This window comes from Ochrobactrum sp. Marseille-Q0166 (genome assembly GCF_014397025.1).
Lineage (GTDB): Bacteria > Pseudomonadota > Alphaproteobacteria > Rhizobiales > Rhizobiaceae > Brucella.
Window position 1 is genome coordinate 462,501 of the sequence record NZ_JACJUO010000003.1, and the last position, 55,535, is coordinate 518,035.

Sequence of the window (55,535 nt, forward strand, 5' to 3'; positions counted from 1 at the left end):
CCGGGTCCAGGACCGTGTATGGTGGGTAGTTTGACTGGGGCGGTCGCCTCCTAAAGAGTAACGGAGGCGCGCGATGGTAGGCTCAGAACGGTCGGAAATCGTTCGTCGAGTGCAATGGCATAAGCCTGCCTGACTGCAAGACTGACAAGTCGAGCAGAGACGAAAGTCGGTCATAGTGATCCGGTGGTCCCGCGTGGAAGGGCCATCGCTCAACGGATAAAAGGTACGCCGGGGATAACAGGCTGATGACCCCCAAGAGTCCATATCGACGGGGTTGTTTGGCACCTCGATGTCGACTCATCGCATCCTGGGGCTGGAGCAGGTCCCAAGGGTATGGCTGTTCGCCATTTAAAGCGGTACGTGAGTTGGGTTCAGAACGTCGTGAGACAGTTCGGTCCCTATCTGCCGTGGGTGTAGGAATATTGATAGGATCTGTCCCTAGTACGAGAGGACCGGGATGGACGTATCTCTGGTGGACCTGTTGTCGTGCCAACGGCATAGCAGGGTAGCTATATACGGACGGGATAACCGCTGAAGGCATCTAAGCGGGAAACCCACCTAAAAACGAGTATTCCCTATCAGAGCCGTGGAAGACTACCACGTTGATAGGCCGGGTGTGGAAGTGCGGCAACGCATGTAGCTTACCGGTACTAATAGCTCGATCGACTTGATCACTCCCATTTACAATATCCATCGAACGAAGTTCGATGTCTCTTTTGTCCTTGCGAAGTAAACTTCGAAGATGACAATAAGCATACGACTGTATGCCGCCGAATGTTCGGCGCGCCCGCGCAGCCATTCACAAAGTGAATGTGGCGTGAGCGAAAATAACAGCACGAAAGACAACAGCTTCTCATATTTGTGTTCTTCGCCGACCTGGTGGTTATGGCGGAGCGGCTGCACCCGATCCCATTCCGAACTCGGCCGTGAAACGCTCCAGCGCCAATGGTACTTTGTCTTAAGACACGGGAGAGTAGGTCGCTGCCAGGTCTGCTAAGCACACAAATCAATCCATCTTCTCATAATTACAAAACAGTCACAAAACGCGTAGTTCGCCAAAAATAACAAACCGGTTCATAATAAAAACCCTGGCGCGGGGTGGAGCAGCCCGGTAGCTCGTCAGGCTCATAACCTGAAGGCCGCAGGTTCAAATCCTGCCCCCGCAACCAACGATCCCTGCACTTGCGCTAAGCCCTTCTTTCCGAAGGGCTTTTTTGCGTTTTGGCCATCTTTTGCGCGGCCCAGAAGTTCGTCCAGAAGCGCCTTCTCCTCGAGGAAGGCCGGGTTCTTCTTGCCAGACGCAAACGTCAGGATCGCGGCAAGGTCGCCACGCAGCACAATCACCAGTTCCTCGCCGTCCGGAACAAGCTCGATACGGCTGACAAGTGAGCGCAGCCGTTCGGCAGCCTTTGCCCGCGTCGCTTCATTGTGAAGCTGATCGTGCAGCGCTGCGATCTGCTCATGATAGATTTTTGCCATGTTGGGATGGAGAAGGGCAGGGGGCTGTTCCGTCGTCTCCAGCATGGCCGCGATATCTTTCTTGCGCTGTTCCAGCGCCACCATCTTGGCGTTGATGCGGTCGGCCGCTCCGCCCTTGAGGATGAGATCGAGAAGCGTGTCGAGTTCGCGATCGATCTTCTTGATCTCGGCCTCAGCCGCCTCGATTGAGACGCGCGCCGCCATCCGGGCCTTGTTCACTTCCCGCGTAAACTCCTCGCAGAAATCCTTGAACAGTTCCGGTTCCATCAGATGCCTGTCGAGGCCGTTGAGCACGGAGGCTTCCAGCGTGTCGCGGCGGATATTGATCCAGTTGTTGCATGTGCCCTTGTTGCGGGCGTTGGTGCAGCCAAGGAGGTGTTTGGAAATCATCGAATAGCCGCCACCGCAGCAGCCGCATTTGATCAGACCGGTGAACAGATGCTTTGGTCGGCGTCTGTCGCACAGGAAATTATCGGAGGTCTCGGACCAAGGGTTGTGCGCGAGTTTCTGCTGCCGTTCTCTCGTGGCGTCCCAGATGTACTGATCGACAGTGCGCAGTTCAGGAACGTCCTGAATGATCCATTCGCTTTCCGGATTCGGCCGTGAGACGCGCTTTCCCGTATCGGGATCTTTAATGTAGCGCAGCCGGTTCCAGACCAGCTTGCCGATATAAAGCTCGTTGTTAAGGATGCCGGTCCCGCGCTTCGGATTGCCATGAATGGTGGACGGTCCCCATTCGCTGCCTTGTGGTCCTGGTACGCCCTCGCTGTTCAGCGCCATCGCGATTGCCCGCGACGACTTCCCTTCCAGATAGTCCGAGAAGATGCGGCGCACGACGTTTGCCTCGGCCTCGTTGATGGTGCGCTCGCCTCGGCTTGCTTGTCCCGCCTGATCGAACTGGCGCACGACGTCATAGCCGTAGCATAGCCCACCGCCAGACTTGCCGTCCTCGATCCGACCGCGCAGGCCCCGCCGTGTCTTATCGGCAAGGTCTTTGATGTAGAGCGCTCCCATCGTGCCCTTCAGGCCGATATGGAGTTCACTCACTTCACCTTCGGAAAGCGTGACGATGCTGACGCCGGCGAAGCGCATCCGCTTGTAGAGACCGGCAATGTCTTCCTGATCGCGGGAAAGCCGGTCGAGCGATTCCGTCAGGATCACGTCGAAGCGACGCTTGAGACCATCGGCAATCAGTTCCTGCACACCAGGCCGCAGCAGCGACGAACCAGAGATCGCCCGGTCGGTATAGCTGTCAACGACGGTCCAGCCTTCCTTCTCGGCGCGGGCGCGGCAAAGCCGAAGCTGATCCTCAATGGATGCGTCGCGCTGATTGTCGGAAGAGTAACGGGCATAAAGCGCAGCTCTCATGAGACGGTCCCCCTATTTGCGGAGGCGTTCGCGGGCGGCGCGCTCCTGTTCGGCTTCAACGAATTTGCGGGCAGCCTGCCGGGCGAGCATTCGGACGAAATCGCAAAGGCGCGGATCAGGCTTCGACGGATCGTAGGTCGGCATGGTGTCGGACGGCACGAGGACCACCCGCACGCTTTTCGCCGTTGTCCCTTTCCGTTTTGCCACGACACGATCCTTGTTCCTGGGCGGACTATTCCGCTCCGGACAAAGACTGGGCTGGAAACCGGCAGATGTGAATGCGAAATCGCGGGCATTCTAGCGACCTCCTTCATAAAGCGTCTATGCTTAACGTACTAGGTCGTAGCTTGCCGGCTACGAGTCCGGTGTGAAAGTTAGGTATCCGGGGGGATGGTATCAGAAATTTTAGTCGAGCGAATCCCCCATTCTGCCGCTGTATAACTTTCGCGGGATAAATCGGCCCGAGATTCTTGTCATTGGTCTTAGGAATTCTGCACCAGCATATGGGATATCAGCCGAACATTTTCGGCTACTGCACTGCTGTGGCGTTCTGACAATCTATTGGCTAACGACGCTCCAAAATCTCTCCACTGCATCTGGATTTTCTGGGGTTCAATGCCGGAGATCAACCAGTCTGCGCCGACTCTGCAGTCTGAGGGAGTGGAACCTTCCTGCAACATGATCCAGTCCATAAGCGCGATTAATTCGGAATTCTGCCAAGCCGGAACTGCGAGCGCGAAATAAAGAAGTCCGAGGCCGAGAAACGCAAGTTCGGCACCATCGAAGTCCTCTCGCGCTCGGAGTAGCCAAATCAGAAGATCTGCGGCTTCCTCATCTGCTGGGAGGCCGCTTTTCTCCAGACTCTCGATCAGATGAATGACTGTACTTTCGTTGCTGCCCTCGTCGTTCTCGGAATCACCAGCCACAACAAGTAAAACGGTGCAGCAGAACGCCTGTTGCCAGCATACCTGGATGATTGTCTCGCCTGATGCTTCCGGCTTTGGGCGATGCCACCGTCCGAGACGCAGAACTTCCATCGGGTGCCAGGGCAAGGGTGACGGCACAACGGATTGGTCCACTATTTGCCTGAGCCCCGTTAAATGCTTTCCGGCGTCGCGCCCGTAATCAAGTCTTGCGATGTTGTGAAGATCATCCTCGTTGAGCTCCGCACTCAGCAGCTTAAGCAGACCGAAAGGGGCGCCGCTGCGAGAAATGGGCAACCCGGCATTGTTTTTGCGAGGCGTTGGCATTTCGAATAGTGATATCCAAATCAAGTATAGTGTTTCGACGTTTGGGCGCTAACAACCGTTCAGCGATATCGCGAGGATAAGAAACCATGATCGTCAGAGGAAATAAAGTGAGGACGTCCATCGTCGCGGCCGGGGCGGGTACACTGTGATGACCGGTGACAGCAATCGGCTGCGTATCGTTATCGGCTTTCTTCTTGCCCCGCTTGCATCCGGTTTGCTGCAGCTCCTCATCCTGGGGGCAGCGGGATTTCCTGTTGTAATTTTCAGCTATCCCGTTGCACTCATTCTGGGGATACCCGTCTATATCGCCGCGAGAAAACTGGGGTGGCTCAGCCTGAAAGCGACACTTCTCGGGGGTGCAGCCCTCGGCGGCCTGACGGGTCTGGTGATCATCACGGTCGGAGGAGGGATGCACAGCAGCGCTGTTTCATTTCTATTCGGCTTCGCTCTTCTTGCTGCTCATGGCGGGATCGTCGCAGCGGCCTTCTGGTTCATAGCGTTGTGGCGCAACGGTTTATCTTGTGAGCAAGAAGCCGATTTCAGGAATCAGTAGATGAATTCGAATATCCCGTAGTCGTGTTTGGCTCGGGTGAGCGGTAACCATCACATCGCGCCCTCACGGGTTTGCCGGTTCCAGAAAACAATATTTTCTCGCCCTGAACTGCATCGCTACATACGGACAATTATCCCAGTGCTCTGTCAGGCAAGCATGTTCCGGTTCGGCCATTTCGGGGAGCGTACACCGTTCCTCCTTGCACTCCTTGGCATAAATCGTTCCGGTCGGATAATGGCCGACGGCGATGAGTGTTCTGTCTTCCGGAAGAGGAAGCGCTTCAAAGGCATCGAGCAACTTTTGTTGCTGCGAGAGCGTGCCCGAAGGGGGGATTCTGCCAATTGTCATTTCCCCGGCCATCGCCATGTTTTTCACATATTCCTGGTATTGCGCATTCGAGCAGGAAAGCTCCCCAGTCGCTGAAACAAGTGTCGTTTCCTGTTTCCCTGCGCGAGAGACAGAAAAAAGTCCTGACCCGAGAGCCAGCAAAAGAAGTATTCCCGGCAGAATGTAGCGTCTATCTATCTTCATATTTCCTGACCACCTGACAGGATTTTGTTTTGCAGTAGTGCGATATTTAGGTGGCCCTTCTATTCATTGCCTTTGGAACCGACATCCGGCAGACACAGGAAATCGTGCCAAGCGATGCAGGATACTCCGGTCTATAGCGGGGGAGCACAGCTTATCCGTAAGCGAGGCTCTTCGCCTTTTATCAAGCCTGGTTCTGTAGAGAGCACAAATATCTTTCGGCCTCCAGACTTCAGGTCGATCAGCCCTTCCTGGAGTAACTGCGAGGCTCCGTTGATATAAACGGTGCTTTGGTAACTGGCCAGAGACGAAAAGCAGCCGCACGCGCCAATCGGTTCGCGCAGCGTGATGTCAGCTTCTGCTGTCAACAGGCCGGAACTGCTGGATATGTCAGCACGACTTGCAGATAAGCATTTGGAAAGATGGTTTTGAATCACAACATGAGGCTGTTCCGCAGCGCTAACCGGTTGAGCTGCCCCAAAGAGGCATGTAACTGTTAAAATCAAATATCTCACGGGGATACTCCGATTATTCGTGTCCACTGATGCCCGGTTGTCGCGAGGGCGAGAAAACTGCAAAATAATCAGAACTGCAATGATGGAAGTTCAAATGTCCCTTTATATCAAAGCCTGGCTTTTTACGATCTGGGCGTGTCTGTTTGCCATAGTCGTTATTTCGTTGTTTCCTTCGCACGCAAAATGGGCGATCGGTTTTCTCATCATTTGGCTTGCTCACGGCATTTTTGCGCTTTTCTTCATAACTTGTCCCGAATGCGGCCTGTCCCTCTTCCGTGGAGGTTCCGGCTTGATCGCGACAAATCAGCCCTGGCCGCGCAGGTATTGTGGAAATTGCGGCAGAGACCACAACCGCATAACCTGACCGCCGCGTATCATCAGGACAGTAGCATTCCGCAGCGCTGGCCGGGAGTATTTTATGCAGTTCATCGCGCATCTGGTGTATCAGCTCAATCAGTGGAAAATTGTCGTCCTTCTGGTTCTGAGTTTCGGATCGGTTTTGCTTCCGGTTGCGTTGATTTCGTTAAACCGCGATCCGACCAGGGAAGCGCGGCTCATCGCATGGGGACTTGGCTGCACTTTCGGTATCGGATTTCCGCTCATTTTTGGGTTCGCCTTTCTGGGCAGCACCATTGCAACCAATCTCGTCTACCAGTATGGCGTAGATGGAGAAGGCGTCATTACAGGCCGCTTTGAAACCGCCGCCATGTATAATGAAGAACCGGTTCAGGGCTACCGGGTCCTTCTCCGGACCGCCATGGAGCGGACCATCGAGACGAGTTTCCAGTCCGACAGCTTCAATGTCTATCCACCCAAGAACGAGGTTGTTTATCCGTCACGCGGTATGCGTTTTACCGCGCGTTATTTGCCTGACTACCCAGAAGATTTCATCATCATCGCCAATGACGATTCCCCTTGGGCGTACAGCCTGCGCTGCTCGAAAATTGAAGATCGGGTGCGGGAGTTGACAGCGATGCTTCAATTTTCCGGCACAGAGCCGGCCTATCGCCATGAACATGATGAAGCTGTCGCTACCGCCCGTGCCGCCCGCTGCAGTGCGACGTCAACAAAATGAAGGCATACTCCAGATACAGTTGAGTTGGTTGTGCTAGCGGTTTTCTTGGCGAAGAGGATTCCGCAATTCAACCCAACGCTGACATTCATAGCTGCGGCATTCATTGGACCGGGGCACTGGCTGGAAGGTACAACCTAATCCACCACGGCTATTCCCCTTTTCGAAACGCAGGGCGAAGTCGTACTGGGCTGGAATGACTATTTTTCCGCATTCGTCAAAATAGCCGTATTTGCGATCTTTGATGTAGCGTGCGAGGCCATTCGCTGAATGGATCGGGACCATTATCGAAGATCGTCGGCTGCAATAGCATCCCACCCCTGCGGCTTATGATACGTGTGCATTTTTTCGTCAGGACAGCGGCTATTCCGCAGGTATTGAAGTGCTCCGCGGCCATCAGCGTTGCCTCGACCCCGATGGTTCCATCGCAATTTCGATAGCCGTAAGCCTGTTTTTGTTCGTCGAAGAAGGGGCACAAAGCAATAACGAGGATGCGGTGACGGCGGCTAGAAAAGACAAATTACCCTAATTGATGCCGGTATCCGTCAACAGACCATAAGCGTAGCAAGATTCTTCGTTGTCAGCCTTTTGTTCACTCTCGCGGCGGTTCCTTGAGCCAGAACACAGCCACGATGGTGCCAATGGGGGGCATCACCCACAAGACAAGCTGAAGCCAGCCGCTCCTGTTCGTATCGTGCAGCCGACGTGCCGCCACGGACAAAAATGGTATCAAGGTGCCGAGAAGGAATATCGTAATCAGCATGTCGGGAACCTGCAGGAAACCTAATAACAGACCGGTTGCGACATAGAAAAGCATCGCGTACCAGAATTCTGTTTGGCTGGCTCTGCCTTTGAAATCGAAACAATTCGAAAAAAATCGCCGCACGGCAGAGGGAAAGTCCACAGGCGAAGCTCCAGGCCCAAAACGGTTCGGACCCTGTGATGGTTTATTCAGAAAGAAAAGCGCGGACACCGCCAAGAGTAAGGCCACTATCGAGATTACCAATATCGATAGCATCGATTCAGATATCCTTTCCGGCAGATCACTCTGTAAGGTTGATACCATTTTTCCGCCTGCACGAAAAGTCGCAATGATCGGAGGAGTTGGAGGCCGAACTTTGGATGGCGTTTCCTCAACGTCCCAAGAGAAGCATACGCAACAATTTTTCGGCGTCATGGTCTTTCGCTGCTATTCTTGCGCAAATCAAATATTAGCTTATGGTCCCTTGATGAATCACGATACTTCAGTAGGATTACTCTCGTTTCCGAAACCATTCCATTCGGAAGCCGGCAGGCTCTGGCATTACCAGCCGGTAAATATTCCCGGTGTTATTGAGACCGGATGTTGGTATGGCGCCGGCTCCCATGGTCTGAAACCTCATTTCCATGACGAGGCGCAACTCACACTGGTGACGTCCGGCTTCCGCGAATTTCGGATCGATGACACGACCGTCTGTGTCACAGCGGGGCAGGGAATACTGATCCCGGCGGGAATGGTGCATACGCCGCTGGCAACGACGGATACGGAGACGAGTTGCACCAATCTCTATGTCTCGACCGACCGCGTTGCCGCGTCGTTCAAGGTCTTCGATATATCGCGCGATCCAGTCAGCGCACACGGTGCCTTTTCCGATAATATTTTATGCTTCTTGAGCAACGTTCTGTCCGAGGCGTCTGTCCGACCGCCGTGGAACGCCATCAGCATCGCCCTTAGGACTGCCTTGACCAGCAGCGACAAGCGGATCGGAGAGATCGCCGCGGGCTTCGATCGCAGTCGAGCAGGTTTCAGTCGCCAAGTGACGCGCGAGCTAGGCCTTGCCCCTCATGCTTTCCGGCTGCTTTCACGACTAAACCATGCACGACAGTTACTCCGGGAAGGCCAGTCGATCGCAGCAGTGGCAACTGAGGCGGGATTTTCAGATCAAAGCCACATGACACGTTTGTTTCGCGGAACCTTCGGCACCACGCCCGGGCTCTACCGGCGCACCTGAGTGCGGTCACAAACGTTCCAGACAAGCCTGGGCGCCCGTACTATCCTTCACCTTCTGAGGGGTGAAGCATGGATTTCAATATTGTAATTTTGTTGTTTGCGGCCGGCATCGCGGGCGGCCTTATCAACGCCCTAGCCGGTGGCGCCACACTCATCACATTTCCGGCGATGTTGGCGGCGGGTCTGTCACCAATTGCCGCCAATGCCTCGAACGCGGTTGCCATTTCCCCGGGGCACCTTATCGCCGCTCTTGCGGATCGTGAAAAGTTGCCCGTCCTCAACAGACGGACGACATTATTCATCGCCGTTGCTGTCTTTGGAGGCGCGATCGGGGCTGTGCTGCTATTGGTCATCCCTGAGCGTCTTTTTATCCTTCCCGTACCGGGGCTGATTGCATTCGCAACCCTGCTGTTTGCTTTGGCACCACGTATTCAGAAGTGGGCTTCCAGTTCTTATGGAGATTTGCTTTCTACAGGATTGAACTCCACAGTCCTCGGGATGGCATGCATCTACGGCGGGTTCTTCGGCGCGGGCCTGGGCGTCATATTGTCGGCAGTCCTGTCAATTACGGAGCCGAACGACATTCGCGCGATGAAAGCCCTGAAGAATCTGCTTGCGACCTGCGTCGCGCTTGTAGCAACCGCTATTTTCATTTTTCAGGGCGCTGTACGCTGGCCGGAAACAATCATCATGCTCTTGGGCGCGATTCTCGGCGGATACGGCGGCGGTTATCTGATCCGTATTCTACCGGCGCGTTACGTCAGACTGTTCGTTATTGTAGTGGGCATCGCAATGACCATAATCTATGCCAACAAATATTGGCTTTGAGACGCAGGATTGGAGACCTGGTCCGCCGATCATCCGTTGCCTTCCTGCCGTTTTCAGTCTCTGATCAACCGTGCTACCGCCTCGCCTGCGCTCGTCATATAGCTTGCGTCCCGGTGGAGAAGCACGACGGCGAACGCCCCGTCAAGCAGCAGAATGATTTGGCGTGCGAGGCGACGTGCGGCTTCAGGTGATCGCACCTGTTCCAGTTCGAAGCACAGCCAGTCCTCTACACGCTTCTTGTGTGCACGTCCGGCGAGAATTGCCGGATGCCCGGGCAGATGAATGAGTTCTACAGATGTGCGAAGGAAGCCGCAGCCCTTCCATCTCGGATGGCTCGCAGACATGGCAAGTTTGTAGAAAATACCTTGCATCTTGTCTGCGATGTCACCCGGTGTTTCTGCAAACCACCGCTGGAAAAGCGTAAGGTTTGGCTGATCGCGTGTTTCCAGATAGGCCGCAATCAGATCGTCCTTGCTCCGGAAATGATAGTAGAGCGTCCTCTTGGTCAGTCCCGCCTTTGCTGCAACGGCGTCGACACTGACAGCGCGGATACCATCGGCGTGGAACAGCTTCCCCGCTGCATCGATAATTCGCTCCCGCGTCGGAATATCGTTTCTGCTCATGAGCAAAATGTATACTAACCAGTGAATATACACAATTGCCTTTTGGGAATAGCTTTCCGGTATGCGTGATACTCAAACTCACAAGAAGATCTCCGTGCGCCCGGTCGAGATTTCCGCTGGGGATGGCATACTGCTCGGCGGTCATCTGTGGCGCGATTGCGAGCGCGAAACGGTGGGAATTGTCATCATCAATTCCGCCACCGGGGTGCAGGCGCGCTACTACCATCGTTATGCCCGCTTCCTCGCAGGTTATGGCTTCACCGTGCTGACTTATGATTACCGCGGCATAGGTCTCTCGCGTCCAGAGCAGATGAGAGGATGCGCGTATCGTTGGCGGGATTGGGGTGAACTGGATTTCGAGGCCGCGATACAGTTTGTAAGGCGCGAGATCGGGGCGGACAGATTGTTTGTGGTCGGTCATAGCATCGGCGGTTTCCTGCCCGGTCTCGCCCCGAGTGGTCACCATATCAGCCGCATGCTGACGGTGGGAGCCCAATATGCCTGGTGGGGTGACTATGCGGCGGGTCAACGTCTGCGGCTGTTCTTCAAATGGCATGTGGTAATGCCAGTGCTGACATTAGCGTGCGGCTATTTTCCCGGTCGACGAATGGGTTGGTTAGAAGATCTTCCGGCGGGTGTTGCACATGAATGGAGCTTTCGAAGGTCCAGCTTCGAACGCAATCACCCGGTGGCTGAACGCGAGAGGGCGCTGGAGCGCATGGCGGCCATGACGGCGTCCATACTTGCCGTTACGATCTCCGATGACGAGTTGGGGACGCCCGCTGCCATCCGCCGCACACTTGATTATTACACCCATGCCGAGCGAACAGCGGTTTTGCTTCGGCCATCGGATTACGGCCGCGATGCGATCGGTCATTTCGGCCTGTTTCACGATAGCCATGCCGCCGGCTTCTGGCTCGATACGCTCATTTGGTTGCGCGACGGCCGTAATCCCTGGCCGGCCTTTATTATTGATTTATGATCGGAGGTCCTTCATGCATCGTCTCTATTATTCACCAGGAGCCTGCTCGCTTGCCGTTCACATCATCCTGCAGGAAATAGGCGAACCCTATGAGGCCGAAGTCCGTTCGGCGAGGAATGGGGAGGGGACAACCACGGCGGACTATCTGGCCCTCAATCCCAAGGGACGCGTTCCGGCCCTCACCGGTGTTGCGGGTGGTTCAGGCGGCGCACCCAACCTTCTGACGGAAGCAATCGCTATCCTTCTCTTTCTCGCTCGCAGCCATCCCGAGGCGAAACTGCTACCTGCCGATCCGGATGGCGAGGCGCGGTGTGTGGAATGGCTAAGCTGGATTTCTGTTGATCTCCATGGGATCGGCTATGGACAATTCTGGCGGCCGCACCGGTTCGTGCGAGATCCGGCGCTTCATGAGGCGGTCAGGGATAAGGGGCTGCAGAATATCCGCTCTGCCTATGATCATATCGATCTCATCTTGTCCGATAGACGCGACTGGGCCGTGCCTGGACAATACACGATAGTCGACGCGTATCTTCTTGTATTCTGGCTATGGGGCTATCGGATCGGCCTGGCCATGGACGCCGACTGGCCGGAATGGGCGCGTCTAATGTCAAAGGTTCTGGAACGCCCAGCGGTGAAACAGGCGCTCACTCAGGAGGGGCTTTCTTAAGAAGATCCGTCCTCATGCCTGACGATGGTGCGCGGGTTGATCCCGTGAGTATCGGGGAAATCATACTTTACGGCGGTAACGCGCCCTCGTTCGTGAGCTTGGCCAAGACGGATACGAGAAATCTGGTGCTAATCTGGTCGCGTTGCAGCACGTCCAACTACGAAAGCCCACGGCCACCCAATGAGGGTGGCCTCGCCTTACTTCTGCCCGCCACGATCTGAAACGCGGAGCGCTTCGCGCGCTTTGTCGTGATCGGCTGCGGCTGAAGCCTTGCCGATCCTTTAGGGGAAGCCAAGGAGCGTTGCCCCTTTCTCCCCTCAAACGCCGCCTGCACATGGCAGGGCCGCCCGCTTCTCAGGACGGCCCACATCTCTCACCGCCATCATATTCCGATTCCGTCCCGCTCGCCGCGCAGCCCGGCCATGCTCGCCGGCATTTGTCCCCTCCCATCCCCAGGGCTCGCGCCCCCCCGGGAGGCATGTCGGGGACATGCCTCCGGCATTTACGAGAGATAAGGATTGGAACAATGGCAAGGACTGCGAAGAAGACGAAGGCCGTCACTGTTGCGACGGCGGAAAATGCAGCGAAGGATGCGGAAATCCGCAGCGTCAGGGATGTGGCGGCGGAGGTGGTGGCGGCATTGCCCGCGCCGGAACCGGAACCCGCTATGACCGAACAAGCCGAAACCGTGGCGGCGGAACCCGCGAACGCCCCGGAACCGGAAACCATCGCGGAAGCCGCGACCGGCACGGAAATCTTCATTCCCCTCAACAAACTCAAGAAGTCGCCGCGCAATGCGCGGAAGACCCCGCACAGCCAAGAGCATATTGAAGCCCTTGCGGCCAGTATTGCCGCCAAAGGGCTTTTCCAGAACCTTGTGGTGGAACCGGAAGTCAATGAGGCTGGCGAAGCAACCGGCTTCTATTTCGTGACCATAGGAGAAGGCCGCAGGCTGGCGCAGCTTTTGCGCGTCAAGAGCAAGGAAATCAGAAAGACGGAACCTATCCGTTGCGTTCTGGACACCGCTAACGACCCGCAGGAAATCAGCCTTGACGAGAACGTGACGCGGGCGAACATGCACCCCGCCGACGAGTTCGAAGCCTTCCGCGAGCTTGCGGACAATCGTGGATGGGGAGCGGAGGAAATTGCCGCCCGTTTCGGCATTTCCGCCCATGTTGTGAAGCGGCGGCTTCGCCTTGGCGCTGTCAGCCCCAAGTTGATGCAGGTTTACCGCGAAGGCGATTTGACGCTAGATCAGCTTATGGCCTTCGCTATCACCGATGACCATGCACGGCAGGAGCAGGTATTCGAGAACCTGCATTATAACAAAGACCCGTCGATTATCCGCCGCGACCTGATCCGGACCCATGTGCAGGCAAACGACCGCAAGGCCGTCTTTGTCGGACTCGAAGCCTATACGGAAGCGGGTGGCACGATCATTCGCGACCTGTTTAGCGAAGATCGCGGCGGCTATTATGACGATCCCGCGCTTCTGGACCAGCTTGTTCTTGCCAAGCTGGAAGGCATCGCCACCGACATTCAGGCGGAAGGCTGGAAATGGGCGGAAGCCTCTATTGATTTCCCCCATGCGCACGGCATGAGCCGTTTCTATCCGCATGCGCTCGAATTGTCGGAAGAAGACGAAGCCGCCTATGCCACCTTGCAGGAGGAATACGACGAGCTTGCATCGGAGCATGACGGCGCGGACGAGCTTCCCCCTGATGTGGCCGAGCGGTTTCAAGCGCTGGCGGATTCCATCGCCAGCATTGATGCACGGCGTCACGGCTATGACCACGATGAAGTGAAGCGCGGCGGCATGTTCGTCACGCTGAACCATGACGGAACCGCCCGCATCGAACGCGGTTTCATCCGGCCCGAGGATGAAGCACCGGAGCCGGAACCGGAGGAAGACGAGAACGCGAGCGGCGAAACCGTCATCGACGGCGTTCGCGTCAATGCGGACGGCGAAGTTCTCGAGGATGGTTCCAGCCCGGACCCCGATAGCGACGGCGACGAGGAACCGGAAGGAGACGCGGGCCAGCCGGTTTCCGATATTCTCACCCGCGACCTGACAGCCCACCGGACGCTTGGCCTTCGCCTTGCGCTTGGAGAGCAGCCGGAGATAGCCTTGATCGCCGTCACCCATGCGCTTGCCGCGCAGACGTTCTATCTTGGAGCGAACGCTCATACTCTCGAAATCCGCCCGACCAAAGCTCACCTTGGCGACCACGCGGCGGGCATCGAGGATACGGCGGCGGCGAAGATGCTGGCGGATCGCCATGCGGGGTGGGCTTGCGACATGCCGCAGAACGTGGCGGACCTTTGGGACTTCATCGCCGGTCTGGACCATGCAAGCGTCATGGCACTGTTTGCGCATTGCGCATCGTTGACCGTCAATGCCCTGAAACTGCCTTGGGAGCATAAGCGCCGCGCTTATGAAACCGCCGACAAGCTGACAACCGCGCTTGCGCTGGACATGAGCCAGTATTGGACGCCGACCGTCAGTTCCTATCTTGGCCGCGTCACCAAGGCCCATATCCTTGAGGCTGTCGTGGACGGGGTAGGCTACGGAGCCGCCGAGCGCATCAAGGACAAGAAGAAGCAGGAAATGGCGGAAAACGCCGAGCAGCTTCTGGCCGGAAGTGGATGGCTCCCGCCGCTTCTGCGCACCGAGCGGCCCTCATGGCAGGACGAACCGCAGCAGGCAGAGGCGGAGGCGGAAGCCGAAACCGTTGCGGACGCACCCGAAACCATAGAGTCGGAAGACCCGGAAGACATTGCGGCGGATGCGGCGGAACCTGCCATGCCGGAACCGGAAGCATCGGAGCCTGCCGGACCCGATGCGGAGGAAGTCACGGAAACCGACGCGGCAGGGTACGCCGAGCCGGAGGAAGCGCCCACCTTGGATGACGTGCCGGACCCTGATGTGCCGGAACCGGAGGAAACTGCCCCGGATATGGAAGACGTCGAAGACGGCGCGGCCTTCTATGAAGCCGCCGAGTGAACCGCATGGCCGGAGCCGTACACGCGGTTCCGGCCTCTTCCCCCATTGCTCCGAGGGTAGTTCCGGCCGCGCCGCAATCGGCGCGGCCGGGAACCTCGACGGATCGCAGGAACCACGACAATGAATATCTATGCCGAGCAGCGGGCAATGCTGGCCCGCATGGTCAGAACGCGGGAGGAAACCCACCGCCATATCGAAATCATCAGGCGGCAGATCGAGAAGCGCGCCGAGCGCATGACCATCACTGCCCGCCTCAAGACCCGCCAGTATGGCCGCATGAAATCCACATGGACCCGCGCCGACGAACGTGACTATCGGGAGAATGCCGCGCAACTCCGTTTCCAGCGGCGCGGCGAAATCGACGCGCTCACCCGCAAGCTGGAACGGCAGGACGCGGCTATCGCCGTCTTCCGTGACCGTTACCGGCTTAACGAGAATGCAGCGCGATGGGCAGTACCGGAGGAAATGGCGTCATGACACGGCGATTTCCCCGAACTGAAACCCTGCTCCCTGACGATCTGCGCACCGCGCTGATCGCCAATGGTCTCGCCAGCGAGAAACGGGAGGATTTCGACCCGCGCCCTGTCGTGAAGCTGTTCACCCCGGACGGTTCCGCGACATGGCTGATAAGCGAGGCATACGAGGAAACGGACGGCGATTTGCGGCTATTCGGCTTGTGTGACCTTGGCTTTGGCAGTCCCGAACTTGGCTATGTCATGCTGTCTGACACATCGAAGACGTGCGCGGCGGGCTTGGCCTGCCGGTCGAGCGCGACCTGTATTTCAGGGCCGAATATCGCCTCAGCCGATACGCCGAAATCGCAAACCACGCGGGAAGGATTGTCGCCTGAAACACGTTCCGGCGCGTCAGACACTGATGCGCCGGTACGGCCAATCGAATGAACCGCATGGGAGACTGGAATTGATCGTGCTGATTACATTATCCGTCGTGCTGATTTGCGCCATGTGTTCGCTCGCCTATATGCTGGCAACCTATGCCGTGCCGTTCCTGTTCGCCGTCATAGCAACCCGCTTCGCCTTCGCCACCGGAGCCGGTTATATCGGCGCTGGCATCGTTGGTCTGTTCGCGGGCGTAGGCGCTTACGGCTTTCTTGTCTATCTTTATGCCACGCTGCGCTCACCGGGACTGCGTCTCGCCATTGCACTGTTATTCGCGTTTCCTGCTGCCATTGCAGGTTTCGCCCTGGTGCATGGCATCGCCCGCGAGGCGATTCCGTCCGAAGTCTGGCGGAAAATCTTTTCTCTCATCGGTGGCGGGTTCGTTGGCCTGTCGGCGCTGGCTCGGCTCGCCGGTACTACCATGTTTCTGGATAAGGAATAGCTGGAAACGGGCGGCGACATGCCAACCGCATCTCCCCGTGTTCTGACGGGTTGGAACTGTAAACTACAGCATCCCAACTGGTCATCTCAGGACGTTAAGCGCTGGCGCAATCAAGGCTTTCAGTTCATCCCGCGTTGCACCATCCCTTGCCTGAAATGAAATCATCTGCATAACGCCGTGGATGAAGGCAGCGCGTTGCGGAATGTCGCAATCAAGGGGCAGTTCTCCAGCAACATGCGCATGTTCGAGGCGGGTGTGTATGAGTTCGCGCGTCTTGGTGCGCGCGGCTTTGAGATGTGTCCGTGCAGGTTCGTTCTCCGGCAGACAGTTCACGACGCCAAGAACTAGCAGACAGCCACCGGGGCATGTGGATAGGGCAACATCAATACTGGCGTGAAGCATACGCTCCACCCCTTCGTGCAGGGTCGCGGCATCGTCCAACTCCTGCATTGGTCTTGCGCCGACCGTTGCAATGTAGTGGTCCACTGCCTCACAAAAAGCCGCTTCCTTGGAGCCGAAGGCTGCGTAAAAGCTGGGTGGTGCGATCCCTGCCGCCGCTGTGAGATCGACCAATTGCGCGCCCTCATAGCCGCGCGCCCAGAACACTTCCATCATCGCATGAAGGGCAGCATCCCGGTCGAAACCGCGTGGGCGACCGCGTTGAGCCATGATTTATCCATTCTTTCATTTTCACTACAATATTCTATTGACCGGCTGCGGTGAGAGCAATAGTCATTTATTGAAATCTCACTACAGAAAAGGATAGGACCATGACCACTTCTCCCCGCGCCGTTATCGAAGAGTTTTTCCGCCGTGCCGGTTCGGGCGAACCCGTCGAAAGAATCGCGGAGTTGGTCAGCGAGCAGGTCGATTGGTTTGTAGCGGGCGACACGAGCGTCGTGCCTTGGATTGGGCGCAAAATTGGACGGAAAGGCGCAGCGGAGTTCTACGCGCAGATCAGGGAGCAGATTGCATCCGAGGCTTTTGCGGTGTGGGAAATCCTATCGCAAGGCAATCGAGTTGTAGCAATCGGTGAGCTTGCGTCTCGCGTTCTGCGGACGGGTAAGCTGATCGAGTCAGAATTTTGCTTTGATTTCATCGTGGAGAATGGCGAAATCACTCGCTTCCGTTTGTTCGAGGATAGTTTCGCTGTGGCAAAAGCCGCCGTATGATTTTCTTTGGTGTGAGCAGCTAACATCAATGGCAATTTGGAATTGGTGGAGCCTGTATTCCGATATAGAGCGTTTCCCTATCTGAATGAATCGGATGGCTTTGCAAATCAGCTCGTTTCTGATTCAAACTATCTGCCGATGGAGGTCGGCAGATATGTCAAAGGCCCTTTCTGTTGATCTTCGTACCCGTGTTGTTGCTGCCGTGTCGGCTGGTGCATCGCATCGAGAGGCTGCAGAGCGGTTTGGCGTTGGTGTGGCGAGCGTCAGCCGTTGGCGCACCTTGCAAATTCAAAAAGGGAATGTTCGTCCCGGTCCCCTCGGAGGTGACCGCAATTCCCGCAAGACGGAAGCTTACGCTGATCTGATTATGGCTTGGCTCGGCGAGCATCGCGACGGCACCTTGTTCGAGTTGCGTGATGCTCTGTCTGCGCAAGGTGTCGTCATCAGCAAGTCGGCGTTACACCGTTTCCTTGTCCGGCACGACCAAACACGCAAAAAAAGACTGGCCATGCGGTAGAGCAAAGCCGTCCGGATCTTTTGGAAATGCGTCAGTCCTGGTTTGACAAACAGCTCGATCTCGATCCTGCACGGCTGGTTTTTATCGACGAGACATGGACCGCAACCAATATGGCCCGCACGCACGGACGCTGTCTCAAGGGCGAGCGGCTGCGAATGGGCTTCCCACACGGTCATCGCAAGACAACGACACTTGTTGCCGGATTGCGAAACACAGGAATGGTCGCACCCCTTGTCATTGACGGACCGATCAATGGTGAATGGTTCGAGGCTTATGTCGGTCAGGTTCTCGTTCCGACATTGAAGCCAGGCGATATCGTCATTCTCGACAATCTTTCCAGTCACAAACGACCGGCAGCACGTGAGATAATCGAAGCCGTGGGTGCGAGGCTGATGTTCCTGCCGCCATACAGCCCAGACTTCAATCCCATAGAAAAGGCGTTCTCCAAGTTGAAAGCCCTCCTGCGAAAAGCCGCAGAGCGAACCGTCAGCGACCTTTGGGACAGGATTGGAAAAATCGTCGAACTCATTGATCCGCAGGAAGCGCAAAACTACTTCGCATCTTGCGGATACGATCCACTATGATAGGGAAACGCTCTAAAATCGAACGGGGAGCAGGATTGGAGACGTGTCTGGTTTGAGAAATCGAAATGAACGGGCAGCTTGGGCGTCTCTCTGGCAGAGAGATATGGGCGTTGCCCTGCGGGCCGGGCTGTCGGCTTCGCTGAAGCCCGCTAAAGCAGTCTTCACCCTTCGGGCTTCCATCCCTAACGCAAGGGATGGCGGCGGCGGGCATTCGCCCGGAGAGGCCCCTCTTCCGCAAGGCCGGACCAATGGCCTGTTCAGTCGATGACACAGCAACACGACCAGATCAGGACCATATCCTCGCTATCCGCCCCGGCCATGCTCGCATGGAGGCGAACGAAGCGCAAAACAAGGAATCATCCAGCTTCACCGAGAGGCAGGGATTGCCCCGCGCTGGACAGGCAGCTCCTTCCATGCCGCTCCGAACTCGGTGGCTCCAGCAAACAGCATGGGCGGAAGTCCGGCCCGTTTTCGGTTTCGCCTCATGACAGCCGAGAGGGAACTTCACCGACTTGACGTTGAGATTGAGGGGCATGCCTGCGAGGGAGCCAGCGAAACCGTTGTCGGTGCGGAAGAAAGCGCTGACCGATAGCAGCCATGACATGATTTCCTTTTTCCGCCGACCGGACCACGCCCACCGCGATCTCGATTGATCTGGTCTGACCGAAGACCGGCGACGCAAGCGCCGCCTCGATCTCAATCCTGCAACGTCCGGCGACAACTTTTTTCCGCCGCCCAACCACCCCATGCGGCGAGCCGCATGGGGACCCCGGCTTGGCTTTGCATCGCGAAACAAAAAAGCTGCCGCCGGCCGCCCTCCATTTCATTCCGGCCCCAAGGGGTGCAGGCCGATCGTCCCCGGTCCATCGACCATCATCGAGACCGCGATGGGCGCGGCCCGATCAGCAGAAGGAAATCATGTCATGGCTACTATCGGCACTTTCTCCCGCACCGACAACGGCTTCGCTGGCTCCCTCGCAGGCATGCCCCTCAATCTCAACGTCAAGTCGGTGAAGTTCTTGCCCGCCGAAGGCGAAACCGAAAACGGGCCGGACTTCCGCGTGTTCGCCGGAGCCACCGAGTTCGGAGCAGCATGGAAGAAGCAGTCCGTGCAGGGCAATTCCTACCTCTCGGTGAAACTGGACGATCCCTCGTTCCCCTCTCCGATCTATGCGAGCCTGGTCGAGGCGGACAACGAGGAACTGGCCCTGATCTGGTCGCGCCGCCGCGCCACCAACTGAACAGGCCACCGGCCCGGCCCCGCGAAAGCGGGGCTTCGCCATGCTCATGCCCGCCGCCGCCATCATCAATACGGAGTGCTACGCGCGCTTTGTCCTGATCGGCTGCGGCTGAAGCCTTGCCGATCATGAGGGGAAACCAAGGGGCCTTAACCCCTTTCTCCCCTCAAGTTCCGCCTGCGCATGGCAGTGTCGCCCGCTTCTCAGGACGGTTCACTGTTTTCATGGTCTTCGTTTTCCAATCCGTCCCGCTTGCGCGCAACCCGACCATGCTCGCCGGCACTTGTCCCCTTCCATCCCCGCGCGCTCTCGCGCCCCCGGAAGGCATGTCGAGGGATATGCCTTCGGCAATTAAGGGAAAAAGAGGAGTAAGGACCATGAATGTCATCACCAGCAGCCACAACAGCCAGCCAATCAACAAGGGTTTTCGCGTGGACATTTCGCGCGGCGTGAACATCGACCGCGTTTCGTCGGAATGGTTTTCGCGGCCGGACGACGAGCGTTTTCTTTCGCTGACCGCGCTTTACAACGCCGTGAAGATGCGGGCGGATCGCGCCACGGCCCGCACCGTCGAAAGCCGCGCCGTGCGCGTAGACGCCAGCCGCGACAATGCGGAGAGGCTTTCGCTTATCGTCCCCGGACAGGAAGAACCGATTGCCCCGACGCATTGGAGTTTCGGCCAGCTTTGCAGCCTTGTCGGCACACCGGCCAGTTACATGCGCCAGCTTCCCGCGCCGCTGGCGGGCATCAACCTACAGCACGGCTTGCTTTCGCATCGCGCCGAACTGGTCAAGACGCTGGAAACGGAGGACGGCCGCAATGAATTGCGCGCCGTGACCGGCCCGGATTATGGCCGAATCTGGGATCATGAGCTTGTCGCCGCCGTGATGAAGATCGCGGGCAACGGCGTCGGCGATACCATGTGGAAGGTGCCGGGCGTTCTGGATTGGGCGACCATGACACACAATCCTTTCGTCGACGTGACCAAGGACACGACCACGCTTTACGCTTCGGATCGTGACGTCTTCCTGTTTCTGGTGGACGATACGCACCCCATTGAAGCCGGACGCCTGCCGAATGGCGAGCCGGACCTTTATTTCCGCGGCTTCTATTGCTGGAATAGCGAAGTCGGCAGCAAGACGCTCGGCATCGCCTCATTCTACCTGCGTGCGGTTTGCATGAATCGGAATTTGTGGGGCGTCGAAAATTTCGAGGAAATCACCATCCGCCACAGCAAGTTCGCGGCACAGCGTTTCGCCCATGAAGCTGCGCCCGCGCTTCGCAGCTTCGCCAATTCCAGCCCCGCGCCCTTCATTGCCGGGATCAAGGCTGCAAGGGAAAGGATCGTCGCCCATAACGACGAAGACCGCGAAAGCTTCCTTCGCCGTCGCGGGTTTGGCAAGGCCGAAACCGGCAAGATCATTGAGACCGTCTTGCAGGAGGAAGGCCGGCCCCCGGAGAGTATCTTTGACTTTGTGCAGGGTATGACCGCCCATGCCCGCACCAAGACCAATCAGGATACTCGCCTTGAACTGGAGGGAAAGGCGAAGGCCTTGCTTGAACGGGCATCCTGACCGCCCATGCCCGCGCCGTCAGAAATGGCGGCGCGGTCTTGCCGCAGATTGCGCCGATCCTTTCCGCAAAGCCCGGTTTCAGTCACCGTCAAACCGGATCGGCGGCGTCCGCGCCTGGATGGCACAGACGCCGCTCGCCGGTCTGCGACCGGCTCGCTAAATCACGCACAGGTTTTTCGACGAGCCACTTTTCCTTTCCCGGAATAACTAGTATATTGGGTGGAAGTATATTAGGTAGTCGGTGACAGCTTTCCCATGAGCTTACGGGAAAGAGTCGCCAAGAACCTGCGTCGGTTGAGACATGAGCGATCCATGTCACAGGAAGAACTCGCCCATCGTGCCAAGATCAACCGTAACTATGTCGGTATGCTTGAGCGGGAAGAATACGCAGTTTCCGTCGACACGCTCGAAAAGCTCGGCGCAGCCCTCGGCGTTGATCCGATCGAATTCTTCCGCGAATATCCCTGAGAGACGCGCCAAGGCAGACCGATACTTTTTGCTGAGACGTTTCAGCGATAAGGTTATTCCGCAATTGCGGATATTGCCGTCATGAACCTGTCACCCTGCGAACGGATAAAATACTGGTCCGTTTCTAGCGTAGCTTTCGGCGAAGAGGTCCCATGAACAAGCCTTTGAGGGATGACGGCCCGCCCTTGACCGACAGGGTGAACGCCTACGACGAAACCCATCTGGCCACCTATCTGCGTCTTCTGGACGCCGATGAGGAGGGCGCGGACTGGCGCGATGCCATAAGGATCATCTTCGGCATTGACGTCGAAGCCGATCCGGAACGCGCCAGACGCATCCACGAAACACACCTTGCACGCGCCCGCTGGATGACAGAAATCGGCTATCTCCATCTTCTCCAACCGCGCATGCAATAGCTGGTTCCGTTCCTTCAGCGCAGTACAAGGCCCTATTCCAATTTTCTGTATTCCGGCTTCGGAAACTTCCCCAATACTCGCTTCATCCCAAGGTTGAGTTTCCCAAGGGGAGTGGCATGGAAGCATTGCAGGACTGGACTTCGCCACGGTTTGAAGAAGAACTGGCCATCTTGAGCGCGGTGGCGCAACTTTCGAATTTCTTCGCCGCAACAAACGATATCAGAGCGATTACAGGCAAATTGTCGAAGGCGCTGCTTCCGGCTCCGCGGAACAGGATGAAGCCAAGAAACAATTGTCTCAACGTTGGGGCGTCACGTTTCCCGGCTGATCCGTTTTATTCAGCCCCGGTATCACAACTGCTGTGGCGACCAGAGATATTTCCCGCAATCGTCGTCATTGAACCCGCACGGGCAGGCTATAAGGGCTGCCCATTGCTCGACCCGTTTGCTTCGGCCTTTGTAGGGCACGTGACGGCGGACGGATTTCATGCCGTCGTCAGGGACAAATACGGCGATCATTATGTCTGGCTTCCATGCGGACGCCAGATAATCAATGCCGTCATGTGGGTTCCACCTGACAACTATTATAATGAGCGCGAGCAGTGCGTGAAGCGGTTCGTCTGCTGGTTGGCCGGAAAGCCGTCCGGCCCACAGCCTTCCTGGCTACGCTTTTCCCGCTACCAGATTCACAGGTTGAGCCTGATGCTGCGCGTATGGGACGGCGTGCAGGCAGGCGCATCGCGTCAGGAAATCGCCAGCGTCCTGTTCAACTCCGACCTTGGCAAGCTACGTTCCATCGATTGGAAAAACACGCCTGAACGCAGGCGTATCGCTCGACTTTTGGGCGCTGCGCAAGAATTGATCGACGGCGGCTATCCGCGCCTGCTTTGCCCGTTCCAGAAATTTCCCGACAATCCGCGCGATGGCTGACCGCAGTCGCTGACCTCTGCCGTTCGTCGGCTTTGGTGTGACCGGCATGGGGGGACATTTACGCAGGCGATTATTTTGTCACTCCGCCGGGCCGCATATTTTTCGCCATCCTCGCAACAGAACCGCCGTTCTGGTGGCAACTGCGATGGAGGTCCACATGCAGCAGAAGATCGAAGAGAATTGGCCGCGCTTCGTGCGCACCGTGGAAGCTGCTCACCTTCTCGGCCTCTCTCCCCGGACGCTGGAAAAGCACCGTTGTGACGGAACCGGTCCGATCTATCGCAAACTCGGCGGTCGTGTCGTCTATACCGTCACCGATCTTCAGACATGGATTCATGCCGCAGCCCGTCTATCGACGTCCGAAGCCGCACCACCCCGACTGTTGCAGGTGCTGGACACCGACGCAGACACTGACCTTGCCGCTGACGCCGCGTGCTGACCGGACGCCGCCATGTCCTCGCACCGGATATATCAGGGTCAGCAGCTTGAACTGTTCAGGCCATGCGGCGGCGACATCGCCGCCCGCGATGCGCAGGATCTCATGTCGTGGCCATTCTTCTCGCTCGCCAAGTCCCGCCGCGTGACGCCGATCGACTTCCGCATGGGGGACATATCGATCCGCGTCGAGGCGACGGCCGAACACGGCATGGCGACGATCTGGGACGCCGATATTCTCATCTGGGCGGCGTCGCAGATCGTTCAAGCTCGCGACAATGGCTTGCAGACTTCGCGTTTCATGTTCGCCACGCCTTACGAAATCCTCTCCTTCATCGACCGTGACGATTCCGCCCGCAGCTATGAACGGCTGAAGGCGGCGCTTGACCGGCTGCAATCCACTACGGTCGTGACGTCGATCCGCCAGCCGTCGGAGCGGCGTCGGCATCGCTTCTCATGGATCGCGGAATGGAAAGAACAACTGGATGCAGATGGCCGGCCGCTCGGCATGGAACTCATCCTGGCGGACTGGTTTTATGCCGGCGTCATTGACGATGCCCTCATCCTCACCATCGACCGCGCCTATTTCGATCTGACCGGCGGCCTCGAGCGCTGGCTTTACCGTCTCGTGCGCAAGCACGGCGGCCGCCAGACATGGGGCTGGAGCTTCGATCTCGAACACCTGCATCTCAAGTCCGGTTCGCTCTCACCGCTCAAGCATTTTGCCTACGACCTGCGCGCGATCGTCCAGCGCCAGCCGCTTCCTGGCTACCGGCTGGAGCTTGTCACCGATCCGGACGGCCGTATCCGGCTGACCTTTCAACCCACGCCAACCGATCCAATGAAGGCTGCGCTGCGCCTGCCGCGCCGCCGCCCGATCAGATTGTGAGCAACCTGTGGACAGACCCGTACTATCAGGGACCGCAATGCCCGTACTATCGGGGACCGGAAACCCGTACTATCAGGGACCAAAACCGGTTTTAACCATCCGGATTCACTCGCCAATCCGCGCTCCTAACATTGGTAACTCAGAATCCTTCGGATTCTTCCTAACGCGACCCGCCGAAAATCGCGGTTGTGGGGGGACAATCGCGCAGGCTTTCGGCCGGAGGATCGGCCGATGAAGGCAGGCGCTTTTTCTCCGCGAACGCTGGTCCATCTGACATGGATTGAGAACCGCATCGAGCAGCGTATTCATTTCGGGCGGATTGACGAGGAACAGCGCATCGATCGTCATCGCCGTGTCGTCAGCTTCGATCCCGGTGCGATCTTCGCCTTCGTCAGATGGGCCGCGAATGATTTCGGCACGGCCGTTTCCCGCATCGACATTCTGCGCGCCGTCGCGCCGGGCGAAAACTACCAGACCGTGCCGCTGGTCGATCCCGGCGGCGAAATCCTTCTCCGCACCCACGGCTGGCCGAAGGTCGAAAAGGTGCTGCACGTCATCGACGCGATCGAGCGAAACGGCATCGACCCGGACGACGTCGCGCCGGATCACTGGCGGCACATCCACAACCGTCTCACCGTCAACGAGCCATTCGGCACCTACACCCGCCAGCAGCATCGCGCCTGGCTGATGCGCCGCGAGATTTCCGCACAACAGGGAGACAGGCTATGACGCGCTTCGCATGGGTGATGGTGACGTATTTCTCTGCGCTCGCCACCACGGTTTCCATCTTTATCGATCCGGCCAAGAAACTGATCTGGAACGCATCTGCCAGCGTGCCGGTCGGCCTCTACCGGATCGTTCGCGCCGACCGTCTGGACGTCACCGACCTAGCGGTCGTGATGCCGCCCGACGATCTGGCCGGGTTCCTTGATGAGCGCCGCTATTTGCCGCGCGGCCTTCCGCTCCTCAAGCGCGTGCTGGCGCTTACCGGAACGACCGTCTGCCGCAATGGCGCGGAGATCACCGCCTACGGCATGACCTACGGGCAGACCCGCGAGCGCGACGGCCAAGGCCGTCCGCTGCCTGTATGGCAGGGCTGCCGGAAGGTTGCCGAAGGCGAAGCCTTCTTCATGAACTGGGATGCCGCCGACAGCTTCGACAGCCGTTATTTCGGGCCGCTTCCGCTTTCAACCGTTGTCGGCCGGGCAATTCCGCTCTGGACCGTCGACGATCCCGATCCGGTCGCGGAAGCGTTCCGCGTGCCGGTTTCCGACGAGCCGTGAACGGCTCGTTTCTCCAACCGAATGAGGTTTACCGCTATGGCCCAGATAGGCACCTTCACCCGCAACAACGACGGCTTCTTCGGCCGCGTCCGCACGCTTACCCTCGACGCCGAAGTGACTATCCTTCCCATCGATGAGACGGACGCCGAGAATGCGCCGAACCATCGTATCTTCGCCGATGGCCTCGAAGTCGGCGCGGCGTGGGACCAAACCGGCGAGCGCGCTGGCGTGTATCTCTCCGTCACCATCGACGATCCTTCCTTTGTTGAACCGATCCGCGCCCGCATGTTCGAGTCAGACACCAAGAAGGATGTCTGGAATCTTCACTGGACCCGCAAGACGCGGCGCGACGAACAGGCGTGACCGTCATGCGCTGCCATCCTTCTCGCGAACTTTCAGGCTCACTCCCCTTGATCGATCGAGCGCCGATCACTCCCCTCGACCCGATCGCCTATCGGGCGGCCGTCGCGCGCAGCGGCGGTCAGGGGCGACGGCCTGTTTTCTGGAGAACGGACACGTCTTCCGACGATGCCCGTCCGGAAAATGTTGGCCGGCGGCGAAGCCTTGCCCTTGACCAGAGCGAGCACGATGGCAGGCTGATGGGCAATCGGGACGGCGGACTTTGCGCTGCCGTCCCTGCGATCATGGCGCTGCTGATGGCAGCGACCATGATCGTCACGCTGCCATGCGTGGCAATGGCCGATCCGCTGGCAAACGAAACGCAGACGACGCGCATGGCTACCGCCGTCGCATCGTCCGATCCGTTGGCAGATCATATCGCGGAAGCGGCCAAGCGCTTCGCCATGCCCGAACGCTGGATACGCGCCGTCATGCAGGCCGAGAGCGATCATGATCCGCACGCCATCTCGCCAAAGGGCGCGATGGGCTTGATGCAGATCATGCCCGCCACATGGACGGAGCTGCGCGCCCGATACGGCCTTGGCGACGATCCCCATGATCCCCGCGATAACATTCTGGCGGGCGCTGCCTATCTCGCGGAACTGCATGATCTTTACGGTTTGCCGGGCTTCCTCGCCGCCTATAATGCCGGTCCCGGCCGCTACGAAAAGCATCTTGTCACCGGCGATCCGTTGCCCGCCGAGACGGTCGCCTACATGGCGAAGATCGTCCCGCAGATCGACGCGGACGCCGCCGTTGCTTATCGCACGGCGGATCGTCCGGCACGCTCCAAATGGTCCGTCGCGCCGCTCTTCATCGCTCGCGCAGCGGTTCCCGCTGGCGGCGACGTGACGGCGGCCGATCATCCTTCCGGTCGCTCATCCAGCGCCAGCACGATCACCGATCTTTCGGCGCTTGCACCGCCGTCCGATGGTCTGTTCGTGCGCCGGTCCGAAAAGCAGGAGGAACAGCCATGAATTTCGTGGTGCCGGGTGGTCTAACGCGCGTCATCGTAGCTCATGCGGGATGGCGGGGAGGGGCGGCGGCAACGTCCGATGTAAGGCAAGATAAAAGGCCGCACATCGCGGCTTGGACGGTCGGTTGTTTTGATTGGCTTTTTCCCGGCTTTCCGCACATCGCGGGCCATAAGTGCGATGTGCGCACCCTGAATTTACTGAATATTTTCAACGAAACCTGCACCTCGCAGCGAGTAACCCCATGAGCCGGGACGACGATTTCCGCGTGCGGCCTGGCCGCATCCGCTCCAGCAAGGCCCAGCGGGCAAGGCCGTTTGTCGCGCAGGCGCTTGCCGCCGCGCAGAAGGCCGGCGGGTATGTCTCCCGTTCCGGCAAGATCACGTCCGGTAAGGGTCGTGGACCGAGCTTCGCTCGCGGCCGCGTGGCAAGCGCGCGCGCCAATCGTCTCATCACTAACCGCACCCGTTTCTGCACGGTAAAGGCGCGCATTGTCCGCAACAAGGGCGACCGTGGCCCGCTTGCCCGTCACCTCAACTATCTTCGCCGTGATGGCGTCACCCGCGCCGCGAACGAAGTGAGCAATGGGGAGCAACACGAAAAAGCCCGCATGTTCGGTCCCGAAACCGACAATGCCGACGCAAAGGAATTTGCCGATCAGTGCAAGGACGATCGGCATCATTTCCGGTTCATCGTCTCGCCGGAAGATGCCGCCGATATGGAAGACCTGAAGCGGTTCACCCGCGAGCTGATGGCGCAGGCGGAAAAGGATCTCGGCACGAAACTCGAATGGGTGGGCGTCGATCACTGGAACACCGACAATCCCCATGTGCATGTCATCGTGCGCGGCCGCGCCGACGACGGGCAAGACCTCGTGATAGACCGCGATTATATCAAGAGCGGATTGCGCGACCGGGCGCAGGATCTCGTGACGCTGGAATTGGGACCGCGCACCGAATTGGACATACGCCGTTCGTTGGAACGACAGATAGAGGCCGACCGCTGGACACAGCTTGATCGTCAGCTTCTCCGTGACGCCAACGAGCAGGGCATCATCGACGTTGCTCCGTCTCCGGATAAGCAGCCCGACGAATATTCCATCCAGAAGATCGGCCGGCTTCGTCACCTCGAACATCTCGGCCTGGCTGAAAACGTCGGTCCCGGCCAATGGGTCGTATCCGGCGAGGCCGAAGCCACCTTGCGCGAGCTTGGGCTACGCGGCGACATCATCAAGCGGATGCACCGCGCCTTGACGGAGCAGGGCATCGAGCGCGGCGCTGCCGATTACGTGCTGTCCGGCGAGGCGCATGGCGAGCCGGTCATTGGCCGGCTGGTCGAGCGTGGCTTGGACGACGAGTTGCGCGGCACGGCCTTCGCGGTGGTCGACGGCGTGGACGGCCACATTCACCATATCCGCCTTCCCGATATTGAAGCCGCCGGGGACAGCGCGCCGGGTTCCATTGTCGAACTGCGCTCTTTCGAGGATGCCCGTGGCGAGCGCCGCGTCGCGCTGGCCGTTCGTTCCGATCTCTCCCTTGAGGCGCAAGCCACGGCCGACGGCGCCACATGGCTCGACCGCCAGCTTGTCGCCCGCGTTTCCGTCGATCTCGGCGGCGGCTTCGGACTGGAGGTGAGCCAGGCGATGGAGGCGAGGGCCGAACATCTGATCGAAGAGAGGCTGGCACGGCGCGAGGGCGAGCGGGTTATCTTCGCCCGCAATCTTCTCGGCACGCTCCGCGAACGTGAACTGGACGCACTCGGCGAAAAGCTCTCTCAAGAAATGAACATGCCGTTCCGCGAAGCGGCCGCCGGGGAATATGTCGCCGGCACCTACAGCCGGCGTTTCACCCTGGCATCCGGCCGCTTCGCGATGGTCGATGATGGTCTCGGCTTCAGCCTCGTGCCGTGGACGCCTTCCGTGGAGAAGCATATCGGCCAGCACATATCCGGCGTGGGCCGCGCCGACGGCGGCGTTGACTGGAGCTTTGGCCGCAAGCGTGGGCTTGGCTTGTGACGCACATTCAGCCGCCGGATTATGCGTGCGGTTTGGTGTCGCCTCTGGAAATGATGTATTCAGGGCCGAGCCGTCAGACGGAGGTGGCCGATGAAAACCACAATGCTTTCCAGCGCTGAATTGCGCCGTAACATTGCGAAGGCGAAGAAGGCTGCCGTGAATGGCCCGATCATTGTCACGGACCGGGGCAAGCCGTCCCATGTGCTCCTGACCTATGATGAGTTCGAGAAATTGACGGGTGAACGCCGCAGCCTTGCGGTGGCTCTCGCCATGCCCGGTTTGTCGGACATTGAATTTGATCCGCCGCGGTTTGCCGATCTACTCCTGGCCTTTCCGGGCGAACCGGGAGACATTCCCGAACGGCGGCGCAAGCCGGCCCGCGCACTGGGTAAAAACGGCCTTTGAACTATCGTGACTGTTTTGGCCTTGCGTGCTGTTCGCCCGCTTCGCGTCCCAAATCGATGGTCAGTTGCAAATCCCACCATTCACACCATATGGCATTATCGCGAGGCCGCTTTCGCAACTCTCGAAGGAACTATTATGAAACTTGATTCCTTAAAGCGTTTATTGCCGGGGGATGTAGCTCCACCATTGATGCTTTCCAGTAACTTGATGAAGAATGAGCGGGCTTCCGCGATTGAGTTCAACGAAATCAGCCTCGTTGTGTTGTGGAATGCGGGATGCAGCGGCTGCCTGCCAGCGATTGCTAAGTATTCGAAAGGGGCAAAGGGATTTGGAGTTTCAACTTACGGGGTGGCTATCATGGTGCGCGACCTCCAAAGAACAATGGAGATGGCTGGGCAGACACCGACTGACGCTATTCTTGTCCATGAGAAAATCGATTCAGGTCAAAAAGGATTGCACAGGGGGCAAGTGACGCGCGATTGGTTCGAGGCGAGCGGACAAAGCAGCGTACCAGCTTCATTTGTCGTCGATTCGGAAGGCAAAATCCTATGGATGGGGCCTCTGGATGACACTATCATGGATGTTTTGAAAGGTGTTTTCGAAGGATCGTGGGACGTTAATGCAGCTCGGCAGCGCTGGACAGAAGAGGTTTCGGAAAGCGACGTTGCCCATTTGATTATCCGCCGAAAGATCACTGATGCCCTGGTCGAAAACAATCTAGAGCGGGCGAAAATATTGATTTGCGAAGCTGAACGCGAGCGGCCGGAATTGGTGAACGATAAGGAGTTTATTCAAAATAAGTTGATTCTCCTCGCATCAATCCCCGAAGAAATCGACGTTGCCGTCGAATACTATAAAAGCTGCGTTACCAGATTCTCTGACGATCCATTGCACATTCTAAGTCTTACCGACTATGTTTTAGCGAAAGAGGTTCCAGTCAGCGGGATTTCGGACTTCATTAACATGGCTCTGGAGAGAATAGAGGCGCAATTGAAGTTTTCCGAAATTAGCCCCTTTTTCCCGATACGCTTCCATTTCACACGGGCTCGATTTTTTGATCGTGTTGGCGATCGAAATGGCTTTCAGAGGGAGCTGGAATCCCTTCAATCCCTGGCTGCGGACGGAAGTCGCTCCAGAGAACTCAACATGATGATCGAAAAAGAGATTGAGAATTTGCGTGCTGGGCGCTGAACGAGAGAAGCTATTGCGCCCACTCGTTACCATAATGCACGCTCCTCCTCTCTTGAAATGCGTGTATCCTGCTGACAGACCCACCATCGTTGGCCCGTGAAGGCTATGGGCTTTAGAGCGTCATTCCGCCCCCCCAGCTGAAACCGACTTCATCCAAATGGCACGCCGCAACGTGCAAGTATTTTTTCTACGGCTTTCGCCAGCCTACGATACACGCGATCAATGGCGTTGAAATCATTTTGGAAATTCCTTTTCCCTGAACATCAAACCATGTTCGGAAGGGAGTTTCCGTCTTGTCGGCTACTCGTGTGCTTTGGGGGCAAATCACCGTTGTTCTGCTGATCGTGTTCATTGCGACCTGGAGCGCAACACAATGGACGGCATGGCGGCTTGGCTTTCAGCCGGAGCTTGGCTCGCCCTGGTTCGAGCTTGCAGGCCAGCCCATCTATCCACCGCCTGCCCTGTTCTGGTGGTGGTATTTCTACGATGCCTATGCGCCGACCGTCTTTCTCGAAGGCGGAGCCATAGCCGCATCGGGCGGCCTGATCGCGATTGCTGTCGCCATCTTCATGTCGATCTGGCGGGCGCGGGAGGCCAAGGACGTCAAGACATTCGGCTCTGCCCGCTGGGCCGAGCGTGAGGAAGTCGAAAAGGCTGGCCTGCTTGGTGCCGACGGCGTGCTGCTTGGCCGTTACGGGAGCGAATATCTCCGGCATGATGGTGCGGAGCATACACTTTGCTTTGCCCCCACCCGATCCGGCAAGGGGATTGGTCTTGTTGTGCCCACGTTGTTGACATGGCCGGGATCGGCCATTGTCCATGACATCAAGGGCGAGAATTGGGAACTGACGTCCGGCTTCCGGGCAAGGCATGGCCGCGTGCTGCTGTTCGATCCCACCAATTCGGCTTCTTCCGCCTACAATCCTCTGCTGGAGGTGCGCAAGGGAGAATGGGAAGTCAGGGACGTTCAGAATGTCGCGGATGTGCTCGTTGATCCGGAAGGCTCGCTGGAAAAGCGGAACCATTGGGAAAAGACCAGCCATTCGCTTCTTGTCGGCGCGATCCTGCACGTTCTCTATGCCGAGCAGGATAAGACGCTGGCGGGCGTCGCTGCCTTCCTCTCCGATCCGCGCCGCCCGATCGAATCTACGCTGTCCGCCATGATGACCAAGCCGCACCTTGGCGAGAAGGGACCGCACCCGGTTGTCGCCAGCGCCGCCCGCGAGCTGCTGAACAAATCCGACAACGAGCGCTCCGGCGTCTTGAGCACCGCTATGAGCTTTCTTGGGCTGTATCGAGATCCGGTCGTCGCGACAGTAACCAGCCGCTGCGCCTGGCGCATTGCCGATCTTGTCAGCGAGGAGCGGCCGACAACGCTCTATCTGGTCGTGCCGCCGTCCGACATTTCCCGCACCAAGCCGCTCGTGCGCCTTGTCCTCAACCAGATCGGTCGACGCTTGACGGAAGACCTGCATGCGAAGGATCGTCGCCACCGGCTGCTGATGATGCTCGATGAGTTTCCGGCGCTCGGCAGGCTCGACTTCTTCGAGAGTGCGCTTGCCTTCATGGCCGGTTATCAGATCAAGGCGTTCCTGATCGCGCAATCACTGAACCAGATCGAGAAGGCTTATGGCGCGAACAATTCCATCCTCGACAATTGCCATGTCAGGGTAAGCTTCGCCACGAATGACGAACGTACTGCCAAGCGCGTATCGGACTCGCTCGGCACAGCGACCGAAATGCGCGCCATGCAGAACTATGCCGGACACCGCCTTGCGCCTTGGCTCTCGCACCTGATGGTTTCGCGATCCGAGACTGCACGGCCGTTGCTCACGCCGGGCGAGATCATGCAGCTTCCGCCCGATGACGAGATTGTCATGGTCGCGGGCATACCGCCAATCCGCACGAAGAAGGCGCGATATTTTAACGATGTCCGGTTGATGGAACGCGTGCTTCCAGTCCCAACCAGCCCGAACGCCGGATATGTGCCGAAGGCAAATGACTGGTCGGCATTGAAGCCGATCCCGACGCCGTCGATTGGCACGGCCAAGGACAAACCGGCAAAAGAGAAGGCGGACAAGCGGGACGACGATGATGCTAATGCCGGCCTGCGTCGTGAACCCGGCCTTGAGCCGCACAAGGACATAGCGTCGGAGCCGGAAAAGCCCTCTTTCAACGAGTTCGATCCCGACATGGATGTGCCGGAACGTGATGCCGTCACCAATCGGGCACTTGCCCGCAATATGCGTCAGGTTGCACGGCAGATTTCGATGGACCCCGGCGACGGAATGGATTTGTGAACCATGCCATCGCGTCCTGAAAAGAAGCAGCGCCTTTCCGTCTATCTCGATCCAGGTCTGAAGCGCCGTCTTACGGATTTCGCGGAGCGGCGGGGGCAATCGGATTCCTTGATTGCCGAAGCGGCCATTGCGTCGTTTCTGTCTCCCGATGCTGATGAACGGAAGGAGGCAGCCATCGGCAAACGGCTTGACCGGATCGACCGCAGCATTCAGCGGCTCGAACGGGACGTTGGTATCGTCAACGAAGCTTTTGCCCTGTTCATTCGCTTCTGGCTGACTTCAACGGCATCGCTTCCGGATACGGTCCAAGCCGCAGCCCGTGCCAAGGGTGGTGAGCGCTATGATAAATTCCTTGTAGCGCTCGGTCGCAGACTCGCCAACGGGCCGAGGCTTAGGCAGGAAGTGCCGGAAGAAAGAAGTTGATCGTGGGTGCAGGCCGTGCTGAGCGCTTTTGTCAACCATTCAGACAGTGCCTAGCGGTAGCCGTGGCATATGGATATGAGAGCAATTCGAGCGGTTCAGTTTGACTCGTAGCCGCGCGAATTGCTTGCTTGTATTGTTGAACGCCGAATCTCCCAAGAAGGTCTAAGCATCGCGGTCGGCGGAAACATGCATACAGAATGTGACATCCAATGTGCGGCCCTTTGGTTTGTGACCCTATCATACGTCTATGTGGTTTCCTGCCGCCGATCACACCGCGATTCATGAGATTCTGAAATCATTATTGACCTCAACGATAGTTGAGGAACTATACAGTCGCGAGGAGCAGCTCGCTCTTTTTCTGAAGCGTCCGCAGGGCATGATCAAAAGGACATGGATGGCCTTTCCCGGCCTCAGAACATCGAAAAAAATTTGCGACGTGATCGCATATCCGGCAACACCGGAACTGATTGAACGAATCACTCAAAAGGGGCGCAACCACAGCAGTTTCTAGGAAATGATTATGTTGTGGAACCTTACACTTCCTTAAGATGCTGAAGTTCAATGCTTCTTCTTCGTCGAATGTGCCATTGCCCCAACGAGATAGAGAGACGGTGAGAATGGCTGAAGATCGTAGCATTACTATAACCTATGCGCCGAACGTGGATCAGATACCGGACTATGTTCTGGGCTTTGAACATCAGGCCTATCAAAATTACCGGATGATGTTCGACCGGTCGTGGGATCGGCATTTCTGGTGGATCAGAACGAACCTTTCCTTTTGGTCCGCGGTTGTTGCCGGCCTCATTTGTTCTGTAACGTTGGCATTTATTCCCGGGGCACGGGCCAGCCTTGATTATTGGATTCTAGCGCCTGCGCCTCTTGTCGCAATTGCTGTATGGCTTGTCCTGTGGATCGGCTCGAAAAAGTCAAATCGCGAATATAGTGAAACCATAGCGCACTGGAATATCGAACAGGAGCTTGCCTTCTCTCCTCACTTCCATGTCAAAATTGGACCAACGGGCTTCAGACAGGCCACACGAATCTATACGATCGAACTGAGTTGGGCGATGTATCATCATGCAATCTTGCAGTCAGACAATCTGATCCTGGTTTTTCAAGGCACTGTCGCAGTAATTCCAAACAAAGCGCTACCGACAGCTCCCCAGGATATTGTCAATCATATCCATTTATGGTCGTCGGCCCAGCAAAACGAAATAAGGCCGTTAGCGTCTCTATGAGAGTGGTCCTCGACTACGATTGTGACGTACTATCCTAAAGATGGACAAAAGGTCCATCAACCAGAAAAACGGTCTCCGACGTTCCTGATCGCAAATAACAGTTCCGTAAGTCTGGCCACGTCGGAATACAACGGCGTCGATCCCTATGGTCGTGAACTCATCGTTTTGATCTACAATGCCGCGGCCTCGGTGTGTCGTTGCTTACCATGGTCTCGCGGAGTTTTTTCGTTAGTTCATGTAAATGATTGAAAGTCGGGCGGTTCCTCTCAAAAGAAATCGATCAACTGGGGAAAATCTCTTTCGGTCGGTCGGATTTCGCGGCGGTCAGCGACATGTTTGAGATCACCGATGCAATTTCCTGCACGCTTTGCTGTGTCAGTTGCACGCCTTGGATCCGCGTCAAAAAAGTTTGTTGAGCGACGATAAACGACAAAACCTGTCCGATTAGGGCGTGAGTTTTAATGATCGTTACCGGATCATCAGCTTGAGTATTATTCAATCGGGCAACCGTGGCGCTGATTGTCGTGTGTAATGGTTCGATGAACCCTTTGAAAAGTGTATTGAAATTCTCTGTCGGCTTGAGCTGCTCCCTGACAATCAGGGCGGTGCGGTCAATGGCACGGCCTGGCGACAAAATTATAAGAGTAAAGGCATGGATCAGGGATCGTAAGCTATTCTCGCATTCTTCTTCAGTCGTGTTACTGATTTCATTCGGCGACGACATCAATAGTCCAGTCTGCGCCAACCCTTCCGCAATTTCCCTGGTGATTTCATCAATCACAGCTCGATACACGCCTTCCTTGCCGCCAAAATGATAGGGTATGGCAGATTGATTGACACCGGCCGTTTCCGCCAGAACGCGTGTGCGCACACCCTCGACGCCAAACTCGGCAAACAAATGCAGCCCAGCCTCGATCAATCGCGCACGCGTGGCTTCAGAGGAGTTGGATGGAACCGTGTCGGATTTGTTCATGGATAGTGATTTCAAGAGATTAAGGGCAGATAGTCGTAATACGACTATCTGCCAGTGGTGTGTCAACCTGCTCTCATTACATTGGTCGAATTCTGGTTGAGCTCGATACCGCCATCTTTGCCTACAAGTACCGTACCGCCCAGGTTCGCTAAATGTCTGCCAAATGCGCAATTGGTCTCGAAAGCGAAAGACATTCCTTCTTGTAACGGCAGGTCTCGCCATGTTGTCGGAAGGCGCCCTATAGACCCGTAGGCTGCAGCTTCTGGGAGTGACTCCGGACCGGGTGCGGAACCAAAACCGATCGGCCCGTAAGGGTTGATGCTGTGGATGAGCGGATGAACGTGCCATCCGCCTGATGCAAGCAGGGGCGCTTCCATAATGTCCACAACCTCTCCGAATGTCCGCCCCGGGCGCAATGATTTCAGTCCTTCTTCATAACAGGCTCTGGCAACGGCGGCGGCGCGCTCAAAGTCGGGATGTGCCTTGCCGACAGTAATCGCGGGCTGGTGCTGCGTTTCATACATTCCATAGAACGCGAAAACCTCAGCAAGTACCACGTCCCCTTCTTCAATAATTCTTGGTGGTTGAGCCCTATAGGTCCAGGCAGCGGGTCCCCATCCTATGAATTCCCGGCCGGATCCAAAGAGTATTTCGGCGGTGAAACCTGCATTACGCAAACATTCTGCAGTTGTTGCTGCCACAATATCCGCTTCATTTACACCGGGCCGGGTCGCAACTCTCATCGCTTCACACATCTTCTCCCCAATCCCGGCAGCATGGCGAATAAGGGACAGTTCCTCTTGGCTGTGTGCTGCTGTAAGCATGAAATATTCGCGGTATACCGGCTTAAACTCTGCCTTGGGAAACGCCTCCTTTACTGCGCTCCAGATGCCGTACGGAATTGCACCGTCGAAATAAAAGGGCGGGTATGGCTCGAGGCCGATCACTCCAATCTTCCCGGTCAGCCCGATGCGGTTAAGAATTGAGACGAGATGGGCGCCGTTTTTGCCCACATAAATCTGTTCAGGTTCAAGCCACTGCTGATCACCTCGAAGCCGGGCCTGCATATGGTCCGAGACGGCCATCGGTGCGAAGGCAAGCACTATTGGCGGCTCATCGCCCTTGAATATGACGATAGAGCCCAATCGGTCATTGGTGAAATAGCTATCGGGAGAGAAAGGTGCCGGCGCGGAGGATTCCCGATCGCCGTAAACGATGAGGCCATCGACGCCAGCCACATTCATAATCTTGCGAGCGATGTTCCAGCGTCTGTCGCGTTCGGAAAGCGAAAGACGTGGTGCACCTTGAAGGTAGGAAGGTAATGAATTTTCTGGTGAAGGCGACGAATGAGAAGTTGCGTTCGCGGTTTGCAAACCGCTTAACGCAGCTGCTGCAGACATTCCTAAGAGATCACGGCGGTTCATGGGTTCCTCGTGGAATAAAGATTGACGTGGTTCCATTAATTCATTTGAATGAATTAATCAACAATGAAGGTGAAAAGGCCCTTGCGGTAATGCGAACGTGAGGCTGTTATCTGAAAGTGGAAATGCGTGGATCAGTTCGGCGGTAGCATTGCCACATCTGTTGGGATGGCCGTTGAGAAAAATTTGGTCGATGATACTAAAATTCTTTATGTAGAATATCGTATTTTAGGTAGAATTCTGAATAGCGTCGGCGTTCGATCAATGTTGTTCGGGTTGTGAACGTCAAATATCTATCTCGTCTTCAAGGTTCTCACCATGACACCTTCGCGATCACCTTTGGCCACTGGACCAGGTTCTCCTTCGCAGGCGCCTGAAGAGCTCAGCCACGACGGTAGCCACTGGATAGTCACAGCCAATCCCGGTGGAAGGCGCAAGCTGGGCCTCGGTCTGGTGCCGGCTCTGGATAAGGCTATCGCGGTCATAGAATATTTGAACTGGCAGCCGGGCGAGCAGACAACACTTGCCAATATCTCCTCTGCGTTGGAGATTACCAAGAGCCATTGCCATTCGATCCTGAAGACTCTTCAGCACCATGGCTGGCTGCGGTTTGATGAGCGCGCAAAGACGTATACCTTGCATCCTGGGCTTCTCGGCAGCGTGTCGAAGCTGCTGGCAGTTTCAACGATCGAGATCATCCGGACCGAAATTTCTGCTTTGGTGTCTGCCTTTCACCTTCCCTGTGTGGTTTCGCAACCCATGCCGGACCATACATTTATGCTCGTTGACAAGATTCATGATCCGATGCGTATGGAGGTCTCTCTACCGATCGGATTTCGATATCCGCGAGATGCCTCTGCACAGATGCGTGCCTATCTGGCCTGGATGCCGGAGGAAAAGATCCGGGACTGGTTCAAAGATTGGGTACCGGTCCAGTACACTACTTCATCGTTGATGACGGAAATTGACGTCTTTGCTGAACTGCAAGCGACGCGCCTGCGGGGGTATGCAAGAAGCTGCTCTGAGTTTACGGACGGACTGATGGCGCTTGCGTTACCAATTTTCGGCAAGAATGGCGATGTGGAGTTTATAATCAACTGCCCGGCACCAATGGAAGTTATGAGTGCGCTTGAGGATGACGTGGCAGCTGCGATGAGGCGGGCTGTGCAGCATATCCATCAACAGACTCTGGCTCGTCTGCCGAGCGATTTTGTCAGGTAAACAAGCGACATTCCAAAGTCACGTCGGCTGGACATTATATAAGTGCCGCAATCTCATCGGGCATGCGCCAGCATTTTTGTATTCGCGCTCCGGCATCGCCAAGGCATGGGGTGGTCCAGTAATGCATGCGAGGTGTGAAAAGTGCTCCAATGTGACATTTCGGCTGATGAGCTTTGTTTGTAATCGTCATCGATGTTGAAAACGAAAATTCTCTTGACAGGAAAACATCAGAAGATTCTATTATTTCTCATACAGAATATAATTCTATATAGAGAACAAGAGAAGATTGAAAAGCGGCGGGCACAGGTGATGTGCGGAGCGATCTCTCCGGTCGCACAGAAACCCATGAGCTTCGAATAGCAGATAATTCAAGTCACGATCATAGCCCTACAACGGAGCAAGTAGAATGACGCGTGTCCTTAGGATTGCAGCAGCACAAATGGGCCCGGTCAATTCCGGCGAGCCCCAGACTGAAACAGTTGGTCGGTTATTGGCTCTCCTTGATCAGGCGGCGGATAAAGGGTGCGATATAGCGGTCTTTCCGGAACTGGCACTGTCGACCTTTTTTCCCAGATCGTATCTTCTCAATATTTCCGACGCGGACGGTTTTTACGAGCACATCATGCCGAGCACGGATGTGCAGCCATTGTTTGATCATGCCAAACGTCGCCGCATTGGCTTCAGCCTTGGTTATGCAGAGATTGCGAATGAGGGTGAGAATACGCATCGTTACAACACCCAGATCCTTGTCGACAGGGATGGCCGAATTGTATCCAAGTATCGAAAAGTGCATCTGCCGGGGCATACCGATCATCGACCCGACGACCCGTTCCAGAATCTCGAAAAATACTATTTCGAGGTCGGCAATCTAGGCTTCCCAGTGGTAGATGCCTTCGGCGGTCGGATAGGCATGTGCATTTGCAATGACCGTAGGTGGCCCGAAACCTATCGCATGATGGGCCTGCAAGGAGTTGAGCTGATCACGCTGGGATATACGACACCAATTTATAATCCACGAGCAAAGCAATCCCCCGAACTGCGCATGTTTCAGAGTAGGCTGTGTATGCAGGCAGGCGCTTACCAAAACTCTACGTTCGTCGTGGGTGTCGCCAAAGCCGGCAAGGAAGATGGTGTCGACCTGATGGGGGGATCATGCATCATACATCCGGATGGTCGCGTTATCGCCGAGACAACCGGGCTGGATGATGAGATAGCGTTCGCGGATTGCGATTTGGACGATTGTGTTAATGGCAAGATGGAGGAGTTTAATTTCGAGCGCAACCGGCGGCCTGAACTATATGATGGCCTGCTCACACCTCACGAGAGCATTCCGTCACCGGCAGATATCTTGAAGGCTTCGCGACCATATCGGTCAACCAATCGGTGAGGAGGCAAGCTCATGAAGGGCACAGCCCGCGCTGAGTGGTCAGGGAACATTGCTCGATACTGCCGTGAATCTCAGAGGCTTTCGAGCTCGTCGTAACTTAGCGACATTGATGGTTGGTTTGAGTGATCCAAGCGACAGGACGTGCTATGGACTTTCCGAAACCGAAATGAACTTTGATCTGCCGCTGGAATTTCCTCCAGAACGGAAAGTCCGCCCACTGGTGACGGTATCATCGGCTTCCTCAACCCCTGCCAATTCGCGGCGTCCGTCCGGGTGTTCCTTGATAAGCAAGCGCTCGGGGGTATCGTCCTCGCTGTAGCAGCTCTCTCGGCCGGCGGCCATATGGGCGCGAGCGGCGCGTTTTGGACTGAAGGGCATATACTCCGACGATGCCAGGAGTCGTCCGTCGTCCCGATGACGGGCGACAAAATGTAGCTCACGCCTCTCTTCAATCGCGGGAAGCCAAGAGCGCCATGCATCGGCGCAACCTCTTCGGGTGGTGGTGGTTCCCAAGCCATAAACCGGGTGATTTCTGGAGAGATGCAAGCGAAAACCTCGCTTGCATCTTCTGGTTTGAAAGGACGGATGGTTGTTCGAGTCGTCGATAATCAATGTCTCGTATAAGGGGGCCTTGTGAGTTGTCACAAAACTCTCAAAACTTCACAGTAACAGGCATTAGGGCTTCTGCGAATCCATGATGTGTCTGTCTGCGATGGTCAAAATCACCGCAATAGCCAAGGTGACGCCAAACACCAGCATAGTTCGGGCCGATCCTGCGATTTCAAGCTGCATCGCCGCGACGGGCAGAACCGCGAGAATAGTCAGATTATTGAGGCTTTCCGAAACCGCCAGCACCTGACCTTTGTCGTCTTCGCTTCGAGTGGCGAGCATTGAAGTGCTGGTCGGTGCGGCAAGTCCGAGCGCAAAGCCCCAAACGGTAAGGCACGCCAGTCCACCCTCCAGCGGCAATGGCGCGATCATGAACGTGCCAATCGCCATGATCAGGAATAGCAACGCGGCCATGAGCGTTCGTTCGTCTCCTCGAAAGAGGCGGACAGCCCGTCCGACCCCGAGATTGCCGAGCAGAAGTCCTAGGCCAAATGCGGAGACTGAGATGCCAACGATTCCGACGCTGAGGCCATGACGCTGTCGTAGCACCTCGCCGGCGAGCAGGAAGCCTGCGACGGCCGTGCCGTTCCAAAGTCCTTTAGCGACTAAAGGGCGTGTAATGCTTCCCTCTGCGATCCAGCCAAGTTGCCGCCTGTTTGTTTCGGAATGGTGGGCTTTGCTTTTCGGGATTGCACGCCGGGCAACGGCGAATGTCGTCAAGCACCCGGCAGCAGTCGTAAGGAAGGGTGCGCGCCAATCGAACGCTTCCGTCAGGATGCCTGCAATCACGGGGCCAGCCACAATTCCGGTCGTCATCCCGACCATGACCGCGCCCATGGCTGCGGATTGCCGACGCGCGTGGATAATGTCGGCCACCAACGCAAAGGCTGTGGGGATGAGCGCCGCCGATGCCAAGCCGCCGAATATCCGCAACGCGATTGCAGCGCCGAAACTGGGTGCTACCGTTAATGCGAGCCCATCGATCGTGAACAGAACAAGCGAGACCAGCAGGAGGCGGCGGCGGTCGATACGATCAGACAGAAAGCCGAAGATCGGCGCCGCAACGGCATAGGAGAGGGCGTAGCTGGACACGAGCCAGGAGGCGTGTGCCGGTGTCGTATCGAAGGCGGTTGCCAAAGGCGAAAGCATTGTCGAAAGCATGAATTCGGTTGCTCCGACAAAGAAGACCGTGAGAGCAAGGGCAGGTAAAAGGAATCGTGAGGGCACGATTGTCCTCCTTGAGTAATAAAGCTGGAAGAAAACCGGCGCACGATATTCGCGAGCGGATTCGTGGCACCGGAGCAAAATGGATTGGGAAGTTTAGGAACGTCTTCTAGCGACGCGGAAGCAATGCAGGTCCATGGTGGGGCATTGCGATGCGAGTCTGGTAATCAAACTCGCTAGGACCATATAAGTCCAGATATTCAATAGCAGGATGCAGAAAAATCTCAATGCAGTTTTGCTCTGTCTTTCGATAAAACGGTTGAAACTAGAAGAGTATTGCGGCGGATTTTCCTAAAATTCCGGGACAAATAACGGCGATTGAGTGGAGCGTGATCGCAAGCCGGACCGCATTTGGACTGCCGGGTTGACGGACGAACTGGTTATCGTAAACTTCATAATGGCGTCCTCGATTGGGGAGAGACCACCCGTTGCGCCAACCACATCGTTCTTCTCGGCAGACTAGACGCAATGAAGGCGTAGATCGGCTAGCGTCGGCCTGTTTCCTACGGCGGCAACTCATCGGTCATGGTCGACGACACTTCCGCCTGGCAGTTCAATGTCGATGCACCGGACAGGGCATCTGTGGCAGACATCACCTACAGTGGGCCGCGCCCCAATCAGGAAACCATGAGCGTCCCAGCGAGAGCATTTTGCCTGAGGCAATGCCGGCTCAATTCCTCGGGTCTTATGATAACACAGTTAGAACCTGAAGAAATCGATAAGAATGCGTTTGCTTCACTGGGAAATCTGGGCCGGAGCATTCATTCTACATCTGTCCGTTTGCTGAGCTGAAGTGCCCTTATGAGTAGAAGGATCAACACGAGGAAGCCCGATATCCCCTGCAACAATTCTGGCCAGCCGGGACCGAGACTGCTTGAAGCTGCGAGCTTTTGCCAAAGGGCGCCACCGATAACCACGTTAATGAGTAGGACGATCAGAAGTGTTAAGAAAACTGGATCGGAGATTATGCGCTTGTTATTCTGCGTCATCGGTCTTCATTCCTATTGGGTTTGAGCATTGAAATAAATCGAATTTTACAACAAAAACCAATAATTAACGCCCGGTCTGGCTAGAGATGAGGCTGCTGTTGCGAGCGGGCGTCCAGATTGTCAGACGGGGTGTGATTTCATGACAATAGCCCTCCGCCGGACGGAAACCACCGGCGAAGGGCACAAGGTTTACCGCCTTGTTGCGATACCGGCTGTGAGGATGCCAGTCAGGGTAAGGAGTGCGATTCCCAGGATAACATAACGAGCAGCGTCGATAACGTTTTCGCCCCCAGCGGCCATCAGCGTTCCAGAAAGAGCCGAAGTAATAGAGAACGCAATGAGCTGAGTAGTGGTAATAGCCGCTGCCGCTTTTGCTCCTTCCGCGGGATCATCTGTAGCGCTCATGGCAGCGACGCCGAGCAGTGGCCATGCCAGTCCGATGCCCGCGCCGGCGATGGTCAGAACGGCAGCCCAGATCGCGACCATGGCAATATCGGTTCCGGGGACCTGCAGTAGCCCGTAGGCAATGAGGCCGCCCGTCAGGAGGAGTGGACCCAGACGGATGGCACGCCGCTTGCCGGCATCCGACGAAATAGAAACGACGAACAATTGCGCGATGACCCAGGCGAGAGAAAGGACGGCGCCGAGAAGACCGGCCACAAGGGGCGTAAGGCTGGCGATCTTCTGTGCGAACAGCGGAATGAAAGTTTCGACCATCACACCGGCACTGAGTGTGGCAACCGTGATGTAGACCCATTTTAGCGAATTGCCGCGTCGATAGGTGATGTGTGGCAGGATCGTCTCGCGGGAGCGTCGCTCAACGATGACGAACAGCGTGAGAAGAACCAAACCTGCTCCTATCATAGTGAAAGTAGGCCATCCAATCGGAACGATTGAACTGAGACTGATAGAGACGATTGCCAGGATGAGGGGAACAAGTGAAGCAACGGGCACAGCCGTACGATGCCCGGAACCTTGCATGCCGCCGAAGGAACGCTGAGCGAGTATCGCGAAGGCAAGCGCCGCAAACGCAAGAGCGCCATAAGCCCAGCGCCATAAACCAAACTCGGCAAAAACGCCGCCCAGTGCCGGACCGAACAGCGTACCGAGGCCCCACATCGCCGACACAGCACCGGTTGCGCGTGCCCAGTGACGCTCGGGCAGCGCCGACCGGATGACCGCGTAACCGAGGCCTGCCAGCAGACCGCCGCCCAAGCCCTGTACGACACGACCGAGGATCAATAGTTCCATGCCAGGGCTAGCGGCGTTTCCTGCGGCTCCCACGGCAAATGTAATAAAGCCCAGAACATAGGCCGTTCCTGCCCCCTTCCAGTCGAGGAGACGGCTTACGAAGAGCGAAGCGACGATAGCGGCGACGACGAAAGATGTTGTTACCCAGGCATAATAATGCTGACCGCCAATATCTGCCACGATCGACGGCATCAGCGCTGCCGTAAAATAGAGGTTCATAGCGTAAAGGAGAACGCCGCTGGCAAGAACCGTGAGGATGGCAAGATTGCGTCCGGAAAGAAGGTCAGCCCATGTACTGTTATCAGATCCTGCATTTCCATTGGCGCCTGCAGGTGTTGCTGGTCGTGTCATATCGTAGCTCCGAGAGTAAAGGTTCAGGCGGTCTTGTCGCGCGCGGGCATGTTGAGAACGGTCACGAGGAGAGAAATAGCAAATACAATGATAGGTGCCGCGGAATGGTCGTAGTCACCATGGATGAGTGTGGTCAGGGTTGCCGCGGCCATTACAATGGCACCGAGAGCTGCGCCGTAAAGGCGGGTCCTGTATCCGACCAGAAGCAACGCCGCGCAAAGCTCCAGAAGGGCGGTCAGATAATGGAACCAGTCCGGATAGCCCCAACGGGCATAGGCAGCGGCATTATCGGGTGAAAGGAAGGTGTTGCCGTAGGCGCCGAACAGGAAAAAGGCAGCAAGTAACCATGCCACGACAGCTTTGAGCGACAGGATGGTTTTATTCATAATACCCCACTTTCAGCGGAAGCGACCGCGCCGGTTTGATCCATCTGGACGAGCGGCGTCTTCCATAATAGATTGAATGACCATTCTAGTTATTTGAAAACCCAACTGATCGTCAAGATAGATCGAACGATCATTCTATTTAAGGAGGCAACATGGCGCGCGCGCGCATACCCGAGCAACATGAGGGCAAAAGGAAGGAGATTCTGGAAGCTGCCCATCGCTGCTTCCTGAAGCACGGGCTGCAGGGGGCCTCAATCTCAATGATCTGCAAGGAAGCAGGCATGAGCGCGGGGCATCTCTATCACTACTTTCCGAGCAAGGATGCCATCATTGAACAGATGGCCAATGAGTACCTCTCAACCCTTCATACTTATTTCGAACGCCGACAGGATAGCAAAGACGTTGCGGCTATACTGCTGTCCGAAATCTGGAGCATGACAAGCTGGGACGACACGGCGCATTGCCGTATTCTGTTTGAACTTCTGGCTGAGGCCGGGCGTAATGATCGGGTGCGCGATATCCTTGCAGATAATACCAAATCCGTACGGCAGTTGCTGGCGCAGACACTGAAATCTGGTCAGGAGGGTGGAAAGGTCGATCCAGATCTCAATCCCGATGATACCGCGGCCATGTTGATCGCTATAGTGGATGCTGCCCCGATGCTGCCCTTGATGGTTCCCGGCATTAGTTTCGAGGAGAGCAGAAAACTCATCACTACGATGGTCAGGAGATTTCTCAGTCCCGATGTCTCGGAAACGTAAATTCAGGCAAGAGACGACATGAAATCTTTCTTTCTAACTCTTGTCGAGACTGTCGTTGATGGCTTTGCTGGTGTGGGCCAAGCGGAAACGCGCCATGAAAAAAGGCTGCATCGGATGCTTGTTTTTGTTGTTATCTTTTTTCTGATCGGCCTGATTGTCGTCGATCATTTTTATGGCACGGAGGATGCGGCTGGTCGATTCTGCGAGAAAAACCAGTCCACATATGAATCAGTCAGCGATTGCATGATCCGTCATGAAAAGATTGCAGGTGCTTTGAGAACGATCGGAGAACTGGATCAAAGCAGCGTCAAGGCATGTTCGCATGAGCATGGTGATGATCTTTATTCTGTTTGGAATTGCGCTTTACTTAAGGATGGAACGAGAGTTTCCGAGCGGTACCGCATGCCTGGCGAGGGTGATTGATGCATCGCGATGATAAATCGCAGATGGTCTGCTCTAAGCACATTGCAAAATCCGGATTTCACCGCTGTTACTGGGGCTGATTTAGAAATGGCATCATTCGTTCTTATCCATGGAGCATGGCACGGCGGCTGGTGTTGGCAACGGCTTGTTGACAGGCTTCGATCGGAGGGGCACACCGCCGTTGCACCAACCTTGTCGGGACTTGCTGAGCGTGCCGATCTCCTGTCAGCGCAGATCGATCTGACGACTCACACAGAGGATATAGTTTCGCAAGTCCGCGCAAGCGGTTGTCGCGATGTTACTCTGGTGGCGCACAGCTATGGCGGTTTCCCAGCGGTGGCTGCCGTGGGGCGCCTTGGAGAACTGGTCTCACATCTCGTGCTTCTGGATGCTTTCTTGCCGGAGGACGGTGAAAAATTGCTGGATCACGCGCCGTCCCTGATCGACATCTATGCCGCCAAGGTTTCTGAAGACGGGAACTGGCATATTCCACCACTTCGCTCCGCCGAGTTCGGCGTGACGGAAGCTGATCAGGCATGGGTTGACGGGAAGCTGACGCCACATCCGGTGGCAAGCTATTTCGAACCGGTGACGCTCAACCCGCTTATGGTCCCTCACAAAACATATATTCGCTGTCGTGAGGCAGACGGAACATTTCTGGCTCGCTCAATATCACGGGCGATAAGCGGCGGTTGGCATTATGTTGAGATTGACGCTCCGCATGACGCCATGATCTCACATCCGGATATTGTTGCTTCGGTATTGATAGAAACGAGATGATCGGAAGTCCAGGACATTTCCACGAGGCTCAGATGTGGCGGTATATTAGCCGCTTCGTGATGTTGTGCGAATAGCGGCGCCAAGGGTACGTAGAGCGGTCCGGGCTGTGTCGTCGGCGAGATTCGAATAGAGAATAACATCCCTCGTGGGGAGTTCAGGCAGTCCGAGCGGCAGCGTGAGGTCGAGAGTTCCTAATGGCGCGACGCGCCGTACCATGGCTGCGACTGCAACCCCTGCCGCGACCGCAGCGCCGATCGTTGCAACGCCTCCTCCAACAAAAACTGTTTGCCAGGGAATACGGCTTTGTTCGAGTGCAGCAATTGCCATGGCCCTTACGCTGCAAGGTTCCGGCTGGGTTGCAAGTCGCAGGGGCTCCTTGGGTCCCGTCTTGTATTCCGGGGATGCCATCCAGCCAAATTCTTCGGAATGAATTATCTCGCCACCGCGGCGGCCATTGCCATGCTGAAGGATGATTGCTGCATCGAGCGCACCGTTATCGAACTCCTCAAGGGTTTTGCGTGAGGATGACAAGTGCAACTCCAGGATAATTCCGGGTTGCGCGGTACTGAGGCGTTTCAATAAAAGCGGTAAGTCACTTCCAACAAGATGATGGCTTATCCCAACGACGAGGCGGCGGCTAGCGCTGCCAAAGCAACTCACCGCCTCCTCATGCTTGCAAAGAAGCGCGCGGGCATGTGGAAGAAAAGCCTCTCCGTCCATCGATAGTGCGACACGACGAGGTGTACGGTCAAGCAATCTGCGACCTAGAGTGTCTTCGATCCGCCTGATTTTCAGGCTGACTGCCGCTTGCGTGGTATCGAGCGCTTCCGCAGCTCGTGTAAAGCTCTTCATTTCTGCTGCGAGCACAAAGGCTTGTAGAGCATCTATATCCAGCGATTTCATGTCGAAAGATAACGTTTTCTTATCATTGAAACAATAGTGTCCGTCTTTCTCATATCATGGACCGGCGTTTATTCTCACGTTCGTAGAACTGTCTACGAAATCGGAGTGACACTGGATGAAAAAACTGTTCGATCCCCTTGCTGACAAGCTCACCCCCTTGGGCGCGCTTATTGCACATTTTACAGGGATTCTCATCACTTCGACGTTTGTTCTTTTGCTTTCTTTTATGCTGGCTCGGTTGTTGGTGGCTTTAATGAAGTAAAACGGCTTCAATGCGATCTGAAATATCAGGACCTGACCACAATCGGATAAAGAGACGCTACCAAAAGCGTGGCCATCGAGATGTTGAAGAGCTTCAGCTGGGCGGGTTTGGTCAGGAAAGATCGAAGACCGACTCCGAAGCTCGCCCATATTCCAACGCATGGGGCATTGAGCAAAGCCATAAGTGTTGCCATAGCCAGAACCGATACCACAGAAGGGTGTGGCGGCAGATAGGCGGCAACGGCGCCGAGAGCCATCACCCAAGCCTTCGGGTTAACCCATTGGAAGGCTGCGGCTCCCAGAAAGCCCAACGGTTTGCCCGCTTTGCTGTCGGAATTATCCGGCGTGCCTGATCGGGCTATCTTGTAAGCCAGATAGACCAGATATGCTGCACCAACCCAGCGTAACAAAGCGTTCAGCATGGGATAGAGATCGAAGACTGCGCCCAAACCCATTCCCACGACCATAACCATCGCAGCGAATCCCAGGCTGATTCCCAGGACGTGTGGCACTGTTCGCCGGATCCCGAAATTCACACCGGAAGCCAGCACCATCATATTGTTCGGTCCCGGTGTGATCGATGTGACGATAGTATAAATGCTCAGCGCAACAACAGTCTGTATCAGCCCAAGGTCGGAATTGATCGCGTCCGGGAAATTATACATTTGCCGTATCCTTCTTCTGACGCGATATATAGAACGTGACACACTTTCAAAAATAGCATTAAAGTGTCACGATACACTATTGAGGTGGTACGGATGCGTAAACGGTCCCCCTGGCAGCCACGATTGGCCGACGGTACGGCGAATGCCGCTGAGCGTTTGATGCAGGCAATGAGCGAAGATATTTTTGAGGGACGCTTGACGAGCGGCGACCGGCTGCCTGCTCATCGGGATCTGGCTTGGAAACTGGGTATCGGCGTCGGTACGGTCACGAAAGCTTATGCCATGCTGGGGAGGCAGGGGCTCACGCGTAGCGTCAAGGGGCGCGGCACCTTTGTCGCGACCAGAGCGGCGCGTTCCGGCCCTCGCATCGATCTATCGATCAATACGCCGCCCGCAATGATCGGAGAGCGGCTCCTGGCACGCACGCTCACGACGATCGCTCACAAGATCGATACCGCTCACCTCAACCTCTACGCACCGCTGGCGGGTCACGAGGAACATCGACGGTTGCTGGCCCGTTGGCTAGAGACTTTTTCACTTGCCGTCGATCCGAGACAGGTCATCCCGACAGCCGGTGCACAACAGGCAATTTCGTTGGCGTTCGATTTCGCATGCGGGCTCGATGGTGTCATTCTCACCGAACGGCTGACCTATCCCGGAGCCATTGCGCTGGCCCGCCATAGAGGCTATCGGTTGCGTGGAATAGAACTTGACGAAGAAGGCATGATGCCGGACGCGTTGGCCGCGACCCTGGACGAAGAGGCGTCTGTTCCCTACCGGGCCGTCTATGTCACGCCGACCCTGCACAATCCAACCACCGCCACAATGGGTGGCGCCCGCCGGCAGGCCATCGTCGAAATCTGCCGGCGGCGGAACACCGTCATTATCGAGGACGGTGTATACGCAACGGACTTCGACTCCGGATTGCTTCCTCTTGCCGCTCTTTCGCCGGAACACGTTGTTCACGTCGCCAGCCTTTCCAAGACGCTCGGTCCGGGATTGCGGATCGGCGCACTAACTTTGCCGCCTGGAATGGAAGAAAGGGCAGAGGCTTTCTTGAGGGCGCTGCCAATAGGGCCGTCGCCGCTATCCATGTCGGTGATGGAGGACTGGCTTGTGAACGGTGTTGTCGCATCGGTCAGACAGGCGATCGGCATCGAGACCCGCCGTCGCACAGCGCTCGCCGCGTCGCTGCTTGGACAGGAGACTTGCCACGTTCACCCTGCGGCGCTTCACGCCTGGCTGCCGATGTCTCGCAGCAAGGCGGAGCAGTTTGCGCTAACAGCCTCGGCCCTCGGCGTGATGGTGACTGCGCCGGACAGCGTCGTCGTCGATCCTGATGATCAAGCGACCGGGATTCGCTTATGCTTGGGCGGCCCTTCACCGGACGATCTGAAAAGGGCGCTTGTCGTGCTCGCCGATCTGATCGTCTCGTCGGAATCCATATCGTCTCTCTCCGCAGTTCGGACGCCGCAGCGCTGACGGAAGCGCTGCATCTTCTAAACCAGGTGTCCACAAATATTGATGCTGGTGACGTAGGGATTTCAGGTCACCGGCGTGGTTGTGACAGACGGCTTCTCCCGGTATTGCAGAATGCGGTCGATTAGTCCCCATTCAAGTGCTTCTTCTGCCGTCATGAAACGATCGCGGTCCATGGCGCGTTCGAACTCTTCGTAGCTGCGTCCGCTATGTTCGGCATATAACCGGGTCATGCGTTGTTTGATTTTCAGGATTTCCTCGGCGTGGATGAGCATGTCCGATGCCTGCCCCTGAAAGCCGCCAGAGGGCTGATGGACGAGTATGCTGGCATTGGGCAACGCAGCGCGGTGTCCCGGTTCGCCCGCCATCAGCAGGAACGATCCCATGGAGCGCGCCGTTCCCATGCACAGCGTATGCACAGGCGCGCGGATGTAGCGCATGGTGTCATACATGGCGAGGCCGGAGGTCACTACTCCGCCTGGCGAGTTGATGTAAAGATTGATCGGCTTGTTAGGGTTTTCCGCTTCAAGGAACAGCAATTGGGCACAGACCAGAGCTGAAACGGCATCGTTTACCTCGCCGTTGAGGAAAATGATCCGCTCTCGGAGAAGACGGGAGTAAATGTCGAAAGACCGCTCCCCTCTGCTGGATTGTTCTATGACCATAGGGACGAGTTGCATTGCTTCGCGCATCGGCGAACTCCAATCTTCAAGAATTTGTGAGGAAACCTCGCCGTGTCAGGCGGCGAGCAAGAAGGGACCGCTGTTATTGTTGGCAGCAGCCTTAGTCGTCTGGTCGAATTTCACATCCGTCCGTTCGTGGATGACCTGCAAGGTTGTTCCGCCGACCGCATTCGGAGCGATCCTGAACGTCACCGTGCTTTCAAAAAATGGCGGGGTGTTGTCGCGCATCCTGTAGCGGACTTCCTCACCGGGCGTAACGGAGGCCGCCTCGGGATCGGCCAGCGCCTCCTTCGGCAGCCATTGTTCCCGGAACTCCGGAATGCTGATCGCCCGCCAGACCTTTTGCGGCGGCTCGCTGAGTTCATACTCGAGTTCGATGCCGTTTCTCTGCTCTTCGGTCTTTGTTTCGTTCATTGGTCCATATCCTTCAGCAAGACCTTGAGAGCTTCAATGCGCTGAGGCCAGTAGGCGTGATATTTCGCCAGCCATTGCGCGATAAGAGCGAGCCCTTCCGGGTCGACCTCATAATTCACGAAACGCCCGTGACGCTGTTCCCGCACAAGCTTGGCGCCTCGCAGAACCGCCAGATGTTGAGACATCGCCGGCTGGCTGATCTCCATGCCCTCACGCAAGGCGCTGGCATTCATGCAGCCAGCCGCCAGCTTCTCGTAGATCGCGCGGCGGGTAGGGTCGGCCAAGGCTCGGAATATATCGTTCTCATTCATGCTGATACATAAGCATGCACTTATGCGATTCGCAATACTATTCCCGGGCAGGGAGGGCTAGTTTTTTGATTCGGTGATTAGTCCGGTCTTCGCGCGTTTTGCGATAAGGCGAAAGGTTGGACCCGAAAATTCATCGTTCGCCTGGCGCCATCGCGAAACTTGACTTTTACACCCTTCTTTGTAGTTTTCGGGTGCGACCGTTTCGGTAGTAGTGATCTTTCATTCTTCTAATCGGCCGAAACTTGGTATTTCGACGATTAAAAGGCGGCATAGTTCGGATTTCATGACAACGTACACGACCGACAACCGCGACGATCTTATGTCGGTTTATCTCCGGCATTGGAAGGTATTGCGAGGTCTCCTCAAAAAGCGCTTCGGTTCGCATGAGCTTGCGGAAGACGCGTTGCAAGAGACCTGGCTTCGTCTCGCCGGCATGAAATCCGAGCCGCATGTCCAGGACAGGCAGGCATTTATTCTTCGTGTTGCGGGTAATATCGCGATTGACCTTGTCCGCAGGGAAGGCCGTCATAGCTCACGTTGCGTCAGCGATGAGGCTTTGCTTAAGGCCATCGCGGATAATTATCCTTCGCCCGAGACTTTCGCGGTTGACCGGGATCAACTCCGCTTTCTGGCCGTCGCTTTGGCCCAGTTGACGACTAAAGCGCGGACCGTGCTTCTCTTAAGCCGCTGTGATGGACTGTCCCACCGCGAAATTGGTCGGCGCCTCAATATTTCGGAAAGCATGGTGGCAAGATATCTCGCGCAAGCTTTGCGGCATTGTCGAGATCATTTCCGTGCGTCCTCATGATTTTTATCGCCATTTCGGTATATCATCGGCTTACTTGTATCGTCCTAGATAACGAGAGCACATTTTTGCAGGCGGATATGCCGGCGCAGATTCTATAAGTGAAGACCCACCGATGACTTCACACAGTAAACAGAAACAGGCGGATGTCGCCTTGAGCGATGAGGCGATTGATTGGCTCGTCATACTCAGTTCTGGTCGGGCCACACAAGAAGATCATGCAGCTTTCAATGAATGGCGCCAGACAAGTCCGGCGCATGAATTGGCCGCGCGCGAAGCAGAGACCATCTGGCATGGGCTGGGTATTGTTGGCGATGAAGCCCGTCACGAGGAAAAAAAGGCCAGGCAAGCCAGGATACCGCGCCGGGCCTTCCTTGGTGCCGCTGGGCTGGCCATGTTTGGTATCGTCGGGGAACGGCTGGGAATGTTCGCAACTGGCGGATTCGCTGACTATTCCACAGGTGTTGGAGAACAGCGTACAATCGCGTTGTCCGATGGTTCATCGGTCCAGTTGAATGCAAATACAGCTCTTTCGGTTGACTTCACAGAACAAGCACGGACGCTGAGCCTCTATGAAGGACAGGCAACATTTACAGTTGCGCGTGATCATAATCGGCCTTTCATTGTCGAAGCCAGAGGTGGAAATACCCGAGCGGTTGGAACGGTTTTCGATATAGATATTCAGTCCGAAGCGGTCGTCGTAACTGTCGTGGAGGGAACCGTCGCGGTCAGGTCTGACGCCGATTCTGAAAAGAGTGTGACGGCGAGCGCAGACCATCGGGTTCGCTATTCGTCCGATTTTCTGACCGAGGCCGAAGCCGTCGATTCCGGCCTCCAAACAGCATGGCAACGCGGCAAGCTTATTTTTGACAGGAAGCCGTTGGGCGAAGTTGTCGCGGAAATAAGGCGCTACCGCGCCGGGCAAATAGTCGTTGTGAACGACCGGCTTCGCTCGCTCTCCGTTACCGGCGTGTTCGATCTGTCTGATCCCGATATGATCCTGCGCACCATCGAGGAAACCCTTCCGGTCCGTGTGACGCGGCTGCCGCTTGTCACGATCCTGCGATGAGGTCCCCAACGTTCGAAAAACGCAGCAAGCGGTGGCGATAATTCGGACGAAAACGGTAACCTGAGCCGAGACGTCAACTTTTTTCTCGTTCCATAGTGCAAGATCGCTTTTTTCATTTCGTCCTTGAAATCAGAGGCTGTTGAGAACGCGACTTTTCGTGGTCGTCGGCATCCTGCAGAACGAAAAATGAGAAGGGCGGATAGCATCCGATGGGCGACGTGAGGAATCAGAAACAAAGCAGATGCGGTTTCAGGCATCCTGGAAATGCAATATTGAAGCGATCTGCGGCAATTTTCGTGGCAACAGGATTGACTGGAGGGCCGGTCGGTCCGGTTTACGGCCAAGAGCCCACAATTCAGCGGGCTGCCACGGACATTAAGTTCAACATACGAGCACAGGCGCTCGGCTCGGCACTCACCACCTATGCTGACAGGGCTGGCCTCAGACTGTTGCTTCCGTCAAGTGTTGTTGAAGGAAAAAGAAGTCCTGGTCTCAATGGAAACTATACGAGAGAGCAGGCGCTGGCTCGCCTTCTCGCGGGAACAGGTTTGAATTACCGTTTCACAAACGGGAATACCGTGACGATTGTTGAGCCGCAATCTACCGGTGTCCTTTCTAGTAATGATTCTACTGTTCTTGAAACGATTGTGGTGCAGGGACAGGGTCCCACGACCGAGGGGACAGGTTCATATACAACGACGCAGATGAGCACGGCTACAGGGTTGCCGCTTTCGATTAAGGAAACGCCACAGTCGGTAAGCGTTGTGACACGTCAGAGGATGGATGACCAGATACTGAATTCCACTGCTGATATATTGAAGACAACGACCGGTATTCAGGTACAGGAATGGGACAGTCAGCGCACCGAGCCATTCTCCCGAGGCTTTTATCTGGATAGCTTTCAGTATGACGGTGTGGCATTGAACAATCTGGACGCGATGTATGGCGAACATCGCTCCGATACGCTGCAATATGACCGGGTGGAGGTTCTTCGCGGCGCAAACGGTCTGATAACAGGCTCTGGGAATCCGTCCGGAGCCGTCAACTTTGTGCGCAAGCATGCCGACAGCAAAGTCTTGACCGGCGAGATAAGCTCGACCGTTGGTTCCTGGAAAGATTTTCGCGAAACTCTTGATGTAACCACTCCGCTGAACGCGGATGGGTCGGTTCGAGGCCGAGTCATTGTTTCGAGAAATGATAAGGATTCATTCATTGATCGGCAATCAACCCAATCCGGGCTATTTTACGGGATATTGGACGCTGACCTAGGCCCGGACACAAAGTTGTCTTTAGGGGCTGAATACCAACATCGAGATATAGACAGCGCGATTTGGTCCGGTTTGCCAATATTTTTCAGTGACGGAACGCGCACTCATTTCAGGCGTAGCCTGAACACCGCGCCAGACTGGGCTTATTGGGATACGGAAAACACTAACATTTTTGGCAGTTTCGAACATCGTTTTGAAAACGACTGGACCCTGAAACTGGACGCAATTCATGTTCATAAGAAAGGCGAAGCAAAACTTCTTTACACCTGGGGGCAACCGGATCCTGTAACCGGTCTGGGCCTCGATCCATCACCTTCTTACTATTGGCATGATGCGACACAGACAGTGTTGAGCGCCAAGCTTAATGGTTCCTACGAACTGTTCGGGCGGCAGCACGAATTCTTCTCTGGTGCAACAGCCGATTGGATGGATGAAGATTATGCCTATTATCTGCCGGTGAACGCCGCACCGTTCGGGAGCATCTTTGAATCTGATGGAAGTTACCCAGAGCCGGGCTGGGGGAGCGAGCGCCTGCGCGTTTCGAAAATCGATCAGTTCGGCGCATATGCCGCCACCCGTCTGAACATCACCGATGAACTGAAGTTCATTGGCGGTGCGCGTTTTTCGCATATCGAGACCGAAACGGTGCGTAAGTGGACTGGCGCGAGTACGGCTCAGACCGAAGATGAAGTAACACCATACTTCGGCGTCACATATGACCTGACGTCCAACCTCAGTGTATATGCGAGCTATGCTGACGTTTTTCGTGTCCAGACGGAACGAGACATTAACGATCAATATCTAGATCCCGTAACCGGCAGCAACATCGAGGCAGGCATTAAAGGAACCTGGTTTGACGATCGCCTGAATGGCTCGATAGCGATATTCCGCGCTATGGAAGACAACGTGGCGGTTGCAACAGGAGAGTACATCCCCGGCACGACGACACTTGCTTACCGTACTGCACAAGGCGTGGAAACCAAAGGGATCGAAGGCGAACTATCAGGAGAGCTGACACCCGGTTGGAATCTCACTCTTGGAGCCACCGTGCTTGAAAGCAAGGACGGAGAGGGAAATGAGGTCAATACCACCCTTCCGCGCGAAATGGTTCGATTGTTCACGACTTACACTCTTCCCGGTGAATGGAATAAGCTGACCATCGGTGGTGGAGTGAATTGGCAGGGCAAGACTTATCTGCCAATCAGTACAACCACGGGAACAGTACGCTACACGCAAGCACCCTATGCAACTG

62 protein-coding genes, 1 tRNA gene, 2 rRNA genes and 3 pseudogenes (2 of these 68 cut by a window edge) are annotated in these 55,535 nt (G+C 56.3%); 50 read left to right on the top strand and 18 right to left on the bottom strand.

Going from position 1 to position 55,535, the window contains the following annotated elements; translation table 11 throughout:
* The 5 genes from H5024_RS20565 to H5024_RS21450 all read left to right on the top strand — a co-directional run.
* Positions 1–675, top strand: a 23S ribosomal RNA gene (locus tag H5024_RS20565) (it extends 2,247 nt beyond the left edge of the window).
* Between the two features lie 200 nt (positions 676–875).
* Positions 876–990 (top strand): 5S ribosomal RNA (rrf, locus tag H5024_RS20570).
* Positions 991–1,092: 102 nt separating this feature from the next.
* Positions 1,093–1,169: transfer RNA gene (locus H5024_RS20575), tRNA-Met, on the top strand.
* A gap of 52 nt (positions 1,170–1,221) precedes the next feature.
* Positions 1,222–1,389 (top strand): hypothetical protein, encoded by a 168-nt coding sequence (locus tag H5024_RS21445; RefSeq protein ID WP_247875412.1) that lies wholly within the window; start codon positions 1,222–1,224, stop codon positions 1,387–1,389.
* 39 nt (positions 1,390–1,428) lie between these two features.
* Positions 1,429–1,668 (top strand): hypothetical protein, encoded by a 240-nt coding sequence (locus H5024_RS21450; protein WP_247875413.1) that lies wholly within the window; start codon positions 1,429–1,431, stop codon positions 1,666–1,668.
* A 153-nt stretch (positions 1,669–1,821) separates the two neighbouring features.
* Here the strand turns inward: H5024_RS21450 and H5024_RS21455 are convergent.
* Both H5024_RS21455 and H5024_RS20585 read right to left on the bottom strand, forming a co-directional pair.
* Positions 1,822–2,847, bottom strand: a pseudogene (locus H5024_RS21455) (recombinase family protein); the annotation flags it as partial.
* A 482-nt stretch (positions 2,848–3,329) separates the two neighbouring features.
* Positions 3,330–4,097 (bottom strand): hypothetical protein, encoded by a 768-nt coding sequence (locus tag H5024_RS20585; protein ID WP_187549029.1) that lies wholly within the window; start codon positions 4,095–4,097, stop codon positions 3,330–3,332.
* Between the two features lie 148 nt (positions 4,098–4,245).
* Here H5024_RS20585 and H5024_RS20590 point away from each other — a divergent pair, with 148 nt between their 5' ends.
* Positions 4,246–4,650, top strand: coding sequence for a hypothetical protein (locus H5024_RS20590; protein ID WP_187549030.1), 405 nt, complete (start codon positions 4,246–4,248; stop codon positions 4,648–4,650).
* Positions 4,651–4,713: 63 nt separating this feature from the next.
* Here H5024_RS20590 and H5024_RS20595 read toward each other — a convergent pair whose 3' ends face one another.
* On the bottom strand, positions 4,714–5,181 hold the full coding sequence (locus tag H5024_RS20595; protein WP_187549031.1) for a hypothetical protein: 468 nt from the start codon (positions 5,179–5,181) through the stop codon (positions 4,714–4,716).
* Positions 5,182–5,706: 525 nt separating this feature from the next.
* Positions 5,707–6,129, bottom strand: coding sequence for a hypothetical protein (locus H5024_RS20605; RefSeq protein WP_187549033.1), 423 nt, complete (start codon positions 6,127–6,129; stop codon positions 5,707–5,709).
* On the opposite strand from H5024_RS20605, the gene H5024_RS20610 reads away from it, so the two are divergent.
* On the top strand, positions 6,112–6,768 hold the full coding sequence (locus tag H5024_RS20610) for a hypothetical protein (RefSeq protein ID WP_187549034.1): 657 nt from the start codon (positions 6,112–6,114) through the stop codon (positions 6,766–6,768). The genes H5024_RS20605 and H5024_RS20610 overlap by 18 nt on opposite strands.
* Before the next feature lie 589 nt (positions 6,769–7,357).
* Here the strand turns inward: H5024_RS20610 and H5024_RS20620 are convergent.
* A complete protein-coding gene (locus H5024_RS20620; RefSeq protein ID WP_187549036.1) occupies positions 7,358–7,942 on the bottom strand; it encodes a DUF805 domain-containing protein in 585 nt (194 codons plus the stop codon).
* A gap of 52 nt (positions 7,943–7,994) precedes the next feature.
* Here H5024_RS20620 and H5024_RS20625 point away from each other — a divergent pair, with 52 nt between their 5' ends.
* On the top strand, positions 7,995–8,756 hold the full coding sequence (locus H5024_RS20625; protein WP_210309779.1) for a helix-turn-helix transcriptional regulator: 762 nt from the start codon (positions 7,995–7,997) through the stop codon (positions 8,754–8,756).
* Positions 8,757–8,824: 68 nt separating this feature from the next.
* The gene (locus H5024_RS20630) at positions 8,825–9,583 is read left to right on the top strand and encodes a sulfite exporter TauE/SafE family protein (protein WP_187549037.1); all 759 of its coding nucleotides are present in this window, start codon (positions 8,825–8,827) and stop codon (positions 9,581–9,583) included.
* Between the two features lie 53 nt (positions 9,584–9,636).
* Here the strand turns inward: H5024_RS20630 and H5024_RS20635 are convergent, their stop codons facing one another.
* Positions 9,637–10,206, bottom strand: a complete 570-nt coding sequence (locus tag H5024_RS20635) for a TetR/AcrR family transcriptional regulator (RefSeq protein ID WP_187549038.1) — start codon at positions 10,204–10,206, stop codon at positions 9,637–9,639.
* Positions 10,207–10,267: 61 nt separating this feature from the next.
* Between H5024_RS20635 and H5024_RS20640 the strand changes: the two genes are divergently transcribed.
* From H5024_RS20640 to H5024_RS20670, 7 genes and pseudogenes are all read left to right on the top strand, one after another.
* Entirely contained in the window at positions 10,268–11,188 is a 921-nt protein-coding gene (locus H5024_RS20640; protein ID WP_187549039.1) for an alpha/beta fold hydrolase, read from the top strand.
* Between the two features lie 13 nt (positions 11,189–11,201).
* Complete coding sequence (locus H5024_RS20645) at positions 11,202–11,855, top strand: glutathione binding-like protein (protein WP_187549040.1); 654 nt, start codon at positions 11,202–11,204, stop codon at positions 11,853–11,855.
* A 14-nt stretch (positions 11,856–11,869) separates the two neighbouring features.
* The gene (locus H5024_RS20650) at positions 11,870–12,076 is read left to right on the top strand and encodes a hypothetical protein (protein ID WP_187549041.1); all 207 of its coding nucleotides are present in this window, start codon (positions 11,870–11,872) and stop codon (positions 12,074–12,076) included.
* 305 nt (positions 12,077–12,381) lie between these two features.
* Positions 12,382–14,859: a ParB/Srx family N-terminal domain-containing protein gene (locus H5024_RS20655; RefSeq protein WP_187549042.1), complete on the top strand. Its 2,478-nt coding sequence runs from the start codon at positions 12,382–12,384 to the stop codon at positions 14,857–14,859.
* Positions 14,860–14,979: 120 nt separating this feature from the next.
* Entirely contained in the window at positions 14,980–15,336 is a 357-nt protein-coding gene (locus H5024_RS20660) for a hypothetical protein (protein ID WP_187549043.1), read from the top strand.
* Positions 15,333–15,709, top strand: a pseudogene (locus H5024_RS20665) (DUF2958 domain-containing protein). Before H5024_RS20660 ends, H5024_RS20665 begins: the two are co-directional and overlap by 4 nt.
* Before the next feature lie 77 nt (positions 15,710–15,786).
* The gene (locus tag H5024_RS20670; protein ID WP_348770726.1) at positions 15,787–16,200 is read left to right on the top strand and encodes a hypothetical protein; all 414 of its coding nucleotides are present in this window, start codon (positions 15,787–15,789) and stop codon (positions 16,198–16,200) included.
* 81 nt (positions 16,201–16,281) lie between these two features.
* On the opposite strand, the gene H5024_RS20675 is transcribed toward H5024_RS20670, so the two are convergent.
* Positions 16,282–16,869, bottom strand: a complete 588-nt coding sequence (locus H5024_RS20675; RefSeq protein WP_187549045.1) for a TetR/AcrR family transcriptional regulator — start codon at positions 16,867–16,869, stop codon at positions 16,282–16,284.
* A gap of 101 nt (positions 16,870–16,970) precedes the next feature.
* Here H5024_RS20675 and H5024_RS20680 point away from each other — a divergent pair, with 101 nt between their 5' ends.
* The 24 genes and pseudogenes from H5024_RS20680 to H5024_RS20790 all read left to right on the top strand — a co-directional run bounded on the left by H5024_RS20680 (position 16,971) and on the right by H5024_RS20790 (position 34,649).
* Positions 16,971–17,372, top strand: coding sequence for a nuclear transport factor 2 family protein (locus tag H5024_RS20680; protein WP_187549046.1), 402 nt, complete (start codon positions 16,971–16,973; stop codon positions 17,370–17,372).
* Positions 17,373–17,526: 154 nt separating this feature from the next.
* A protein-coding gene (locus H5024_RS20685; protein WP_187548114.1) for an IS630 family transposase occupies positions 17,527–18,473 on the top strand; the annotation gives its coding sequence in 2 pieces (ribosomal slippage) (positions 17,527–17,866 and positions 17,866–18,473; 948 coding nt in all).
* Between the two features lie 248 nt (positions 18,474–18,721).
* Positions 18,722–18,961, top strand: coding sequence for a hypothetical protein (locus H5024_RS20690; RefSeq protein ID WP_187549047.1), 240 nt, complete (start codon positions 18,722–18,724; stop codon positions 18,959–18,961).
* Between the two features lie 435 nt (positions 18,962–19,396).
* Positions 19,397–19,714 (top strand): DUF736 domain-containing protein, encoded by a 318-nt coding sequence (locus H5024_RS20695; RefSeq protein ID WP_187549048.1) that lies wholly within the window; start codon positions 19,397–19,399, stop codon positions 19,712–19,714.
* Positions 19,715–20,088: 374 nt separating this feature from the next.
* Positions 20,089–21,285 (top strand): DUF932 domain-containing protein, encoded by a 1,197-nt coding sequence (locus H5024_RS20700; RefSeq protein ID WP_187549049.1) that lies wholly within the window; start codon positions 20,089–20,091, stop codon positions 21,283–21,285.
* Positions 21,269–21,445: a hypothetical protein gene (locus H5024_RS20705; protein ID WP_187549050.1), complete on the top strand. Its 177-nt coding sequence runs from the start codon at positions 21,269–21,271 to the stop codon at positions 21,443–21,445. The genes H5024_RS20700 and H5024_RS20705 overlap by 17 nt, the downstream gene beginning before the upstream one ends.
* 95 nt (positions 21,446–21,540) lie before the next feature.
* A complete protein-coding gene (locus H5024_RS20710) occupies positions 21,541–21,753 on the top strand; it encodes a helix-turn-helix transcriptional regulator (RefSeq protein WP_187549051.1) in 213 nt (70 codons plus the stop codon).
* A 152-nt stretch (positions 21,754–21,905) separates the two neighbouring features.
* Positions 21,906–22,169: a DUF2285 domain-containing protein gene (locus tag H5024_RS20715; RefSeq protein WP_187549052.1), complete on the top strand. Its 264-nt coding sequence runs from the start codon at positions 21,906–21,908 to the stop codon at positions 22,167–22,169.
* 223 nt (positions 22,170–22,392) lie between these two features.
* Positions 22,393–22,497: pseudogene (locus H5024_RS21460) on the top strand (hypothetical protein); the annotation flags it as partial.
* Between the two features lie 232 nt (positions 22,498–22,729).
* Complete coding sequence (locus H5024_RS20720; RefSeq protein ID WP_187549142.1) at positions 22,730–23,098, top strand: DUF2285 domain-containing protein; 369 nt, start codon at positions 22,730–22,732, stop codon at positions 23,096–23,098.
* 157 nt (positions 23,099–23,255) lie between these two features.
* Positions 23,256–23,537: a helix-turn-helix domain-containing protein gene (locus tag H5024_RS20725; RefSeq protein WP_187549143.1), complete on the top strand. Its 282-nt coding sequence runs from the start codon at positions 23,256–23,258 to the stop codon at positions 23,535–23,537.
* A 12-nt stretch (positions 23,538–23,549) separates the two neighbouring features.
* Positions 23,550–24,422 (top strand): replication initiator protein A, encoded by an 873-nt coding sequence (locus H5024_RS20730; protein ID WP_187549053.1) that lies wholly within the window; start codon positions 23,550–23,552, stop codon positions 24,420–24,422.
* A gap of 231 nt (positions 24,423–24,653) precedes the next feature.
* Entirely contained in the window at positions 24,654–25,151 is a 498-nt protein-coding gene (locus H5024_RS20735) for a DUF2840 domain-containing protein (RefSeq protein WP_187549054.1), read from the top strand.
* The gene (locus H5024_RS20740; protein ID WP_187549055.1) at positions 25,148–25,705 is read left to right on the top strand and encodes a S26 family signal peptidase; all 558 of its coding nucleotides are present in this window, start codon (positions 25,148–25,150) and stop codon (positions 25,703–25,705) included. The genes H5024_RS20735 and H5024_RS20740 overlap by 4 nt, the downstream gene beginning before the upstream one ends.
* Before the next feature lie 36 nt (positions 25,706–25,741).
* Complete coding sequence (locus H5024_RS20745; RefSeq protein ID WP_187549056.1) at positions 25,742–26,068, top strand: DUF736 domain-containing protein; 327 nt, start codon at positions 25,742–25,744, stop codon at positions 26,066–26,068.
* Positions 26,069–26,115: 47 nt separating this feature from the next.
* Positions 26,116–27,081, top strand: a complete 966-nt coding sequence (locus H5024_RS20750) for a lytic transglycosylase domain-containing protein (protein WP_247875414.1) — start codon at positions 26,116–26,118, stop codon at positions 27,079–27,081.
* The gene (locus H5024_RS20755) at positions 27,078–27,326 is read left to right on the top strand and encodes a hypothetical protein (protein WP_187549057.1); all 249 of its coding nucleotides are present in this window, start codon (positions 27,078–27,080) and stop codon (positions 27,324–27,326) included. The genes H5024_RS20750 and H5024_RS20755 overlap by 4 nt, the downstream gene beginning before the upstream one ends.
* Positions 27,323–29,092, top strand: coding sequence for a VirD2 family relaxase/mobilization nuclease (locus tag H5024_RS20760; RefSeq protein WP_187549058.1), 1,770 nt, complete (start codon positions 27,323–27,325; stop codon positions 29,090–29,092). The genes H5024_RS20755 and H5024_RS20760 overlap by 4 nt, the downstream gene beginning before the upstream one ends.
* Positions 29,093–29,182: 90 nt before the next feature.
* Positions 29,183–29,497, top strand: coding sequence for a type II toxin-antitoxin system Phd/YefM family antitoxin (locus tag H5024_RS20765; protein ID WP_187549059.1), 315 nt, complete (start codon positions 29,183–29,185; stop codon positions 29,495–29,497).
* Between the two features lie 135 nt (positions 29,498–29,632).
* The gene (locus H5024_RS20770) at positions 29,633–30,688 is read left to right on the top strand and encodes a hypothetical protein (protein WP_187549060.1); all 1,056 of its coding nucleotides are present in this window, start codon (positions 29,633–29,635) and stop codon (positions 30,686–30,688) included.
* A gap of 293 nt (positions 30,689–30,981) precedes the next feature.
* The gene (locus H5024_RS20775; protein ID WP_187549061.1) at positions 30,982–32,988 is read left to right on the top strand and encodes a conjugal transfer protein TraG; all 2,007 of its coding nucleotides are present in this window, start codon (positions 30,982–30,984) and stop codon (positions 32,986–32,988) included.
* Positions 32,989–32,991: 3 nt separating this feature from the next.
* Positions 32,992–33,411 carry a CopG family transcriptional regulator gene (locus H5024_RS20780; RefSeq protein ID WP_187549062.1) on the top strand — a complete coding sequence of 140 codons (420 nt, stop codon included), beginning with the start codon at positions 32,992–32,994 and terminating at the stop codon, positions 33,409–33,411.
* Positions 33,412–33,658: 247 nt separating this feature from the next.
* Positions 33,659–33,922 (top strand): hypothetical protein, encoded by a 264-nt coding sequence (locus H5024_RS20785; protein WP_187549063.1) that lies wholly within the window; start codon positions 33,659–33,661, stop codon positions 33,920–33,922.
* A 106-nt stretch (positions 33,923–34,028) separates the two neighbouring features.
* Positions 34,029–34,649, top strand: coding sequence for a hypothetical protein (locus H5024_RS20790; protein WP_187549064.1), 621 nt, complete (start codon positions 34,029–34,031; stop codon positions 34,647–34,649).
* A 280-nt stretch (positions 34,650–34,929) separates the two neighbouring features.
* Here H5024_RS20790 and H5024_RS20795 read toward each other — a convergent pair whose 3' ends face one another.
* Together H5024_RS20795 and H5024_RS20800 are read right to left on the bottom strand one after the other, a co-directional pair.
* Positions 34,930–35,622 (bottom strand): CerR family C-terminal domain-containing protein, encoded by a 693-nt coding sequence (locus tag H5024_RS20795; protein WP_187549065.1) that lies wholly within the window; start codon positions 35,620–35,622, stop codon positions 34,930–34,932.
* Between the two features lie 62 nt (positions 35,623–35,684).
* Positions 35,685–37,046, bottom strand: a complete 1,362-nt coding sequence (locus tag H5024_RS20800) for a M24 family peptidase (RefSeq protein ID WP_187549066.1) — start codon at positions 37,044–37,046, stop codon at positions 35,685–35,687.
* 315 nt (positions 37,047–37,361) lie between these two features.
* Between H5024_RS20800 and H5024_RS20805 the strand changes: the two genes are divergently transcribed.
* Positions 37,362–38,264 (top strand): IclR family transcriptional regulator C-terminal domain-containing protein, encoded by a 903-nt coding sequence (locus H5024_RS20805; RefSeq protein WP_187549067.1) that lies wholly within the window; start codon positions 37,362–37,364, stop codon positions 38,262–38,264.
* Positions 38,265–38,670: 406 nt separating this feature from the next.
* Positions 38,671–39,651 carry an N-carbamoyl-D-amino-acid hydrolase gene (locus H5024_RS20810; protein WP_051517893.1) on the top strand — a complete coding sequence of 327 codons (981 nt, stop codon included), beginning with the start codon at positions 38,671–38,673 and terminating at the stop codon, positions 39,649–39,651.
* A 675-nt stretch (positions 39,652–40,326) separates the two neighbouring features.
* Here the strand turns inward: H5024_RS20810 and H5024_RS20815 are convergent.
* The 4 genes from H5024_RS20815 to H5024_RS20830 form a co-directional block, all read right to left on the bottom strand.
* On the bottom strand, positions 40,327–41,487 hold the full coding sequence (locus tag H5024_RS20815) for an MFS transporter (RefSeq protein ID WP_081255523.1): 1,161 nt from the start codon (positions 41,485–41,487) through the stop codon (positions 40,327–40,329).
* Positions 41,488–42,245: 758 nt separating this feature from the next.
* Entirely contained in the window at positions 42,246–42,473 is a 228-nt protein-coding gene (locus tag H5024_RS20820; RefSeq protein ID WP_187549068.1) for a hypothetical protein, read from the bottom strand.
* Positions 42,474–42,662: 189 nt separating this feature from the next.
* Positions 42,663–44,075, bottom strand: a complete 1,413-nt coding sequence (locus H5024_RS20825) for an MFS transporter (protein WP_036588838.1) — start codon at positions 44,073–44,075, stop codon at positions 42,663–42,665.
* Between the two features lie 23 nt (positions 44,076–44,098).
* Positions 44,099–44,461 carry a DoxX family protein gene (locus H5024_RS20830; RefSeq protein ID WP_036588836.1) on the bottom strand — a complete coding sequence of 121 codons (363 nt, stop codon included), beginning with the start codon at positions 44,459–44,461 and terminating at the stop codon, positions 44,099–44,101.
* A 152-nt stretch (positions 44,462–44,613) separates the two neighbouring features.
* On the opposite strand from H5024_RS20830, the gene H5024_RS20835 reads away from it, so the two are divergent.
* From H5024_RS20835 to H5024_RS20845, 3 genes are all read left to right on the top strand, one after another.
* On the top strand, positions 44,614–45,222 hold the full coding sequence (locus tag H5024_RS20835) for a TetR/AcrR family transcriptional regulator (protein WP_036588833.1): 609 nt from the start codon (positions 44,614–44,616) through the stop codon (positions 45,220–45,222).
* A 114-nt stretch (positions 45,223–45,336) separates the two neighbouring features.
* Positions 45,337–45,645 (top strand): hypothetical protein, encoded by a 309-nt coding sequence (locus tag H5024_RS20840; RefSeq protein WP_036588830.1) that lies wholly within the window; start codon positions 45,337–45,339, stop codon positions 45,643–45,645.
* Positions 45,646–45,732: 87 nt separating this feature from the next.
* Positions 45,733–46,425: an alpha/beta hydrolase family protein gene (locus tag H5024_RS20845; RefSeq protein ID WP_036588828.1), complete on the top strand. Its 693-nt coding sequence runs from the start codon at positions 45,733–45,735 to the stop codon at positions 46,423–46,425.
* A 45-nt stretch (positions 46,426–46,470) separates the two neighbouring features.
* On the opposite strand, the gene H5024_RS20850 is transcribed toward H5024_RS20845, so the two are convergent.
* Positions 46,471–47,328 (bottom strand): LysR family transcriptional regulator, encoded by an 858-nt coding sequence (locus H5024_RS20850; RefSeq protein ID WP_187549069.1) that lies wholly within the window; start codon positions 47,326–47,328, stop codon positions 46,471–46,473.
* Positions 47,329–47,443: 115 nt separating this feature from the next.
* Between H5024_RS20850 and H5024_RS20855 the strand changes: the two genes are divergently transcribed.
* Positions 47,444–47,590, top strand: coding sequence for a hypothetical protein (locus H5024_RS20855; protein WP_021586616.1), 147 nt, complete (start codon positions 47,444–47,446; stop codon positions 47,588–47,590).
* 25 nt (positions 47,591–47,615) lie between these two features.
* Here H5024_RS20855 and H5024_RS20860 read toward each other — a convergent pair whose 3' ends face one another.
* On the bottom strand, positions 47,616–48,254 hold the full coding sequence (locus H5024_RS20860; RefSeq protein WP_187549070.1) for a LysE family translocator: 639 nt from the start codon (positions 48,252–48,254) through the stop codon (positions 47,616–47,618).
* A 123-nt stretch (positions 48,255–48,377) separates the two neighbouring features.
* Here H5024_RS20860 and H5024_RS20865 point away from each other — a divergent pair, with 123 nt between their 5' ends.
* Positions 48,378–49,736 (top strand): PLP-dependent aminotransferase family protein, encoded by a 1,359-nt coding sequence (locus H5024_RS20865; RefSeq protein WP_348770727.1) that lies wholly within the window; start codon positions 48,378–48,380, stop codon positions 49,734–49,736.
* Positions 49,737–49,798: 62 nt separating this feature from the next.
* On the opposite strand, the gene H5024_RS20870 is transcribed toward H5024_RS20865, so the two are convergent.
* The 3 genes from H5024_RS20870 to H5024_RS20880 are packed head-to-tail and all read right to left on the bottom strand — an operon-like array spanning position 49,799 to position 51,141.
* On the bottom strand, positions 49,799–50,425 hold the full coding sequence (locus tag H5024_RS20870) for an ATP-dependent Clp protease proteolytic subunit (RefSeq protein ID WP_036588821.1): 627 nt from the start codon (positions 50,423–50,425) through the stop codon (positions 49,799–49,801).
* Between the two features lie 45 nt (positions 50,426–50,470).
* Positions 50,471–50,830: a hypothetical protein gene (locus tag H5024_RS20875; protein WP_187549071.1), complete on the bottom strand. Its 360-nt coding sequence runs from the start codon at positions 50,828–50,830 to the stop codon at positions 50,471–50,473.
* Entirely contained in the window at positions 50,827–51,141 is a 315-nt protein-coding gene (locus H5024_RS20880; protein WP_187549072.1) for a metalloregulator ArsR/SmtB family transcription factor, read from the bottom strand. The genes H5024_RS20875 and H5024_RS20880 overlap by 4 nt, the downstream gene beginning before the upstream one ends.
* 283 nt (positions 51,142–51,424) lie before the next feature.
* On the opposite strand from H5024_RS20880, the gene H5024_RS20885 reads away from it, so the two are divergent.
* From H5024_RS20885 to H5024_RS20895, 3 genes are all read left to right on the top strand, one after another.
* Entirely contained in the window at positions 51,425–51,949 is a 525-nt protein-coding gene (locus tag H5024_RS20885; protein WP_036588814.1) for a sigma-70 family RNA polymerase sigma factor, read from the top strand.
* Between the two features lie 112 nt (positions 51,950–52,061).
* Entirely contained in the window at positions 52,062–53,015 is a 954-nt protein-coding gene (locus H5024_RS20890) for a FecR family protein (RefSeq protein ID WP_187549073.1), read from the top strand.
* Between the two features lie 272 nt (positions 53,016–53,287).
* Positions 53,288–55,535, top strand: the 5' portion of a protein-coding gene (locus H5024_RS20895) for a TonB-dependent receptor (protein ID WP_187549074.1). 161 nt of this gene lie beyond the right edge of the window; 2,248 of the gene's 2,409 nt are visible here — the first part of the coding sequence; its start codon is at positions 53,288–53,290; the stop codon falls past the right edge of the window.

Coding starts and splice junctions, on each gene's coding strand:
- H5024_RS20805 (WP_187549067.1), top strand. CDS start 37,362: ATGACACCTTCGCGATCACCTTTGGCCACTGGACCAGGTTCTCCTTCG.
- H5024_RS20840 (WP_036588830.1), top strand. CDS start 45,337: ATGCTTGTTTTTGTTGTTATCTTTTTTCTGATCGGCCTGATTGTCGTC.
- H5024_RS20605 (WP_187549033.1), bottom strand. CDS start 6,129: ATGCGCGATGAACTGCATAAAATACTCCCGGCCAGCGCTGCGGAATGC.
- H5024_RS20825 (WP_036588838.1), bottom strand. CDS start 44,075: ATGACACGACCAGCAACACCTGCAGGCGCCAATGGAAATGCAGGATCT.
- H5024_RS20890 (WP_187549073.1), top strand. CDS start 52,062: ATGACTTCACACAGTAAACAGAAACAGGCGGATGTCGCCTTGAGCGAT.
- H5024_RS20650 (WP_187549041.1), top strand. CDS start 11,870: ATGCCTGACGATGGTGCGCGGGTTGATCCCGTGAGTATCGGGGAAATC.
- H5024_RS20620 (WP_187549036.1), bottom strand. CDS start 7,942: ATGACGCCGAAAAATTGTTGCGTATGCTTCTCTTGGGACGTTGAGGAA.
- H5024_RS20635 (WP_187549038.1), bottom strand. CDS start 10,206: ATGAGCAGAAACGATATTCCGACGCGGGAGCGAATTATCGATGCAGCG.
- H5024_RS20640 (WP_187549039.1), top strand. CDS start 10,268: ATGCGTGATACTCAAACTCACAAGAAGATCTCCGTGCGCCCGGTCGAG.
- H5024_RS20820 (WP_187549068.1), bottom strand. CDS start 42,473: ATGACGCAGAATAACAAGCGCATAATCTCCGATCCAGTTTTCTTAACA.
- H5024_RS20700 (WP_187549049.1), top strand. CDS start 20,089: ATGAATGTCATCACCAGCAGCCACAACAGCCAGCCAATCAACAAGGGT.
- H5024_RS20710 (WP_187549051.1), top strand. CDS start 21,541: ATGAGCTTACGGGAAAGAGTCGCCAAGAACCTGCGTCGGTTGAGACAT.
- H5024_RS20765 (WP_187549059.1), top strand. CDS start 29,183: ATGAAAACCACAATGCTTTCCAGCGCTGAATTGCGCCGTAACATTGCG.
- H5024_RS20695 (WP_187549048.1), top strand. CDS start 19,397: ATGGCTACTATCGGCACTTTCTCCCGCACCGACAACGGCTTCGCTGGC.
- H5024_RS20745 (WP_187549056.1), top strand. CDS start 25,742: ATGGCCCAGATAGGCACCTTCACCCGCAACAACGACGGCTTCTTCGGC.
- H5024_RS20830 (WP_036588836.1), bottom strand. CDS start 44,461: ATGAATAAAACCATCCTGTCGCTCAAAGCTGTCGTGGCATGGTTACTT.
- H5024_RS20595 (WP_187549031.1), bottom strand. CDS start 5,181: ATGAAGATAGATAGACGCTACATTCTGCCGGGAATACTTCTTTTGCTG.
- H5024_RS20725 (WP_187549143.1), top strand. CDS start 23,256: ATGCAGCAGAAGATCGAAGAGAATTGGCCGCGCTTCGTGCGCACCGTG.
- H5024_RS20795 (WP_187549065.1), bottom strand. CDS start 35,622: ATGAACAAATCCGACACGGTTCCATCCAACTCCTCTGAAGCCACGCGT.
- H5024_RS20835 (WP_036588833.1), top strand. CDS start 44,614: ATGGCGCGCGCGCGCATACCCGAGCAACATGAGGGCAAAAGGAAGGAG.
- H5024_RS20870 (WP_036588821.1), bottom strand. CDS start 50,425: ATGCGCGAAGCAATGCAACTCGTCCCTATGGTCATAGAACAATCCAGC.
- H5024_RS20720 (WP_187549142.1), top strand. CDS start 22,730: ATGTGGGTTCCACCTGACAACTATTATAATGAGCGCGAGCAGTGCGTG.
- H5024_RS20855 (WP_021586616.1), top strand. CDS start 47,444: ATGAAAAAACTGTTCGATCCCCTTGCTGACAAGCTCACCCCCTTGGGC.
- H5024_RS20585 (WP_187549029.1), bottom strand. CDS start 4,097: ATGCCAACGCCTCGCAAAAACAATGCCGGGTTGCCCATTTCTCGCAGC.
- H5024_RS20755 (WP_187549057.1), top strand. CDS start 27,078: ATGAATTTCGTGGTGCCGGGTGGTCTAACGCGCGTCATCGTAGCTCAT.
- H5024_RS20800 (WP_187549066.1), bottom strand. CDS start 37,046: ATGAACCGCCGTGATCTCTTAGGAATGTCTGCAGCAGCTGCGTTAAGC.
- H5024_RS20590 (WP_187549030.1), top strand. CDS start 4,246: ATGACCGGTGACAGCAATCGGCTGCGTATCGTTATCGGCTTTCTTCTT.
- H5024_RS20875 (WP_187549071.1), bottom strand. CDS start 50,830: ATGAACGAAACAAAGACCGAAGAGCAGAGAAACGGCATCGAACTCGAG.
- H5024_RS20735 (WP_187549054.1), top strand. CDS start 24,654: ATGAAGGCAGGCGCTTTTTCTCCGCGAACGCTGGTCCATCTGACATGG.
- H5024_RS20740 (WP_187549055.1), top strand. CDS start 25,148: ATGACGCGCTTCGCATGGGTGATGGTGACGTATTTCTCTGCGCTCGCC.
- H5024_RS20880 (WP_187549072.1), bottom strand. CDS start 51,141: ATGAATGAGAACGATATATTCCGAGCCTTGGCCGACCCTACCCGCCGC.
- H5024_RS20610 (WP_187549034.1), top strand. CDS start 6,112: ATGCAGTTCATCGCGCATCTGGTGTATCAGCTCAATCAGTGGAAAATT.
- H5024_RS20810 (WP_051517893.1), top strand. CDS start 38,671: ATGACGCGTGTCCTTAGGATTGCAGCAGCACAAATGGGCCCGGTCAAT.
- H5024_RS20785 (WP_187549063.1), top strand. CDS start 33,659: ATGTGGTTTCCTGCCGCCGATCACACCGCGATTCATGAGATTCTGAAA.
- H5024_RS20845 (WP_036588828.1), top strand. CDS start 45,733: ATGGCATCATTCGTTCTTATCCATGGAGCATGGCACGGCGGCTGGTGT.
- H5024_RS20690 (WP_187549047.1), top strand. CDS start 18,722: ATGGCCTGTTCAGTCGATGACACAGCAACACGACCAGATCAGGACCAT.
- H5024_RS20660 (WP_187549043.1), top strand. CDS start 14,980: ATGAATATCTATGCCGAGCAGCGGGCAATGCTGGCCCGCATGGTCAGA.
- H5024_RS20630 (WP_187549037.1), top strand. CDS start 8,825: ATGGATTTCAATATTGTAATTTTGTTGTTTGCGGCCGGCATCGCGGGC.
- H5024_RS20760 (WP_187549058.1), top strand. CDS start 27,323: ATGAGCCGGGACGACGATTTCCGCGTGCGGCCTGGCCGCATCCGCTCC.
- H5024_RS20625 (WP_210309779.1), top strand. CDS start 7,995: ATGAATCACGATACTTCAGTAGGATTACTCTCGTTTCCGAAACCATTC.
- H5024_RS20645 (WP_187549040.1), top strand. CDS start 11,202: ATGCATCGTCTCTATTATTCACCAGGAGCCTGCTCGCTTGCCGTTCAC.
- H5024_RS20655 (WP_187549042.1), top strand. CDS start 12,382: ATGGCAAGGACTGCGAAGAAGACGAAGGCCGTCACTGTTGCGACGGCG.
- H5024_RS20780 (WP_187549062.1), top strand. CDS start 32,992: ATGCCATCGCGTCCTGAAAAGAAGCAGCGCCTTTCCGTCTATCTCGAT.
- H5024_RS20860 (WP_187549070.1), bottom strand. CDS start 48,254: ATGTATAATTTCCCGGACGCGATCAATTCCGACCTTGGGCTGATACAG.
- H5024_RS20675 (WP_187549045.1), bottom strand. CDS start 16,869: ATGGCTCAACGCGGTCGCCCACGCGGTTTCGACCGGGATGCTGCCCTT.
- H5024_RS20715 (WP_187549052.1), top strand. CDS start 21,906: ATGAACAAGCCTTTGAGGGATGACGGCCCGCCCTTGACCGACAGGGTG.
- H5024_RS20885 (WP_036588814.1), top strand. CDS start 51,425: ATGACAACGTACACGACCGACAACCGCGACGATCTTATGTCGGTTTAT.
- H5024_RS20770 (WP_187549060.1), top strand. CDS start 29,633: ATGAAACTTGATTCCTTAAAGCGTTTATTGCCGGGGGATGTAGCTCCA.
- H5024_RS20730 (WP_187549053.1), top strand. CDS start 23,550: ATGTCCTCGCACCGGATATATCAGGGTCAGCAGCTTGAACTGTTCAGG.
- H5024_RS20680 (WP_187549046.1), top strand. CDS start 16,971: ATGACCACTTCTCCCCGCGCCGTTATCGAAGAGTTTTTCCGCCGTGCC.
- H5024_RS20850 (WP_187549069.1), bottom strand. CDS start 47,328: ATGAAATCGCTGGATATAGATGCTCTACAAGCCTTTGTGCTCGCAGCA.
- H5024_RS20790 (WP_187549064.1), top strand. CDS start 34,029: ATGGCTGAAGATCGTAGCATTACTATAACCTATGCGCCGAACGTGGAT.